We start from the raw sequence: 42,020 nt of genomic DNA, 5'->3' as shown, positions 1-42,020 counted from the left end.
CCCAGCAGCCACAGCACACCGTAGAACGCGATGGCCGACATGCCGATCGCGGTGCGGTGCGGGTTGTTACGCGGGCGGTCGGCGACGTGGTGCTCGCGGTGGTCACCCGTGATCCAGCGTTCCAGGAACGGATACAACGCCAAACCGGTCATGATGATGCCCATCGGCACCAGCGCCGGGATGATCACACTCAGCGGCAGCGTGCCCGCATGGGACGTGCCGAACAGGTTGATCTCCCACGACGGCATGATCCGCAGCGCGCCTTCGAGGAAGCCCATGTAGAAGTCGGGCTGCGAACCCGCCGAAACGTCGGCCGGCGTGTACGGGCCGAACAACCAGATCGGGTTGATCTGGGCGAACGTCGCAAGCCCCGCGACCACCGCGAACGTGAACAGCGTGAACGCGCCCGCCTTGGCCATGAACGCCGGATAGAAGGGCGCACCCACCACATTCCGGTTCGTCCGCCCCTTACCCGGCATCTGCGTGTGCTTCTGCACCCACATCAGCACCAAGTGGGCCGAGATCAACGCCAGCAGGATGCCCGGGATGAGCAGGATGTGCAGCGAATAGAACCGGGAGATGACATCCTCACTCGGATACTCCCCGCCGAACAGGAAGAACGTGATGTACGTACCGACCAGCGGCAACGAGATCATGACGCCCTCGGTGATCCGCAGACCAGCGCCGGACAGCAGGTCGTCGGGCAGGGAGTACCCGGTCAGGCCCTCGGCCAGCGCCAGCGTCAGCAGCAGGACACCGATGATCCAGTTGAGCTCACGAGGCTTGCGGTAGGCACCGGTGAAGAACACCCGGAGCATGTGCACCATCATGCCCGCCACGAACAGCAGGGCCGCCCAGTGGTGCATCTGCCTGATCAGCAGGCCGCCGCGGACGTCGAAGCTGATCTCCAGCGACGAGGCGTACGCCTGGGACATCATGACGCCCCTGAGCGGCGCGTAGGAGCCGTCGTAGGCGATCTCGGCCATGCTCGGCTTGAACCAGAACGTCAGGAACGTACCGGTCAGCAGCAGGAGGATGAACGAGTACAGCGCGACCTCGCCCAGCAGGAACGACCAGTGGTCAGGGAAGATCTTCCTCATGTTCCGTTTGAGGAAGTTGGCCGCCCCGATGCGATCGTCGAGGAACCTCGACGGACCCGCGATACTCTCAGGAATCTTGGGCGTGCTCATGCGCTCCCCTACCTGCCGGGCCGCGCCCCGAACGCCACGAGCGTAGGGCCAGCCAGATCCCCACACCGACGCCTATGACGGCGGCCAGCACATTGATAGCCCCTTGAACGGTGTCAGAGCCATACCCGTATCCGTTGCCCAGAACGGCAATGGCCATGACAAGAGCGGCGAGAACTCCTGCCCCCAAACCCGCAGACAAACCAACACCGAACGCCCGCGCCGCCCTCACAGGACCAGACAGCGGCCGCCTGGGGCGTGCGGGCCCGGCGACGCGGCCGACGATCTGATCCGGCGGATCTCCCACACGGCCCACATCGCGGCCGAAAGCCGCCCCGGTCGGCGTTTCGGTGAGGCAGAACCACCTGCCGTCCTGCGCGAACAAGGTCGAGCGTGTGGCGTCGGGGCTGATCAGGAGCAGGAACCCGGCTCCCTCGGGGAAGCGCCGAATTCGGTAGCGCACGGCGGGCAGGCACGTGTCCAGCGCATCGAGTATCTCGTTCAGTCGCTGGTCCGCCCGGTACATCGCTCCTCCCCCTCCTCCAATCTTCGCACCGCGTCCAGGAGTGGTTGCAAGTGAGGGGCGCATCCCGCGCCACCCACCACGGCGACCCGGCGGACGCTCGCGGCGGCAAGCCTGCCGCTCTCCGGTCGATCGCATCCAATACGGCAGCAGCAGTTGTCGATGGTGCCGAGGGTGCCGGTGTTGTCGCTGGTGGTGGCGGCGGGCGCGGTGTTGGTGGCGTCGTCACCGACGCGACCATGGCAATCGTCTCGTTCAGTCCGCCCGCGCGGTGTGGATCGCGGTGAAGGCCAGGAGGGAGGCGGCGGTCCGCGGCGGATCCTCCAGAATGGGCGAGTGTCCGAGACCGGGCAGCAACTCGATCGTCGCGCCCGGAACGGTGCGGTAGTCGGCGGCGGATGAGGATCGCCATCTCCGGTCGTCCTCGCCGAAGATCACCAGTAGCGGCTTGCCGAGGGCCGCCAGCCGATCCGGGAGCGCCCGCTGCTCCAGATAGTCGCGGGTGGCCTGCATCGTCGCGGTGAGCGTGTGGAAGGTCATAGCGCGCACCTCGTCCAGGAGCTCTTCTGGGATCTGGTAGCCCGCGCGGCTGAAGCCGGTGCTCGCGAACCGGCGGAGCTGCTCGTCGGTCAGCGGCCACTGCGAGGGTCCGATTGCGGCGGTCTCCGGTGCGATGAAGGCGTCCAGGCTGGGTCCGGTGTTGATGAGCGCGAGCGCGGTCACCAGGTCGGGTCGCTGCTCGGCGAGGGCGGTGGCGGCCGCGCCGCCGCTGGAATGGCCGACGACGATGGCGTGCTCGACGCCGAGCCGGTCCAGTACCGTGCCGACCCTGCGTGCCTGGTCCGGGAGCGCGTAGCTGCGGTCGGCCGGTTTGGCTGACCGGCCGTGCCCGAGCAGGTCGATCCGGATGACGCGATGGGCTCTGGTCAGCATCGGAACCAGCGAGTCCCATGAGCGGGTCGAGGATGCGGACCCGTGGATGAGCAGGAGTGCGGGGGCGTCGCGGGGGCCGTCCTGGCACGCGTAGATGTCGCCGTCGTCCAGGGACAGGGTCGAACTCTCGGTGGCCTCGGCGTCGTCATTCACGTGCGGTCCGCCGTCAGAAACAGTCATGAGGCCACTGTCGCCGCCTGAACGCGCCGGCGGATTGGACAAATGTTCCCCTCGGTCGGCTCGCATAGCATGGAACGGTGCGGAACTTCGTGCACGGCGCGGCTATGTGGCACGTCGCATGCCCGCAGCGGCCCAGCCGGGTGGCCGGTGTCACCATGGCCGGCTTCCGTGTCGGTGACCTGGACGCGCTCCGGATGGTCCCGCACCCGGCCGTGACGCTGCTTCTGGAGTTCGGCGCCGGCCAGCCCATCGTCGACGATGCCACCGGGCGGCAGCAGCGGGGAAGCCTCGTCGGCGGGCCCGGGCTCGGGTCCGGAGGCGCGGTCTGGGCGCGGGGCGAGAACATCGAGTGCGTGCAGGTGCGCCTGTCCCCGGTGGTCGCACGCGCGGTTCTGGGCGTCTCCCCGGCCGAGCTCGACGGCGTCGTGGTGGCCCTCGACGACCTGTGGGGCCGGAAGGCGTCCCGGGTCCGTGAGCGACTGGGCGAGGTCTCGTCGTGGCAGGATCGCTTCGCGTTGATCGACGCGTTGCTCGCCCGCCGGCTTGAGGCGGGGGCGGCGGTAGACCCGGAGGTGGCCTGGGCCTGGAACCGGATCGTCGGCGGCCGCGGCCTGGTCCGGGTCGACGGACTGGCGGCCTCGGTCGGATGGAGCCGTAAGCGCCTGTGGTCCCGGTTCCGCTCGCAGCTCGGCCTGCCGCCCAAGCGCGCCGTGAAGCTGGTCCGCTTCGACCATGCCGTCCACCGCTTGGTCGCAGGTGAAGGCGCGGCCCGAGTCGCGGCCGACGGCGGCTACGCCGACCAGTCTCACCTGCATCGGGACGTCATGGCGTTCACCGGAGTGACCCCCGCGACCGTGGCCGGCGAGCCGTTTCTCACGGTTGACGGCATCGCATGGCCCAGCCACGAAACACCCGCCAAGCCTCACGGCTCCAGGGATCTCGGTTCGGCCGCCGGCCGGAGGTGAGACGGCTACCGCTGTGATCTGGAGCATCTGCAGAAGGAACATGACCGGCGGTGGCGCGTTCGTGACCAGGTGCCGCGTGCAGCCCTTGCTCTGCTCGCCGGCGTCGATGCCCTGACTCGATTCACCCGCGTTGCCCGAGGCCTGCACACTCTGCGCGTCAATGAGCGCCGTATCTCCCTGACGTCACCCTCGTTAACAGCAGCCTCATCAGCCCGATGCCTATCAATGCTTTGAATATAAAACATAGAAACACATAAGTCCAGAGCGAGGTCGGCAAGATATCGAAAGGAGGGAATTTGTGCCGCCAATAGGTGGGTGGCGAATGGAGGGGGCATAATGTCGCATGAAGGGACAAATTCGCCCGAGTAGATCGAGGAGGTAGTCATGTTCGGATACCTGCCAGGAGAGGTGTACAGGCCGGCTCCGCGTACGAGTGTGCGCCGCTGGTATGAAGCCATCCTGCTCGGCGACCGGGGCTGAGTGATACGGGTGCTGCGGTCGGATTTCGGCCGCAGCACTCAATAATGACACCCCTGGACGACGGTCCCCGAGGAGGGCTTTCTCCATGGCACGACCAATTTATCCCAATGCTCGGCGCAACGGCACGGTAGAAAATCTATGCGGTTTTTCGATTTCCGACCCCTATCGCTGGCTGGAAGTCAGTGATGACGCACGTGTGCGGGCGTGGGCGGCACGGCAGGATGAGTTGTTCCTTGCACATCGTGCTGAATGGCCGGAGACCGAGAATTGGAGGTTTATGATTGAGAAGTTGTCCACCTTCGGGGTGTCCGATCCACCGCTGGTACGTGGATCGCTCATGTTCATCACCGAGCAACTGCGTGACGATGAACAACGCCGACTGATTGTGGTTGACGGCACGAGGAACAGGCGCGTGCTGGTGGATCCGATGGCGTCGGATCCATCCCGCCAAACGCGGCTGCACGCCTGGTGGCCGTCGCGTGAGGGCGAGCGGGTGGCGGTTCAGATGGAGGTCGCTGAGCAGCCTGCCAGTGACATCGTGGTGCTGGATGCCCGTACTGGCGAGGTGACGGACGGGCCCCTGCCGCGCGCCCGCAACACCTCGCTCGCCTGGCTGCCGGGCGGAGACGCCTTCTACTACGTCAGCCGGGTCCCCGACGAGGAACTGACCCCGGGCGATCAGCGGTTGCACCGGCGCGTTCGGCTGCATCGGATCGGGTCCCCGCCCGAGACCGACCCCGTGGTGTTCGGCGGCGCCGAGGCCCCCGACTGCTACTACGGGCTCACCATCAGCGCCGATGGCCGCCACCTCGCGATGACGGTGGCGGACGGGCCGGCTCCCCACAATGACGTGTGGATCGCCGAGCTGACCGAACCGCAAGCTCTTCGCTTCGTCAAGACGGTGGATGGACGCTCCATACGCGCCCACGTCCTGCCGCGATTCCTGCCTGACGACAACCTGCTGCTGGTCACCGATTACCAGGCTCCATGTGGCCGCATCTGCACGGCGCCCAGGCACCATGTCGACCCGTCAGCATGGCGCACACTGGTACCCGAAGACACCCAGGCCCCGTTGGACGACTGTCTGATCCTGGACGATCCAACGCTGCCGCAACCTCTGCTGCTGGTAGCGCGCGCCCGCCACGGTGTCTCCACCTTGACGGCGCACGATCTGGCCAGTGGCCGACCGCTCACCACCGTGCCCCTGCCCGGCGTGGGTGTGGCGACATCCCTGCAGACCGAGGTCCCTCACGGGCGTCACCTGTGGTTCAGCTACTGCGACGCCGCCACACCGGCGACCGTCTACCGCTACCACGCCGCCACGGGGACGGTGGAACCCGAAGCCACCAGTACAGCGAGCAAGCCCGACTCGACCATCAGCAGCCGCACCGTTCGTTATCCAGCCGGCGACGGCACCGAGATCACGCTGTTCCTGTTCACGCCGGCTGAGGAGTTCGACGGCCCCCGCCCCACTCTCCTCTACGGCTACGGCAGCTTCGGCCTGACGATGCGTCCGCTGTATTCACCGATGGCGGCCGCATGGGTTCACGCCGGCGGAATCTACGCGGCCGCCTGCGTGCGCGGCGGCGGCGAAGAGGGCCAGCAGTGGCACGACGCCGGTCGCGGGCCGCACAAGCAGCAGACGATCAGCGACTTCAACGACGCCGCGAGCTGGCTCGTCCGCACCGGCCACACCACCCCCGGCCAGCTGGCGATCTATGGGATGTCAGGTGGTGGACTGCTGGTCACCGCCGCCGCCATGCAGCGCCCGGATCTGTACGCGGCGGTCATCGCCGACGGCCCACTGTGCGACATGGTGCGCTACGAGCGCTTTGGCCTTGGAGGCACCTGGACCGACGAATTCGGCACCGCCACGCAGCCAGAGCAACTCCAGTGGCTGCTCACCTACTCCCCCTACCACCACGTCACTCCAGGAACCGCCTACCCCGCTTTCCTGCTCGCCGGCGCGGTCACCGACCTGCAGACCGGTGAGGCGCACGTCACCAAGATGTGCGCGGCCCTCCAGCACGCCACCAGCAGCGATCACCCCGTTCTGATGCGCCGCGAACCCGACAGCGCCCACGCCGGGTCGTGCGCAAGCAAGGAACGCGCTTTGGCCACCGACATCCTCGCCTTCGCCGGGAAATACACCGGGCTTTCACTGGAAACGCGACACGCACCGCCGATGACCGACAACGATGCCGGCAGACAACCGCAGGGCATCAGACCCGGAAGGGCGTAGCCGTTGTCGCTGATCGCCTTGACAGCCGGATCGCGCGACGCGGGTGCGCGCCCAGCCGTCGGCCATGTGGGTGGCGCCCTCCTCATGGCGGACGATCAGATGCTCGATGCCGCCGACGTCCTCCAGCGCCCTGTACAGCGGGAGGACGGCCGTGCCGGGGCAGCCGAACGCGACGTCGACGCCACTCGGATCTGAGGACGTCGACGACCGCGTTCATCACGGGGATCCTGGGCATCAGCCGGTCCTTCCGGAGAGGTTCTCGGCCGCCCCGGGGCCACAGAGCATTTCTCAGGCCCAGTACTTCATGTGCGGTGGCCAGGCGAGCGCGAGCTCGGTGTCGGCGAATGAAGGTCCGGCGGCTCGCCCAGCGCGGAAACCCTAGGATGAGCGAACGACGCAAACGGTGTGAGGCGGGGGGAAGTGGCGGAATCCATCGTGCGGGCCGCGGCGGAGGATGACATGCCCGCCGTGCGGGCGGTCGCCAGGCGCTTCGGACTCCTGAAGGGCTGGCCCGCGACCCGCGACTTTCTCGACGCCGAGCGCACCTTCGGCACGTTGCTCACCGCCCCATCGACGGACGGCCAGGCTCGAGGGTTCGGCGGCACGCTGCGCCGGGGCGCCATCACCCATCTGGGCGACCTGTTCGTGCTGCCCGAGCACCAATCCTCCGGAGTGGGCCGCACCCTTCTGGCGGAGTTGCTGACTGGGGACGAGCCGAAGGTCACCTTCGCCTCGTCCGACCCTCGTGCGATGAGCCTGTACATCCGGTACGGGCTGCGCCCCTGGTGCCCGCTGCTCTACCTGACCGGCCCGGCCGCGGGGCTGCCCGCTCCACCGGTCCGGGAAGCGCGGCCCGAAGACGTCGCGCAGCTCGACGCCCGCGCCGCGGGTGGAGCCCGGCTGGACACCCTCGCCTGGTACGCCTCCGTGCCCGGCGTCACGCCATACGCGACCGACCAGGGATACGCCTTCACCCGGGTGACCGACGGCGAGGTCCTGGTCGGCCCGGCCGGCGGTGCGACACCGCAGGACTGTGCGCAGGCGGTGCTCGGCGCGCTCGCCGCGGCCACCCGGGCGAGCGGTGCCGACCTGACGTCAAGCGTGGCCCGGATCGCGGTGCCGGGAGTGCACCCGCTCGTGCCGACGCTGATCGAGGCCAGGTGGATGATCAGCGACATGGACACCTTCATGGCCGACCAAGCCGCCCTCGCCGTGATCGCCCCCGACCGCTACATCCCCCACCCCGACCTCGGTTGAGGCCGCACGCTCCTGGCGGCGCCGGACCAACTGCGTCACAGAGGGCGCGCCCTGGGCTGGCCCGGCCAGGCACCCGGGGCAGGCCGGCCGGCATCGGCACGGAGGAGCGGGGGCGGCGAGGAGGCCTACACTTTCTGCCATGGACCTGCGGCAGTTCGCCAAAGAAGCTTTCCAAGATCTGCCGATACCCCCTGAAGCCAACCCCCCGAGCGCCCCGAAGAAGTCATCATGACCATGCCTGAGAACCGCACGACCTGGCGCGACGCTCGCTACGACATGCCTGTCAGCCGGCAACTGGAGCGCTACAACGAGTTGGCCGCCAAGGACGCGTCGGCTCGCGCCCGGGTTGAGCTGGTGGCCCGGGGGGCCTATGACCCCGCCCGGCATGGAGCCGATGACCGGCCTCCGCTCACCGTGGCCGAGCACATCGAGCTGCTGGCGCTGGCCGAGAGCATCGCGCGCACCGTGCGCCATCCCGCCAACGTCCACCACGCGCTGCTGGCCGGGGTCACCTGGGCCGAAATCGCCAGCATCGTCGACTCCGACGAGCCCACCGTCCGGCGGAACTACCAACAGTGGGCTGACGACCAGCACGAGCTCAACCAGCGCTACCCGAACCTCGGCATGACCGCCGACGAGCACGCCGCCGCGACCGCCAGAGCCGCCCAGAGCGCGACGGATGCCTGAGAGTCCACGACGATCTGGGTGTGCAGCACATTCCTTCGGTAGACGGGTTTCAGCGGCCGCCCGCCATGGCCGTGCGGATCTTGTCCAGGTCGCGTCCGTCGCCCTCGACGACGGTGTACGGCTTCGCCTCCAGCGCGGCGGCGTTTCGGGTGAAGGCGGTGACCTGGTGGCCGCGGTGGAGCGCCTCGGCCAGGACGTGGCGGCCGGTGCGTCCGGTGGAGCCGATGAGGGTGATGGTCACGGCTTCACGGTCCTGGTGATCGAGTCGACGCGACGGACTCGTCCGTCGGGGGCGAGTTGGGCGAACAGGTAGACCTCGATCTGCAGGGTCTTGTCCTGTCTGGTCCGGACGGTCATGGTGTACCGGGCGGCGGCCCGGTCGTCGTCGAGCAGCATCTCGTGTAGCTGAATGTCCAGCTCGTGGGCGTTCTTGCGAGCGGGTCCCACGTGGTCGATCAGCCGCTGGCGGTCGAGGGTGATGCCGTCGGTGCGGTACTCGATGTCGCGGGTGTGGTAGCGGTCCACGATCGTTGCCGGGGCCTCCTGGCTGAAGGCCAGCTCGTGCGGCAGGCGCGTCAGGAAGGCGTGGAAGTCGGGCATCAGACCACCTGGCCGAGTTTCGGCCGGGCATCGATGCGGTGGGCGTCGAAGGGCCTGCCATTGATCAGCCGGCCGGTCCCGCCGTGCATGTCGCCGATGTAGCTGACTAGGTTTCCCATGACCCGATATCGTCGTCCAGCCGCTGGTGAGGCGCATCCTCCAGGGGAAGTGTTCTGCCGCTACCGCACCGGGATCAACAGCTGAGCGAGGTACGACGCCGGGAGTAGTCCCGCACTACGGCACCGCGTGAATGAGGGCGTTCCGGCTCGCGGGCAAAGTGCGGGGCTGCGCTTCGTCGACGAAGCCGGGCTCGATCCCGGCCCGCGCGAGGCGGGAGTACGGAGCTCGGCGACACTCTGATCCGGCTCGGGCGGCGGCTGGTTCTCCGGGCCGCCGCCCGGTCGGCCGGGACGGCGCACGATCAGGCCGGGCGCCAGCTGTAGACCAACACTTTGTTGAACAGGTCGTCCTCGACGGTGATCTGATACGAGCCGTCGGATCGCTTGATGGCGTTCAGGCCGTATGGGATGTCGACCCACCCGGTGCGCGAGACCCCGCCGACGTTCGCCCCCGGCAGCCAGTTCCCCGCCGCCGCCCCGTCGGCGGCGCGCCAGGCCCACACCTGGCCGCGGGTGGTGACGCCGCAGCTGAAGATGTAGTCACCGGCCGGGGCCCAGGACACCGTGGAGACGGGCGGCGTCGCCGTCGTGTCCCAGGGCAGCAGGATGGTCCAGGTCGGCGTGGTGTTGCCAGTGCTCCAGTTGTCGTAGCGGGCCAGGACCTTGCCGCACTCCTTCCAGTACGCGCTCTCGAACGGCTGGGCGGCTGTGTACCCGGACATGTACATGACGTCCGTGGTGACGTCGTAGTTCAGCCGCCGGACGACGGTGAACGGCTGCGGCAGCGGTATCGTCACCCGGCTCGTGTAGTCGTACATCGGGTTGAGCTGGCTGTCGAAGCCCTGCATCGGGTAGCGGCGCAGGTTGCGGTCACCGCCCTCCCAGATGTCGCCGCGGTCGTCGACGAACCACACCCAGCAGTTGCTCGGCGAGTTGGCGCCGGTCCCGGTCTGGAGGTACTCCTCGGCGCTGAACTTGCCGTCGCCGTTCATGTCCCGCCAGATCCACTCGCCCACCGCGGGCTGGGCCGGGGGCCAGGTGGGGTCGTCGCCGGTCCAGTGCGCCTTGAAGATGGCGCCGGACGGCTTGGCGATCTCCCCGTCGTAGCGGTAGATGAGCAGGTGCGAGGAGTACATGCCGGTCGCGTACATGTACAGCCTGCCGTTGAGGCGCTTGTGGAACGGCGAGGTGAAGTGGTGCTGGTGCCCGGTCAGGAACAGGCGCGCGTCCTGGGGGTACTTCACCGAGTCCAGCGAGTGGCCCACCCAGGTCGCGTTGCTCCCCGGCGGCTTGGTGTAGTCCATCCGGTAGTGGTTCTGCTGGCTGCGGATACGGATCCCGTCGGCGGCGAGGGAAGGGTCGAAGTCGGCCGAGGTGACGAACTCGGCGCCCATCAGCTGCCACACGAGGTTCCCGTTCGGGTCGTACTTGCGCAGCCATGAGCCGAACTCGCACATCGAGACGTACACGTTGCCTGCGGAGTCGCCACCGACCCCGGTGATGCCCCACAGCTTGCCGGGGGTGACCGCGCCGGGCGTCCCCGACCCGACGCCGCCGGCCTGGCCCAGGCTCCTGGACCTCGTCGGGGTGGTGGCTGACAGGTTGGTGTAGGTGTGGACCTGGCGCAGCGGGCCGTTGTCGCCGACGAGCAGGTTGCCGTCGCGGTCGACGGCCAGCGAGGTGGGGATCCAGTCCGGCGACGAGCCGGCGATGGTGCCCGGCAGCGCCGTGCCGGTGTTGGAGAAGTGCAGGATCTGGGCGGGCTTGGCCGGATCGACGTGCCAGAAGTGGCCGTCGTTGGTGTCCCGGGTGATGTTGGCGACGACCCAGACGTCCCCGGTGGCGCTGTTGACCGCCACCGCGCCCGGTTTGTTGACGCTCCACGAGCGCAGCAGCGTGCCGGTCGCGGCGTCGAAGACCAGGAGACGGTTCTGCACCCGGTCGGTCGCGATCACCTGGGTGTCGGTCGCGGCCGCTGCGGCCGGTGGGCTGCCGACGTCGAACGTGCGCGAGGTGTAGGCGCCGGCCAGGGTGAAGGCGGTCAGGCCGTTGCCGATGGTCAGGTAGGCGTTGGTGCTGTTGACGGCGACCGCGTCCCCGTTGGCCCGGTGGCAGTTGCCGGTCAGGTGGCCGTCCTTGTAGATGCCCGCGTAGTTTCCTGCCTCGTCCCAGAAGCTGACCGTGTAGACCGTCCCGTCCCGGGTGACCGCGATGTTGAACACGAAGTCCTGCATCCACTCGGTGGCGCCGGAGTAGGTGTTGCCGACCCAGGAGGTGGTGACGCTGGGGGCCGCGGCCTGCGCCGTCGTGCCCCCGGGGATGGTGACGTTCGCAGCCGCGGCCTGCGCCGGCCCGCCTCCGGCGAGCAGCGTGGGGCCGAGGCCGGTGACGAGGACGGCGCCGCCGCCGTGGATGAGTGCCTGCCGACGGGTCATGCCTTGCTTGTCGTCCATGACCAGAATCCCTTTGTTCCGGGCAATGGGTGTCGTCAAGTGAACGTTCACTCGACCACTAACGAAGTTAAGATCGAGTGACAGTGCTGTCAACGGCCCGTTACATGCCTATTATCCGAGCGTGGTCACGTGAGCGCTCATGTTGGAGGTGACCTGATGACAGGCCGGCCGACCATGCGCGACGTCGCGGCGCGCGCGGGAGTCTCGCACCAGACCGTCTCGCGGGTCGTGAACGGCGAGCCGACGGTCACCGAGCCCGTCCGGCAGCGGGTGCGCGCCGCCATGACCGCGCTCGGCTACCGGCCCAGCGCCGCCGGACGGGCGATGGCCCGCGGCCGCACCGAGGTCGTGGGGCTGGTGGTGCCGCACGACCCGGGTCTCACCTTCGCCAACGACCACCTGATGCGCCTCATCGTCGGCGCGGAGCAGGAGGTGGCCGCGCGCGGCTACGGGCTCCTGCTCTCCACCCGCGAGACGGCCGGCGACGCGGCCTCCGCCTACCGCCGCTTCGACCGGCGGCGCCTGGTCGACGGGCTGCTCGTGGAGGGCGGCGCCGGACTGCAGGCGCTGTCCGGGCTGCTCGCGCTGGGCTATCCGGCCGTGGTGATCGGCTACGCCGAGGGCGACCTGACCATGGTCCATCCCGACGACGAGGGCGGCGCGTACGCCGTCACCCAGCATCTGCTGGCCCTCGGGCACCGCCGGATCGGCGTCGTCAACGGGCCGGCGGAGAACCGCCTGGCCATGGCCGCCCGCACGCGCGGTGTCGAGCGCGCGTTCACCGACGCCCATCTCGAGCCCTCCGCCGAGCTGACGGTCCGCGGGAACTTCAGCATCGAATCCGGGTACGCCGCGGCCGCGCTGCTCTTCGACCGCCCCGAACCGCCGACCGCCGTCTTCGCGTTCAACGACGGCATGGCCCTCGGCGTGCTGCGCTGGCTGCGGGAGCACGGGCGCGCGGTGCCAGGTGACGTCTCGGTCGCGGGATTCGACGACACCTCCGCCGCCGCCCTGTCCGAGCCACCCCTGACCAGCGTCTCGTTGCAGAGCGTGGATCTGGGACGGCGCGCCGCACAGATCCTGCTCGACCTGCTGGACGGCAAGGAGCCGGCCGGCCGCCGGACCGTGATAGCCAGCCGGCTCATGGTGCGCGGCTCGACCGCGCCGCCGCCCCGGGCCTGACCCCCGGGACGCGGTCCCGGCATCCTGCACCGTCGATCCAGAGGTGCTTCGCAACGCGATCGTCCACGCTCGGCGGTACAGTGTCCGGAGACAACGTTGGCACCCGCTCGGCGCCACCGACCCGGAAGGAGCCGGCCCCAGGTGAGCACGCCCAGCGCGGGAGGGGACGAGCCGCGCCGCCCGACGATGACGGACGTCGCCCGGGTGGCGGGCGTCAGTCTGAAGACCGTCTCGCGCGTGGTGAACAACGTGCCCACCGTCGACCCGGAGCTGGCCGGACGGGTCCTGGCCGCGGTGTCGGAGCTGGGCTTCCGGCGCAACGACATGGCCCGGAACCTGCGCGCCGGGAGCACCTCGGCGACTGTCGGCCTGCTCATCGAGGACCTGGCGAACCCGTTCTACGCCGGCATCGCCGCGGCCGCCGCGCAGTACGCCCTCGAACACGACACGATGCTGATCACGGCCAGCTCCGAAGAGGACGCCGAGCGGGAGCGCGCCCTGCTGCTGGAGATGTGCCAGCGGCGGGTCGACGGTCTGCTGGTGGTCCCGGCGGGCGACGCCGATCACGTCTATCTGCGCCCCGAGATCGAGCGCGGCACGCCGGTGGTCTTCCTGGACCGCCCGCCGCGCAACCTGCTGGCCGACACGGTCCTGATCGACAACGCGGCCGGGGGCCGGCAGGCCGTCGAGCACCTGGTGGCCGCCGGGCACGAACGCATCGGCGTCATCTCCGACTGGCTCAGCATCTCGACGATGGCCGAGCGGCTCGCCGCCGCGGAGCAGGCGTTGGAGCGGGCCGGCGTGCCGTATCGCCCGGACCTGATCGCGTACGGCCTGCACACCGTCCCCGAGGCCGCGGCCGCGGTCGCGCGGATGCTGGACGCACCCGAGCCGCCGACCGCGATCTTCGCGCTGAACAACCGCCTGACGCTCGGCGCGCTCGGGGCGCTGAACGGCCGGACGGAGCCGGTCGAGCTGGTCGGCTTCGACGACTTCGAGACCGCGGCGTTCATGCCGTGGCGGCTGACGGTGGTGTCCTACGACGCGCGCGAGATCGGCCGGATGGGCGCCGAGCTGCTGTTCAAGCGCATCGCCGGCGACAGGTCTCGGCCGCGGAAGGTCATCGTCCCCACCGAACTGGTGGTGCGCAGCGCCGGCTGAGCGCTCCCCCTGCGAAGCCGCCCACCGCGACGCCGCGCGTACCGGTCGAGACTGCGAACACCGGTCGGGCCGGCGGCTCGCCCTGCGCTGATGCCCCGTGTCCGGCCATGGCTCGACGCCGGAGCGGACAACGATGGACCGTCCCCCCAGTCCACGGCTGGGTCTGCCCACGCGGGCGTGTCCGGGTACGAAGTGTCCCGGCGCAGATGAGGACGCCGCGCTCCGCCTTCGCGTCCTACGAAACGAGATCCTGCGTTACGGGCAGATGACGAACGAGCGAGGAGGACCCTAGACAACGTTGTCTCGCCGTGGCTATGGTTCCTCCAACTCTTCGAGAGGAGCGACGATGGCGGACTTCGCTGACCCGCGTCGGCTGTGGACCGACGGCAGCGCCCTTCACCTGCACGGCGCCGCCATCACCCGGCTGACGCCGGGCCCGGTTCCCACCGCGTCCGCCGTCGATCCCGAAGGCGTCGTCGAGATCGCCGGCTCGGAATTCGGGACAACGTTATTACGCGTGGATGTCGCGCTCGGCGACGCCGTCGGCTTCTGGCACCCCGGCGCCGGCTGGGACCGGCACCTCGCGGCGGACTGGATGACCGGCTGGCGCACCGTCGGCCTCGTCGACTCCGCGCCACTCGGCTGCCTCTACGACGGTTCGGGCCGCTCGCTCCTCGGCTTCGCCACGGACCGCCTCGCTCCCTCGACCCGCGTCCGGTTCGGTCTCGGGGAGCGCACCGGGCGGTTCGGCGTCTGGCTCGCGATGGATCTGCGTCCGGGCGAGATCTGCCGGGTACGAGTCGCGGCCCCGGGCACGGAGGTCGCGGAGACCGTACGATCGCTGACGCGCTGGCAGTCCGGCGCCGCGACGCTCCCGGTGCCCGACGCGGGACGCGTCCCTGCGTATTCGACGTGGTACGCGTACCACCAGGAGGTCGGCGCGACCGCCATCGAGGCGGAGGCCAAGCTCGCGGCCGAAGCGGGATGCGGGCTCCTCATCCTCGACGACGGCTGGCAGCGCGGCGCGCACGGCGGAGGCTACGCGGGCTGCGGCGACTGGGAGCCCGACCCGGAGAAGTTCCCCGACTTCGGCGCGCACGTCGCGACGGTCCGCGGCCTCGGTCTCACGTACCTGGCCTGGATCGCCCCGCTGCTCCTCGGCGACGACAGCGCGGCCCGAGACGGGCTCGCCGCCTTCGCGCCGCACGTCAAGCCGAACTGGCGCTGCCACGTCCTCGATCCACGGCACGAGGGAGTGCGGCGCTTCGTCGTCGACAGCTGCGTCCGGCTGGTCGACCGGTACGGCCTCGACGGTCTGAAGATCGACTTCCTCGACGCCGCCATGGTCTACGCAGGGGAAGGCGGCGACGTCGGCGAGGCGATGCGGGCCCTCCTCGTGGATCTCCGCGACGGACTGCGGAGCGTCCGTGGCACGGACCTCCTGATCGAACTGCGCCAGCCCTACACCGGCGCCGCCATGCGGGAGTTCGGCAACCTGCTGCGCGCCGGCGACTGCCCGGCCGACGCGGTCGGCAACCGCGTGAGGACCGTGGACCTCGCCGTTGCCGGTCTGGAAAGCGCTGTCCACTCGGACATGCTCATGTGGGATCCGAAGGCGCCGCCGCAGGCCGCGGCTCGCCAGCTGCTCTCCGTCCTGCACGCGGTTCCGCAGATCTCCGTGCGCCTCGCGGAGCTGCCCGCCGACCACCGCGCGATGACGGCGTTCTGGCTCGCGTTCTGGCGGGAGCACCGCGACGTCCTCATGCACGGCGCTTTGGACGCCGGGCGTCCCGACGAGCTCCATCCCGTGGTCATCGTGAGCGACGCCTCGCGCGCGGTGCTCATCTTCCACGCCCAGCGCCACGCGGCCTCGCTGGACCCCACCGGGTTCGCCGAGGTCGCCCTGGTCAACAACACCGACGCCGAACGCGTCCTGCTCGACCTCACCCGTCCCGCCGTGGTCCGTCTCGACGTCTCAGACGTCTGCGGCACCCCGGTCCGCTCCGAAACCACGCGCCTGGAACCGGGCCCGCAGTGGCTGGCGGTTCCCCCGTCCGGCCTGTGTCTGATCAGGCCGGCCTGACCCCCCGTTCCCGTTCTGGAGGCCCGTCCATGTCCGACAGTCCTGACAGCACCGAGAACCACCGCACCTCCCCCAAGCCGATCACCCGTCGTCAAGCCCTGGGGTACGGCGCCGCGACCGCCGTCGGCTTGGCCGGGCTCGTCCAGTTCGGCCGTCCCGCATGGGCGGCGGCGGGCACCACGGCGGCGCCGCAGGCCGCGGCTCCTCCGCTGGTCGAGGCCAACTACGCGGACCCGACCGGGCTGTACCCGATCGGCCCGGCCGGCACGGCGTCCCCGGCGCTGACCGTGACGTTCAACAGCCCCGCCGCGCTGAGCGGCACCGTCACGTGGGCGGTGTCCGCCCGCGGCGCGCAGGAGATCGCCAAGGGCCAGACCGGTTTCACGGCGCCCGCCGGGCAGGCGAGCACGACCAGCATCCCGCTGGGCACGCTCGGCCCGGACTACTACGCGGTCGCGGTCACCGTCACCGACGCGGCGGGCACCCAGTTACTCAAGGAGACGCACGGCCTCGGTGTTCTCCGCCCGACGATCCAGGGCCGGCGCCCGGGCTCCTGCTTCGGCATGGGGATCCGCGGGGAGTCGGCCCCCCTGGTCACCAGGCAGATCGCGCAGCGCATCGGCGTGAAGTGGACGCGCGGGGTCTTCTCCGTCCTGCCCGACACCGTGTGCCCGTCCCGCGGTGTGTTCTGGGGCCAGGCGGACATCGACCGGGCCCGTGCCGAGGTGGCCGAGTGGCACAGCTACGGCATCGAGCCCACCGGGTTCATCAACTACAACATGTCATGGAACGTCCAGCCCGGGGCGGACGGCAAGCCCGTCCGGCCGCACCAGAACCGCCCGAAGGACATGGTGGCGCACGCCGACATGGTCTACCACGCCATCGCCCCGCTCCAGGACCTGGTCAAGAACTGGGAGGTGTGGAACGAGCCGTGGGTGCACGGCTGGGCCTGGCAGACCGGCGACGCCCAGGACTACCGGGACATGACGAAGCTGATCTGGGACCGCGTCAAGCCGCCGTTCCCCGACGTCAACCTGCTCGGCGGGGGCTCGGTCTCCTACAACCGCGACATCGTGTACGCCAAGGGCTCCAAGGACACCGGCTACATCGACGGCTCGGTCAACCACGCCTACGGCTACCCGGACGCCACCCAGTACGCGATGGCCAAGACCCAGATCAAGATGGACCGGCTCTGGTCCCGGACCGGCGGCCGAGCCGGGCAGTGGCAGACCGAGCTCGGCACGGCGGAGGTGCACTCCTTCCCCGGCCTGCCGCCGAACGAGGCCGGGTACGCCGTGGCCAGGACGCTCGCCCCGACGCATCTGCTGCACATGCTCGCCGGGGCCGAGGAGGACTCGCCGATGCGGATCTTCTGGTTCTCGCTGTGCTACGACAAGACGTACTCCGGCCAGGAGTTCAACATCTACGACATCAAGACCAAGAGCCCGCGGCCCGCGGTCGTCGCCTACGCCACGATGACCGGGCTGCTGGAGGACTGCGAGCTGCTCACCGAGCTGTATCCGAAGGCGAGGTCGACCTGGGGCTTCCTCTTCAAGGCCGCCGACGGCCACGGGCGCGCCGCGGTCTACGCCGACCAGCTCTTCGACGGCACGATGGAGCACCCCGACGCCGGATACAAGGGCACGTTGACGCTGACCGCCGCGCAGGGCGTCCGGGTGTACGACTACCTGGGCCGCCGGCTGTTCGACGGCGAGGCGGCCAAGGCCACGCTGACGCTGTCGCCGTGGGAGGTGCTGTACTTCGACAGCGACCTGAGCCCGGACGAGCTCAAGGCCGCGCTCACCACCGGGGCGGTGTTCACCTACGACACCCCGCTGAAGATCACGCCACTGCCGTTCACGAAGCCGATCGGCCCGGACAGCACCATCGACGTCCGCGTCGAGAACGTCTCCCCGCAGGCGGTCCACGCGAACCTCCGCATCACGCCGCCCCAGGGGTGGCGGACCGACCATCGGGAAAGCGCTATCCCGGAGCTCGCGCCCGGTGAGTCGCGGGTCATCTCACTCCCGGCCATCTCCGCGCAGGCGGACCCGGAGAACCGCTACACCGTCGGCTACGACGCCACGATCCCCGGCCGCAGAGGCTTCCACCAGGACGGGTCGCGAACCGTCCAGGTGGCCTACGCCCCCTTCCGGTCCATCACGGTCGGGGCGGATGCCGGCCAGTGGGACGGGGTCGTGCCGGTGACCATGACCAACGGCACCAAGGAGTACGCCTTCCAGACCGCCTGGGACGCCGACTTCCTGCACATCCGGGCCCAGATCCAGGACGACCTGCAGCTGTCCAACGACCCGTTCGCGGTCAACGGCTACCTGTTCCCGTTCAAGGCCGACAGCGTCCAGCTCGCCTTCGACGCGGTGAAGGACAAGACCGAAGACCTGCTCGCCGGAGACCCGCACTACGACAAGGCCCTGACCTCGATCTCGCACCTGTTCGTGGCGACGCTGGCCAAGGGCAACGTCGCCGAGCTGCACCGCCAGCTCGCCCCCGGCACCAACTACCAGACCTACTACCCCACCAACGCGCCGCTCCCGACGCCGCTGGGAACCATGGACGCCCACCCGGACTCCGGCTCCGAGGGACGGATCCTGGTGAAGCGCGACGACGCCGGCAAGGTCACCACGTACGAGGTCGCGCTGGCCTGGAACCAGCTCCCCGAACTGGCCTCGGCCGTCCGGGCGCTCACGCCGGGCGCGGTCCACGAAGCGACCATGGGCGTCCAGGTCCAGGACTCCGGGACCGGCGGCCTCGGCACCACCTACTGGACCGCGCAGAACGAGGCCCCGGCGTCCGGCTGCTACAACTTCGCGCCCTTCTGGTCCTCCGGCGCGCAGTTCACCGGCGGGCGCGTCGACACCCGCTGGGGCATCGGCCGCTGACCTCCGGCCAGGACCGAGACCGTCCACCGTACAAGGAGCACAGCCCGTGAACGACGTCGCAGACCTGGACCGCCGCCCTCCGGAACCCCCGTGGGCGGACGGCTCGGGCCTCCGGATCACCGGTGTCCGGACCATCCTCACCGCCCCGGCCGGGACGACCCTGGCCGTCGTCCGGGTGGACACCAGCGAACCCGGCCTGTACGGGCTCGGGTGCGCCACGTTCACCCAGCGGGCCAAGGCGGTCCGGACCGCGGTCGAGGAGTACCTGGCGCCGCAGCTGATCGGCCGCGACCCGGCCGACATCACCGACATCGCCCAGACACTCCACGTCAGCGGCTACTGGCGGTCCGGGCCGGTGCTCAACAACGCGCTCTCCGGCGTCGACATGGCGCTGTGGGACATCAAGGGGAAGGTCGCGGGACTGCCCGTGTGGCAGCTGCTCGGCGGGCGCTGCCGCACCGCGGTCCCGCTCTACACCCACGCCGCCGGGGTCGACGCCGAGGCCGTCGCCGACGAGGTGCGGCAGTGGCTCGCGGAGGGTTACAGGTACGTACGCTGCCAGGTGGCCGTACCCGGCGGCGGGACGTACGGCGCGCCGAGCGCCGCCGCCCCGGCGACCGCGCGGCCGCCGCTGACGGCGGACGCGTGGGACCCCGCCGCGTACCGGCGCACGGTGCGCGGGCTGTTCGACCACCTCCGGAGCGAGGTCGGCGCCGAGGTGGAGCTGATCCACGACGTGCACGAGCGCGTGCACCCGACCGAAGCCGTGCGGCTGGCCAAGGAGCTGGAGCCGTACGACCTCTTCTACCTCGAGGACCCCGTGGCGCCCGAGGATCTCGACTGGCTGCGCGCCATCCGCGGCCAGTGCGCCACGCCGATCGCGATCGGCGAGCTCTTCGTCAACCCGGCCGAGTACCGGCCGGTGGTCGCCGAGCGGCTGTGCGACTTCATCAGGGTGCACATCTCCGCGATCGGCGGCATCACCCCGGCCTGGCGGCTGGCGAACCTGGCCGAGGCCTTCGGGGTGCGCACCGCCTGGCACGGCCCCGGCGACGTCTCGCCGGTCGGTCACGCCGCCAACCTCGCCCTGGACCTGGCGAGCCCGAACTTCGGGATCCAGGAGCAGCACCTGTTCGGCGAGCGGCTGCGGGAGGTCTTCCCGGGCTGCCCCGAGATCCGCGACGGCCATCTGTGGCCCAGCGACCGCCCTGGGCTCGGCGTCGACCTCGACGAGCAGCTGGCCAGGCAGTATCCCCCGACCGCCACCGCGTCGCCCGCCACCGCCTGGCGGCCCCCGCGCAGAGCCGACGGCGCCCTCCAACGACCGTGACCCCTGACCCGCTCACCATCCCCCCAAGGAGCGCTCGCACATGACAACCCGCACACCGGTCGCCGTGACACTGGCGATCGTCCTCGCCCTCGGTGGCGCCGCCGGGTGTACCACCGGTGATTCGACCTCCTCGTCCGCGTCGAATGCCACGCTGACCGTCGCCCTGTGGACGAACCCGGGCGCCATCGAGTTCACCAAGCAGCTCAACGCCAAGTTCGAGAAGGCGCACCCGGGCGTCACCGTCAAGGTGCAGAGCACCGCGACCGCCAACGGCGCGTGGGCCCAGCTGTCCAACAGCCTCCTGCAGGCCAAGTCGGTGGACGTGCTGGCCAGGTTCGCCCCGACACAGGGCGGCTTCCCGCCGGAGTACACCAAGATCCAACCCGCCAACGCCGCCGCGCTCATCACCTCCAACCAGCTGACCGACCTCAAGGACCAGCCGTTCATGAAGCACTACGACGCGGCCACGCAGGCCGCGGCCGTGGGCTACAAGGGCGGCGTCTACGGGGTCATGGCCGCCAGCTACGCCGCCGCCGGTGCGATCTGGTACAAGAAGGACCTGCTCGCCCAGTACGGCATCGCCGTGCCGACCACGTTCCAGGAGTTCCTGGACGCCTGCGAAAAGCTCAAGAAGGCGGGGAAGACGCCGATCTTCCTGTCGGGCAAGGTCGGCATGCAGGGCGGCATCTGGCAGGGCATCGAGAACCAGCTGATGATGAAGGGCCGCGGGGCCACCGAGTCCGTACAGATCTCCGCCGACCGGGCCAAGGCGTTCTGGGACGGCACGCAGAAGTGGACCGACCCGATCTACAAGGAGGTCGGCGCCCGCTACGCCAAGGTCATGCAGTACGTCGTGCCCACCGCCTCGGGCATCGACCAGCAGACCGCGCCCGGCGTGTGGGCGGTCAAGACCGACGACTTCCCCTTCCTGGTCGACGGCTCCTGGGACGGCCTGACCATCCAGCAGGCCAACCCGAAGCTGAACCTGGGCTTCTTCACGCTGCCCGGCACCGACGACCCGGCGGCCAACCGGGTGGCCTTCAAGCCCGACCTGACCTGGGTCGTCCCGGCCTCGGCGCCGCAGAAGGACCTGGCGATGCAGTGGCTGACGATGTTCTCCGAGCCGGAGAACTACCAGGAGTGGCTGAAGCTGACCGGATCGCTGTCGACGCAGCCTGCGCTGAAGAACACCGGGCTGCCCTGGATGGACTGGCTCAACCAGCACAGCGAAGGCTCCTTCACGCAGCTGACGCCGCCGTGGACCCCGGCCGGCGCTCCGGTGGACGCGGCGGGGCCCGACTTCTACAAGCTCGCGCCGATCGGCCCCGACAGCCTGGACACGATCCTGTCCCGTTCGGCCTCCGCCTACGCCAAGTCGGCAGGCCGATAGCGTGGCTGGTAGTCCCTTCGGAACCCGGCGTACCCGGCGGTGGATCCCGTGGGCGAGCATCGCGATCCCCGGGATCGGGTGGCTGCTGTTCGGGCTGTACCCGTCGCTGGCCACCATCGGGTACTCCTTCACGCAGTACTCCGGGATGCCGGGCACGCCGCTCAACGTCTGCGGGCTGTGCAACTACACGACGGCGTTCACCGCGCTGTCGGCGCAGGTGTGGGAGTCGCTGAAGGTCACGCTGATCTACGTGGTCGGCGTGACCGTCCTGCAGAACCTCGTGGGCCTCGGGCTGGCGCTGCTGCTCAACCGCCCGGGGCGCTCGTACACGGTCTACCGGGCGCTGATCTTCATGCCGCAGATCTTCTCGGTCGCGGTCGTCGCCACGGTGTTCGCGCTGATCCTCGACCCGGTCACCGGCCCGGCCGAGAAGGCGTGGCAGGCGGTCTTCGGCAGTGCGACAGCGTTCCTGGGCGACAGCTCGCTGGCGCTGCCGCTGGTGATGCTGGTCAACATCTGGATGTTCGCGGGGTACACGATGCTGATCTACATCGCGGGCCTGCGCAACATCCCCAAGCCGGTCTACGAGGCGGCGGCGCTGGACGGGGCCGGGCGCTGGCGGTCGTTCCTGCACGTGACGTGGCCGCTGCTGGCCCCGGCCGCGACCGTCAACATCTTCCTGACCGCGATGGGCGCGCTCGGCGAGTACGCGCTGATCCTCGTCATGACCGGCGGCAACTTCGGCACCAAGACGCTGGGGCTGTACATGTTCGACTCCGCCTTCGGCCTTACCAGCCAGCTCGGCTACGGCTCGATGCTGGCGATCCTGCAGTTCGTCCTCACCGTGGTGATCGGCGGCACGCTGCTGTTCACGCTGCGCAGGCGGGAGATCCAGCTGTGAGGGCGACGGGCCGCAACCTGCTGTGCTTCGCGATCGCGGCGGTGCTGTTCGCGGCGCCGCTGGTGTACATGCTCCTCCAGTCGTTCAAGACGTTCACCGGCTTCCTGCAGGATCCGACGGGCCTGCCGCAGCCGTGGACGCTGGAGAACTTCGGCGCGGCCTGGACCCAGGGCGACTTCGGCCGGCAGATGCTCAACAGCCTGATCTACGCCGTCATCCCGGACACGGTCACGCTGATCCTGGGCGTCTTCCTCGCGTTCCCGGTCTCGCGCGGCTACTTCAAGCGCTCCAACGCGGTCTACGCCTTCTTCGTCTTCTCCGGGTTCCTGCCCGGCGGCCTGATCCCGCTGTTCATCGAGGCGCAGGCGCTGGGCCTGTACAACAGCATGCCCGGCTACCTGATCCTCACCAGCCTGTCGGGCGCGGGGTTCTTCTTCTTCGTCGGCTACATCAAGGGCATCCCGAAGGAGATCGACGAGGCGGCGGCACTGGAGGGCTGCGGCTACGTCCGCTTCATCTTCACGATCATCATCCCGCAGATGAAGCCGGCGCTGGCGACGTTCGCCATCTTCGGGTTCGTGCACGCCTGGAACAACCTGATCCTGCCGCTGGTCATGCTGTCGGACCAGCAGCTGTGGCCGGTCACCCGCGGGCTGTACTCGTTCTTCGGCGAGCACACGCAGAACTGGCCGCTGATCGCCGCAGGCACGTTCATCGTCGCGGCGCCGATCCTGCTGCTGTTCATCGTGCTCCAGCGGTACCTGGTCGAGGGCGTCGCGGGCGGTGCGGCGTTCGGCACGCAGGGCGTCGCGGTGCCCGCCGAACGGAGGGACGCGGAGTGAGCGGGAAGGTGACGCCGTGGCCGGCGGATGCGGACCGGGTCGTGTTCCGGCTGCACGATCCGATCGGGCATCCGGAGTTCGCGTGGCCGCGGACGCTGCTGCGGTTCGCCGTACGCTGGGAAAGGCCCTCCGTGCGGGTCGAGGAGCTGCGGCTGGCCGACGACACCGGGAGACCGGTGCCGTTCCAGCCGGCCGAAGTCGTCGAGGCGGACGGGCTCGCGGTCTCCGCCGTCATCTGCTTCTTCGGTGATCTGGCCCCTGGGCAGACCCGGGCGTACGTGCTCTCCAACGGAACTCCGGCGTTGCCGGACAGACCCGTGCGCGTCAAGCCCTCGGATGACCATGTCGTCCTCGACAGCGGCGCGCTGCAGGTCCGGCTGCCCGCCTCGCGGGCGGCCGACGGCGTCGCGCCGGGGCCGGTGACCGCGTGGAACCGGGGGCGCGGCTGGGCCGGGCGGTCGGAGGTCCGCGGCGGCGTGACCCAGGTCGAGTCACGGCTGGTGCGGAGCGGTCCGCTGTTCGCGGAGTACGAGATCGTCTACGACTTCGCACACGGCGCGCGTTACACGGCGACCGTCCGCTGCCTGCAGGGGTGCGACTTCGTCGAGATCTCCGAGGAGATGACCGGGTTCGACGACGCCGGCGCGAGCTGGGAGCTGTCCTGGACCGGCTGCTCCCCCACGCACCGCTTCTCCTCGGCCTGGCCCGGGTCGCAGAACGCCGCCGACCACCTCGATCCCGGGAGCCCGGAGACGTACCGATGGCTCGGCATCGACGAGCCGCTGACCCTCGGCGGCAGCGGCGAGGACCCGAACTTCTCGGGGCCCGGCGGCACCGAGCGTCCGGATGAGGACTACCTGTTCACCGTCGGCCCGTACGGGCCGAGCTTCGCGTGGGACGTCCGGCCGCACGCCACGTTCTGGGACGTGCGCACGGGTGACGCCATGGCCGTCTTCATCCGGGACCACGCGCGGTGGGACGACCGCTCCTACGCGTCCTGGGCCTCGTCGGACCTGCTGCAGATCCGGTTCCGGCACACCGGGGGCGTCCTGCGCTGGACGTGGCCGCTGCGCACCGGCACCCGCTCGACCGGGATCGCCTTCTACGACCACGAGCAGGACCGCGAGGTGCTGCGGCGGCAGGAGAAGGGCGTCGGCGCCGCCTACCAGAGCACGTACGGGCGCGACCTCCAGCACTGGCAGGGCACCCTGAGCCTCGATCGGGTCAAGGACTGGAACCTCGCCTACGACGGCCGGCGTCCCGAGCGCGTCGCCGCCGAAGGCGAGTTCGCGACCGCCGAGGACTTCCTGGCCGCGCTGTTCGAGGGCGACGAGGGGCCGCGTCTGATCGCGCGCGGCGTCAACGACCTGGCCGGGTACCTCAACATCGGGCAGCGTCCGCTCTACGACCGGTTCCTCGACGGCTATGACCGGCTGGGCGAGCGGCTGAGCGCGGAGCAGCGCCGCCGGGTGGACGCGCTGCTGCTGCTCACCGCGTACGTCTCGGCGAACGAGGAGATGACGCCGATCCTGAGGATGTTCGGCGGGCATCCGAACTTCCTGGCCGACGGCAGGGCGGCGCTGGCGTGCCTGGCCTGGCTGTTCCCCGGCCACGAAGCCGCCCCGGCCTGGCTCGACCAGTTCGAGAAGGTCGCCGAGCTCGCCGCGCGGTTCCACACCCGGCCCGCGCTCCCGGGCCGCGAGGCGTCGGCCGGGCGCTGGACCGAGAGCCTGTCCACGTACGTCTGGGCCTTCCTGCGTCCGATGACGCTCGGCAACGCCCTGGCCCGCCGTGCCGACGGCCGCAACCGCCTGGCGACGCCGGAGTTCGCGGCGGTCGGCGACTGGCTCGTCAACGCTCTGACCGCACCGATCCTGACGCGCGACGAGCCGACCCCTGGGAACGGCGCGTCGACTCCTGGGAACGGCGCGTTGCGCATGCATCCGGCGCAGGGCGCGCACGCCTTCTGGCCCCGCCGCCCCCCGATCGAGATGCGGCTGCTCGGCGAGGCGCTGCGCACCTACCGGCCGCTCGTCGCCGAGCATCTGCTGTGGGGCAGCGACGCCTCGGCCAAGCACCTGGACAGCCGTCCGGGAGCGCCGGATCCGTGGCGTCCGCTCGTCGAGAGCACCGGGAACGCCGGGACGAATCCCCGGCTGCGCAGCTCCAAGTACACCGGCTACGGCGTCACGCTGCGCGCCGACGTGGACCGGCCCTCTGAGGTCGCCGTCTTTCTGCAGCAGGTCGACCACGGGCCGAACTACCGCTGGGGCATCGCCGACGACAACGGCTCCGGGCACCTCTACTACTACGCCGCCGGACGTGCCTACAGCGGCCACGGCCCCGAGGACGCGGGCGACCGGCGGGTCCCGGACGCCACGTTCACCTCGTCCTGCGCGGTGTGGCAGGACGGCGCGTTCCGGTCGATCGGCCAGAACACGCTGGACCGGCCCTTGCACGACCTCGGCTGGGCGCAGTTCGCCGAGCTCGTCCCGCATCCGGACAGTCCGGTGGCCCTGGCCTACCGCAGTCGCAGTGTCCTGCTGATGGGGGCCGACTACCTCGCGACCTACGACGCGTTCGCGCCCAACCAGCGCACCGTCTGGACCTGGTCGACGCTCACGAAGTCCAACGGCCACGACGCCAACAGCTTCGCCCACCTGCCGGACCGCATGCCCTTCGTCCACGTGGTGCGGGGCGTGCGGCGGGACGGCGAACTCGACGGCGAGATGGTGACGCGGACCTCGCGGATCCTCCGCCTGGAGGGGCGCCCCGAGGGCGGCGACGGCGACACCTTGGCGATCGTCAGCCACCGCGACGACCTGACCGTGGACCCCGAGGTGACGACGCCGTGGGGGGCGCGGATCAGGACGCCGCACAGCGTCGACCACGTGTTCCGTTACGAGAACGCGCCGCACCAACGGCCGCGCGAGGTGGACGTCGCCGAGGACGGCCTGCGCTTCCGCGGCACGGCCGGCGCCATCCGGCTACGGCACGACGGCCGGCGGCAGCTCGCCCTGTTCCACGGCACGGTCATCGGCGCCGGCGACGTCACGCTGACCACCGGCGATCCGGAGCTCGGCATCAGCCTCGACTACCGCGAGCCGCGCGCGATCGAGGGCACGTACGTCACGCGAAGACCGACGAAGGCGCTGCTGCGCGTCGCGAGCGGGCTGGGCGAGGCGCGAGTCTTCGTCGACGGCGCCCCGGCGCAGGCCTACCGGGTCAGCGACGAGGAACTCTCCGTCGAACTGCCCGAGGGACGGCATCGGTGGGAGCTCACCGAGGGCGCGCCTCGTCCGGTGCCATCGCGCGTGGTGCGGACCGAGAGCGTCAGCGGCGGGGCCGTCGTGCACTTCACCCGCGTCGCGGCGGCCGACTCGTACGAGGTACAGCTCAGCACGGACAACGGTACGACGTGGGAGACCGTCGGCTCCGCGCGACGGAGTCCGTACACGCTTCACGGTCTGACGAACGGCGCCAAGTACCACGTCCGCGTCATCGCCGGGAACGGCGCGCGCCGAAGCGATCCCGGCCAGGACTATCCGATCTACGCGACCGGCGAGCGTCCCCCCGCCCCTGACGGGCTCAGGCTCCGGCTGGCGGACGGCGGCGTGACCGCGACGTGGGGTGAGGTCCTCGGCGCGAGCCGGTACCGCCTGTATCGGCGGCGCAAGGGCGACGTCGGATACCGGGAGGTCTTCGCGGGCCTGGCCTTCAGTCACCGTGACGACGTGGCCGGTGTGGTGCCGGGCTTCGCCGAGCCGTCGTCCGGCGAGCTGCCCGCGGGCATCACGGTCTACGAGTACGCCGTCGCCGCCGAGAACGGCGCCGGCATCGGGCCGGAGTCGCCCCCGGTCGACACCGATCCGCGCGGCTGGCGGCACTGGGAGCCGCCGGTCGAGGCCGCGTTCCGGCGTCAGCACACCTACAACCAGCCCCCTTACACGCTCGATCCGGTGACGCCGGCGCACTACGACCGCGCGGAGCCGCCGGCGCCGCTTCCGGCCCTCGACGAGACGTGGGACGGCCACTGATGGCGCACCGGATCCTCGTCACGGGGGCGGCCGGCCGCGTCGGAACGGCGCTCCGTCCGCTGCTGGCCCGGCCTGGCAGGACGCTGCGTCTGCTCGACATCGCGCCGCCGGCCCCCGGGCCGCCGGACGAACCCGTGGAACTCGTCGAGGCGTCCTTCACCGATCAGGGCGCGCTTGACGAGGCGTGTCAGGACGTGGACGCGGTCATACACCTCGGCGGGCTCAGCGGCGAGGCTCCGTGGGAGCAGATCCTGGCGGCCAACGTCGACGGCACGCAACGGGTCCTCGAAGCCGTCCGCCGACAGGGTGTGCCGAAGGTCGTCCTCGCCTCCAGCATCCACGCCGCGGGATTCCTGACCCGCGACGACGGTCTCCTTCCGGCAGACGCGCCGCCACGTCCGGACACCTACTACGGCGTCAGCAAGGCGGCGGTCGAAGCCCTCGGCAGCCTCTACCACTCCCGGTTCGGGATCGACGTCAGCTGTCTGCGGATCGGGGCGTTCCGGCCGCGTCCGGTCTCGCTGCCCGACCTCGCGGTGTGGCTCTCGCACGAGGACGCGGCGCGGCTGGTCGAGGCGTGCCTCGCCGCGGACCCGCCGGGGTTCCGGATCCTGTGGGGCATCTCGGCGAACACCCGCCGCTGGTGGTCGCTCACCGAGGGTGAGACGATCGGCTACCGGCCGCGCGACGACGCCGAGAGCTTCGCGGACGCCATCGCGGGGGCCGACGCCTTCGACCCCGCCGATCCCCTTCTCCACCGGGTCGGCGGCGGGTTCTGCACCATGCCACTCGGCTGAGCCCCGGGCCCGCGCCGTAAGGGACCTGGGGACACGAGCGCCCGATGGCGATCGACGAGGCCTACTTGCCCGCTGCGAGGGTGGCCGCGACGAGGGCGTTGGCGTGGCCGTGCCCCAGGCCGTGCTCGGTCTTGAGCCAGGCGACGAGTTCCATGTGCTTGGTCAGCGGCGAGGAACTGATGAGGTCCTGCCACTCCTGGATGGGGCGGCCGTACGTCTTCTCGATCGAGGGGAAGTAGCTGGCGGGGCCGTTCGCCGGTGCGGTCATGTCTGGGGTCCTGTCTGATCATGGATGCTGACTTGGTGTCGGGCTGATGGGTGACTCTACAGCTGGGCGGTGCGGGCGGTGCCGGACGGTGGTCGCGGTGAGCCGCACCCCCGTTCATTCTCATTATCGATAGTGATAATGTCCTCCTGTGAGTACCTCGACAGAGCGCTGGGCCGAGCTGGCGCTTCATCCCGTGCGCATCCGGATCCTGGTTGCCGTGGTAGGCGCTCGCCGTACGGCGTCCGATCTGGCCGGCCTGCTGCCTGACGTGCCGCAGGCCACGCTGTACCGGCAGATCGCCACCCTCGCCAAGGCGGGCATGCTGGAAGTGGTGGAGGAGCGCAAGGTCGGAGGCGCGACCGAGCGGGTGTACGCGGTGCCGGAAGGCGGGGTGACACCCACCGCCGAAGTGCTGGCCTCGACCTCCCCGGAGGAGCACGCGCGGTATTTCACCATGTTCGTCAGCAGCCTGCTGGCGGAGTTCTCGCGTTACCTCGCCAGGGAGCACGTCGACCTGGTGGCCGACGGCGTCGGCTACCAGCAGCTGGTGATGCATCTGGATGACGAGGAGTTCATCCGGTTCGCGCAGGGGTTCGCCGAGCTGGTGCAGCCCCTGCTCGCACATGAGCCCGGACCTGGCCGCACACCTCGGCTGCTGGCGACGGTCCTCCTTCCCCTGACGAAAGGCTGACCCGTGGCAACGGTCATGATCGCTGAAGGTTTGATCACTATCGAGTTCGGTCCGTGGGAGCGGTTGTTCACCGGGCGCGCCCGGCACACCGTCCCCCTGACGGCGGTACGGCAGGCGGCCGCCACGGGGCAGCCGCTGCGAGTCCCGCGCGGCCCGCGCAAAGGACTGACGGTGTCGGGCCACACCAAGATCGGCGTGTGGGGCGTCTTCGGTGGACCGCGGCAACTGGTCGCGGTCCACCGCCACCTGCCCGGATTGCACCTGCTGCTGGATCGCGCGAGCTCCGGTGACGAATTCGACGAGGTCGTCGTCTCGGTCCCCGACGCCGAGCGCCTGGCTGAGGCCGTCAGGGCCGTGGTCGCGTGAGCGGCATCGAGGTGCGCAACCTGAGCAAGAGGTACGGCCCGGTCACCGCCGTCGACGACCTCAGCTTCACCGTCAGGCCCGGCGCGGTCACCGCTTTCCTCGGCCCGAACGGCGCAGGCAAGACGACGACGATGCGCATGATGGTCGACCAGGTCGCGCCCACGTCCGGCAACGTGACGATCGGCGGGCGCCGCTACCGCGACATCCCGCGTCCGACCACCGTGGTAGGGGCGGTCTTCGACGCCGCCTCCTTCCACCCGCAGCATTCGGCCAGAGACCATCTGAAGATCTACGCCGCGATGGGCGGATACCCCGGCGACCGCGTCGAGGAGCTGCTCAGCCTGGTCGGTCTGGCCGAGGCCGCCGGGCGCAAGACGGGCGGGTTCTCCACCGGCATGCGGCAGCGGCTCAACCTGGCCACCGCCCTGCTGGGTGATCCCCGGGTCCTGCTGCTGGACGAGCCCAGCAACGGCCTGGACCCCGAGGGCATGGCCTGGCTGCGCTCGTTCCTGCGCGGTCTGGCCGACGGCGGGCGCACCATCCTGGTCTCCAGCCACGTCCTGAGTGAGGTGCAGCAGGTCGCCGACGACGTGGTCGTCATCAGGCAGGGGCGACTGCTGACCGCCGGCCCGCTGTACGAGTTGTCCAGCGCGGCGCAAGCCGTACGGGTGACCACTCCCGACGCCACCCGGTTGAGCCAGATCCTGGCGCGCGAGGCCGACCTGGTCGACGCCGACGGCCCGCAGGGCCTGCGGGTACGCGGGCTCGACCCCGCCCAGATCGCCGACCTGGCCGCCGCCCACGGGCTGCGCATCCACGGCCTGACCACCGAACATCCCAGCCTTGAGCAGCTCTTCCTCGACCTGACCAGCGAACGGACCCACGCATGAAGCCCCTGATCCACGCGGAGTTCCGCAGGCTGCTGGCGACCCGGATGTGGCTGGGGACCCTGCTCGTGGCCGCCCTGCTCGGCGGCGGCCTGATCGGCCTGCTGGCCATCGTCGGGCCGGAGAACTTCCAGCCCCCGATGCCAGGGCTGCACACCGAAGCCGGGGTGCGCGCCGTTCTCGGATTCCTCGGATTCACCGCCTTCATCCCCGCCGCGATCGGCACCCTGGCGGTGACCTCCGAGTACCGGCACCGGACCATCAACTTCACGTTCCTGTTCGCGCCGGATCGCTGGCGGGTGCTGGCCGCCAAACTGATCACCTACGGCTTGGCCGGCATGGTCTACGGACTCGTCCTGTCGGGCAGCGCCGCCGTGGCGTTGTTCGGCGCCGCCGCGGCCCGCGGCGTCAACCTGGGCCTGCCCTCGGCGACCATCGTCGAACTGCTGACCCGCCTGGCGGTCGCGATGGTCGCCTACACGGTGCTGGGCGTGGGCATGGGCGCGCTGATTCGCCACCAAGTCGCGGCGTTGGGCGTGGTGATCGGCTACCTCTACGGCGGGGAACTGCTGCTCATGATGATCCCGGGTGTCCGCAACCTGTATCCGTGGCTGCCCGGCGGCGCGACCGCGGGGCTGACCGACTTCACCGCGGTGTCCGACGCCCTCGCCCAGCAGCTGTCCAGCGAACCCGTCCGGCTGCTGCCTCCTGTGGCCGGGGCGCTGGTCCTGCTCGGGTACACAGCGCTGGCGATCGCGGCGGCGCTGGTCAAGCCGATGCGCCGGGACGTCGTGTGACCCGATCAGGTGAGTTCCTCGACTATGCGTTCGCAGCGCACGGGGTCTTCGGTGAATCCGGCGTCCAGACCCCACAGCAGGTAGTCCACCGAGCGCAGCACCGCCCACGAGCGGGCCCGGTGCCGGTCCATCTCGGCCGCTTCGATCAGCGCGTCGAGGCACCACCGAAGCCGACGGCCGCCGGCCATCTCGTCGTAGCGGGTCCAGAGCAGCTGACCCGCCTGGTACTCGATCGCGCCCACAAGGGGCAGGGGGTCCACGGCGAGCCACGGTTCCCGGCGTCCCGGTAGCACCTGCAGGTAGTGCAGGTCGCGGTTGACCATCTCGGACGGTCGCTCGGCCGCCATCTCCCCCGCCAGCCCGAGCGCGATGTCGAGCACCCGGGCCGGGAATGGCCGCCCGACCGCCTCCCACCGGTCACGCAACGACCCACGCAGCTCGGCAGCCACCTCCCACGTGGAGCGGAAGTCGCCGACCGCCGGTACGGCCAGCCGGCGCAGTAGCCGTCCGATGAGCGGAACGGCGTCCTCCAGCGGCAGGTCACGCAGGGACCTGCCGGGGTCAAGCCGTTCCAGCAGCATCGCGCCGCCGGACGGGGCCGCGTCGACCAGCAGGACCATGGCTCGCCCGTTCCACACCCGCAGCGCCTTGACCTGCTCGGCGACCGACTCGTCGGGCCAGCTCACTTTGAGCACCAGCGGTTCGTCACCGCGGCTGACCGGCACCGCCAGACCGTTGTCACCATGCATGGGGTCGCCATCGATCCGCAGGCCCCACCGGACGCAGTGTTCGGAGACGAGGTCGGGCAGCGCGGCCAGCCATCGCCGCCCGGCCTCGCCCTCACGCTGCCATCGGCCCCAGGCCCGGAACGACTCCGGAACCGTTATCAACTGCCGCATCCTCGTCATCCGTGGTGTCCTGTTCAGAAGCGGTTCGTCACCCGTCGTCTGCGGGTGGCCTCTCGCGCTGCCGGACGCGGCCGAGAGGGATGAATCACTCCGCAGCCGTGGGTGCGGTGCCGCAAGCCTATCCACCCCCGGGCCGAGCGCGTCCGCTCCTCCTTCTCGCCGCCGCCCGCGCGGCGGTGTCCGAGGCCCGGCGTCCGGTGCTGAGCAGCCCCAGGATCAGGATGCCGACGCCGAGCCCGAGCACCATCCACCACACGCCGTGCTCCGCCGTGGTGTAGGCCGTCCCGCCGCGGGCCAGGGCCGGCCCCACGGTCGTTCCGGCGATCGCGACGCCGAGGGTGGTGCCGGTCTGCCGGCCGGCGGAGGCCAGTGAGGTGGCCACCCCGGCCATCGAGCGAGGCATTGCGGAGACCGCCGTGTTGGTGATCGGCGGGTTGACGGTGCCCAGGAAGATACCGAACGGCAGAAAGGTCGCGAGCACGGCCGGCAGCGGGGTGGCCGGCCCCAGCCAGATCGACGCGCCGCCGCCCAGCGCCAGCGCGGCCCCGGAGACCACCAGCGGCAGCCTGGGACCGCGCGCGCCGACCAGCCGGCCGGTGCGCGGGGAGAGCACCACGACCAGCGCCCCGACCGGGAGCAGGCACAGCCCGGCCGTCAGCGCCGACATGCCGCGCACGTCCTGAAGGTACTGGGTGGTCACGAACAGGAACGCGCCGAACGCGCACAAGGCGAACAGCGCCATCACGATCGCCGAGCTGAACGGCACGCTGCGAAACAGGCGCAGCTCCAGGAGCGGGTCGGCACGACGTGGTTCGTAGCAGAGGATGCCCAGCGCGCCGAGCACGGCGACGGCGAGCAGGCCGAGGATGACCGGCGAGGTCCAGCCCGACCATCTGGACTCGATGATCGCGTAGACGAGGCTGCCCAGCATCAGGATCATCAGGGTCTGGCCCACCGGGTCGAACCGCCGCGTCCGGGCGGCGCGGGACTCGGGCACGAACAGCGCGGCGCACACGATCGCGGCGGCCACGATCGGCACGTTGATCCAGAAGATGGAGCGCCAGCCCAAGCCGTCGACCAGGGCGCCGCCGAGGATCGGCCCCAGCGCCAGCGACAGGCCGGTCATCGAGCCGAACACGCCGATGGCCCTGGCCCGCTCAGCCGGGTCGGGGAACGTGGTGGCGACGATCGCCATCGCCACCGGGTTGAGCATCGTGCCACCGACGGCCTGCAGCGCACGCGCCGCGATCAGCCAGCCGATGCTCGGCGCCAGGCCGCACAGCACCGAGCCGAGCCCGAAGGCGGCGAGGCCGACCTGGAAGACGCGCCGACGGCCGACCCGATCGGCGGTGGACCCTGCCAGCACCAGGAAGCCGGCCAGCACCAGGGTGTACGCGTCGACCGTCCACTGCAGGCCGGGCACCGAGGCGTGCAGGTCGCGACGGATCGTCGGCAGCGCGACATTGACGATGGAGATGTCCATCACCACGACGACCACGCTGGCACAGCAGATCGCGAGCACCAGGAGCCGGCGGCGTCGGCTGAGCTCGCCGGCCGTGGTCTGGAGCAGCGTTGAAGAACTCATGACCACGACGTTCGGACTTGGAGCGCGCTCGAAGTCAAGCCGGGCCTGAGCGTCGCCGAACCGCCCGCCGCACCGGGTCAGCGTGCACGCCCCCGCCAAGCAGCGAGCCCACGGCCCCGCTTCGGCGTTGTCATGACGGGCTCAACGCAGCCCGACGAGCCACGACCTGACGAGCCGTCAGCCCATGACGTGCAGAACAGGCACCCTGGCCTGGGAAATGGAGAACTGCGACTGGGGTACTAGCGCGAATCCCGCTCCGCCGCCTCGGCGATGCGCTTGATGTTCGCCAACCGGCGATCCCAGTCGGCCGCGAGCGCGGCCATCCACTGCGCCGTCGCGTCCAGCGCAGCGGATCGCACCGCGTAGCGCACCTCGCGTCCGACCCGGCTGCCGGACACCAGCCCGGCGGCGTCCAGGACGGCGAGGTGCTTGACCACCGCCTGCCGCGAGACGGGAAGCCGTTCGGCGAGCGTCGTCGCGGTGGCCTCGCCCTGCGCGGCGAGCAGATCGAGCATCTGACGTCGCGTCGGGTCGGCCAGCGCGACGAGGACGCTGTCGATGGCGCTGTGACGCTCGTCCGTCACGCGTGCGCCTGTTCGGCGCGCGTCTTGAGCGCGTCGAACACCTGGGGCCAGCCTCCGGTGTTGTCCTTGACCGCCTGCTGGCGCAGTTCCTCGGACGCGGCCAGCGCCGCGAATCCGCTCTCGACGACGCGGAGCCGCGTCTTGTCGCCTTCCGGGGTCAGGGTGAACTCCACGAGGGTGCTGTTGTCCTCGCGCAGCTCTTGCCCGGGGAACGCGCTGGCCCAGCGGTAGGCCACGTACGTCGGCGGCTCGACCTTCTCCACGCGCACCGGGAAGTCGCCGTACTCCGCGTTCTTCGCCACCATCGACTCGCCTTCTCTGGCCACGGTGCCGGGCAGGTTCGCCGGGTCGGCCACCCAGAACCCGGGTTCGGTCACCAGCGACCAGACCCGCTCCAGGGATGCCGCGATCAGTGTCTCGCGTTCGATCCGATCCTCGCTCATGGGGAACTCCTTCGCTGTCGCCGTTTGATGCAACCCTAGAGTTGCACGTCACCTCCTTCAGGCGCAACCCCAGAGTTGCGCTTTGCGGGTGTAGTGGCGAGGCGAGCACGGCTGCGCCCCTGGCGAACGCCCGCACCTCACGTCCGTACCCCGCGGTAGCGTCACATCATGCTGATCATCGATGGCGTCAAGATCGCCTATGAGGAGGCCGCTCCGAGTGCCCCGGCGGGCACTGTCGTACTCGTGCACGGATCGGCTGCTGACATGCGCCTGTGGAACCACCAGTTCCGGGCCCTGTCGGAGACCTATCGCGTGATCCGCTACGACTGGCGAGGCCATGGCCGTTCCGGCGACGCCGAGGGCGAGGTGTGCCACCACGAGGACCTGCTCGCCGTCATGGACGCGCTGGAGGTCGAGCGGGCGGCGCTGGTCGGCAGCTCCGATGGCGGCAAGCACGCCACTGAAGCCACCCTCGCCGCCCCCTCCCGGGTCGCCGCGCTTGTCCCGATCTGCTCGAGCTTGGCCGGTCACACGTGGCCACCGGAGATGCTGGACCAAGCCCGCGAGCGAGTCCACAGCTCAGTCCCCGCCGACCGCCTGGCCCGGTACCGTGCGGGCACCGCCGACCACGTGGCCCCGGAGGACGTCCGCGCGATGGCCGAGGCCCACACGCTCTGGCAGGTCGCGGGCCCCGACCGCGGCCGCGACGCCCTCACCGACGAGGCGTGGGAGGCCGCGGTGGAGATGTGCCGCCTGGTGTTCGAACGCTCCTGGACCGGCCCCAGGTCCACCCAGCGCTTCCTCGACCCGACCGCCGCCACCCGCCTGCACGAGATCACCGCCCCGACCCTGGTGATCAACGGCCTGTCGGACGTGCCCGGCATCCAGGAGGTCTCGTCGCTGCTCGCGGCGGGCATCTCCGGCGCCCGACGCATCGACCTCCCCCAAACCGGCCACCTACCACCGCTCGAGCGACCATCGGAGGTAACGGCGGCCCTGACGACGTTCCTCTCAGACGTCTTCAACCACTGACCGAGACGGTGGAGACGAACATCTCCCGGCCCGGCCTACGGCCGACGGGCCAGGCGGCGCCGCCCGACGGAGCCGGCTCTGTCGTTGCGGGCTTCACTCGCGCCGGCGACGGGACCGGGGACGGGTGTGCTGGCGCGTGGGGCATCAGAGGCTCTTGCCCGAATTGACTGCGGCCAGGAGGGCGGTCGCCGCCGCTCGGGCGTCGTGGGCCGCGGCGCCTGTGTTGTCGACCAGGCCGCGGGCCTTGACGCCGTTGTAGAGCAGCAGGAGTTGCCGGGCCAGGGCCGCCGGCTGCGGGGCGCCCGCCTCGCCCCCCAGACGCTCGAACAACGCGAGCATGCGCTCGTCATGTTGCGCCAGGGCGTGATACGAGGGGTGCTCGGGCGAGAGGAAGGACGCCGCGCTGTTCACGAGGATGCAGCCGTGGTAGGCCGGGTCCGGTAGATCGGCCGTGAGCAGGTCGAACGGGGCAAGGAGTCGAGACAGCGAGTCGCCCTTGCGTCGGTCGAGTTCAGCGTCCAGCGTGGCGAACCACTCCTCGCACGCCGCGGTGAGCATGGTGCCGATGAGAGCGTCCTTGGACGTGAAGTGTGCGTAGACGGTCGGCTTCGCGACGCGGGCGCGCTCGGTGACGGCATCGATCGAGACGTTGTAGCCGTCGGCATAGAACAGTTCACGAGCGGCTTCGAGCAGCCGCTGGCGGGCGGACGGGCGTGACATGAGGGCATTCTAACCGGTTAGTTCAGTGTGATATCTTTTCCTACTGATTTAACCGGTTAGTTCAGTGGAGGAATGAATGCGAGCCCTGGTCTACGATCCCGACGCCGCGCGAGGCGTGCGTTTCGCCGAGGTGGACGAGCCGAGGCCGCTGGCCTCGCAGGCACTGATCAAGGTCGAGGTGGCGTCTCTGAACTTCGGCGAACTCGCCTTCTCGGCCCGGCAGCTTCGCCCCGGCCAGGTCTTCGGGAAGGACGCCGCGGGTGTCGTGGTGCGAGCCGCCTCCGACGGCTCCGGCCCGCCGGAGGGGGCGCGCGTCACGTCGTTCGGGGGGACGGGCGGATGGGCCGAACTGCGGGCCGTCGACACGGCCGATCTGGCAGTCGTTCCTGATCATGTAGATCTCGGCGCTGCCGGCGCCCTTCCGGCGGCGGGTGTGACTGCGCTGCAAGCCGTCCGCCGGCTGGGCTCGGTGCTCGGCCGCCGGGTGCTCGTGACCGGAGCGTCCGGTGGCGTAGGACGATTCGCCGTGCAACTGGCCGCGCGGGCGGGTGCGCACGTGGTCGCTTCGGTGGGGAGCCTCGAACGCGCCGAAGGGCTGCGCAGGCTGGGTGCCGCCGAGATCGTGGTGGGGCCGCCGACCGACCCCGTGTTCGGGGTGCTCGACAACGTGGGCGGCGCCCTGTTGGCCGAGGCGTTCGAGCGCCTCGAAGACGGCGGCATCGCCCTGTCCATCGGCTGGGCATCACGTGAGCCCACGGTCATCGACTTTGAGGAGCTCAGGATGCTGGGCGGACGCAGGCGTCTCGAACCCTTCGGGGTCTCCGGCCCGTTCGGTCCGGATGTCGCCCACCTGATCCAGTTGCTGGAGAGGGAGGAACTTGATCCGCAGATCGGCTGGCGAGGCCCCTGGGATCAGGTGGGCGAAGCGGTGGATGCTCTGTTCGGCCGCCGCATCCAGGGCAAGGCCGTACTCGTACTGCATGGCTAGTGCCTCGTCCCGCCGCGGATCTGATCACCACCGATCAGGTCCGCAGCGAGTCGCGTCTCCTCCTGCGCGTCGGCGCCGGTCAGGTGCGGAGGAAGGCCAGGATGGAGTCGGTCTGGCCGAAGATCGCGTGCCCGACTCCGGGCAGGAGCCGCACGGTCGCATGCGGGACGCACCGGCGGATGCGCCGGGCGGTGTCGGCGGAGTCGAACAGGGCGTCGCGGTCTCCGACCGTCACCAGCATGGGGAGGGTCAGGCTGCGCAGCGCGTCGTCGGAGAACACGGGCAGGCGGGCGGTGCGCGGCTTGAACTGTGCGAAGGTCAGCATCAGGTCGTCGAGGACGGATTCGTCCTGCAGGTCTTCCAGGCCTGCGACGGTTCGTGCGGATCGGCGTACGCCCCGGCGCCCGAAGAGGCGGAGAAGGACGGCCTTGAACAGCCAGGCCGACCTGGTCCTGCCCACGCCGCCGGGGCACAGCAGGGCCAGGCGCGTCACCCGATCGGGCCTGCGGGTGGCGTAGTCCAGGGCCGTCCAGCCGCCGAGTGAGATGCCGACGATCGCGGTGCTGGTGATGGCGAGGGCCTCCAGCACGTCGTCCAGCCACAGGGCGTAGGCGTCGGAGTCGAGGGGCGGGCGGGAGGGTGCGCTCAGGCCAGGTTCCCCGATGAGGTCGATGGCGTGGACGCGGAAGTGCCGCGACCAGGTGGTGACGTCGCTCCGCCACATCGTGGTGTTCGCCCCCGAGCCGTGCAGCAGGAGCACGGGCGGCGCTTGTTCGGGGCCGGAGGCGATGACGAAGGTCTCACCCTGGCGGGTCGGCACGCGGATGTGCTCGGCGGGAACCGGCCAGGTGCGCAGCGCCTCCTGGTAACGGCGCTGAATCTCACGCGCGCCGGCTTCGGACTTGTAGATCGCGCTCATGACGCGAGCACCCTCTTATTGTACACAAAATTACCCTAACCTTCCTCATATAACGGCGCAACAGGGAAGGTTTCGAGGTGTCCTCCTCCCCAAATGGCCTGTGTTGGGTGCTACTTTGGGGAAGCACAAGGAACCCTCACCGAGGATGGCGGCCGTGGTACAGCAGTTCTACTCGGTGGATCAGGTGGCGGGCCTGCTCGATCTCCACGTCAAGACGGTGCGGGCCTACGTACGCGACGGGCGGCTCAAGGCGACGCGGGTCGGCAAGCAGTACCGGATCGCCCGGGAGGATCTCGAGGCGTTCACCGGCGCGCCCATGTCACCTCCGCCCGCCCGAGAGGCACTCCACGCGGAGGTGTCCAGCATCGTGCAGATCGACGCGATCGGCCGCGAGGCGACGATACGCCTGACCAACACGGTCCTGGCCCTCGTCCACGGCCGGCACAGACGCGACGACGGCGACCACCTACGCGTCGAAACCGTCTACGACGAGCAACGGGCCACGCTGAAGATCATCATCCTGGGTGATCTGGACACCACGGCGGAGGTGCTCCGGGTTGTCGACACGCTGATCGACCAGCCGGCGTGACCAGCCCGCACCCTTGCCTGGAAGAGAGCGGAGCTCAGGCAGGTGACGTGCCCGCCAGGATGCGTTCCAGGGTGCGTCGGCCCAACCGGCTCATGACCGGGTTGCTTTCGACGTAGTACCAGACGAGCCCCAGGGCCTGCACGAAGGCCCACGCTCTGCCTCGCTCCCATTCGAGGTCATCGCACCGAAGGTCCTCGCGGAGCACCTGCCGCGGCCCGGCCTCGAGCAGATGCCAGGCACTCACCAGATCCAGAGCAGGGTCAGCCGGTCCGAAGCCGCCGACGTCGAGAATCCCGGCGAGCCGGCCGGCGGACACGAGCACGTTGCCGGGAATGAGATCGCTGTGGGTCATCACGTCGGCTGAGTCGCGCGGCAGGCTTCGCAGGGTCGCCCACATGCGGCGAAGGCGGGGAACGTCCAGGAGGTGTTCGCTGTGCCTGAAACAGGTCTCCATCCACTCGTCGTGGGAGCGAAGGTCGCCTCCTCGGCCGTTGCCGGCGAACGTGCGGCCGCGCGTGTCGATGGCGCGCAGGTCGCCGATGAGATCGGCCAGGTCGTGCGCGAACGCGACCGATTCGCCCGGGTCCTCGTCGGTGGCCACGACGCCGGGCAGCCACGTCTGCGCCGACCACGGAAGCGGGTAGCCGGCCCCGGGTTCACCAAGGGCGACCGGCTCGGGCGTGCGAAACCGGGTGCGGCCTACCAGCTCGCGGGCCGCTTCCGCCTCGGACTCCAGCCAGCGTCGCGTCGCGTCGACGTCCCCGGGTTGCAGCGGGAACCGGGCTGCGAACCCGTCGCCGATGCGGAAGACGGCGTTGACCGTTCCCTGGACGGCGATGCTCCTGATAGGCAGGCTCCGCCACTCGGGGAGCTGCTCGTCCACCAATGTGCGCACCGTCTCGGGTGACACCGTCAGCTGGTTGGCGTGCATCTTCACGCCGGGAGCGTTTCGCGTCCCGGCCTTCGGCTGCAACGTGTTTTCGGTGGCACGAGCGTCATGAGCCAGGCCTGCGAGGTGCTGGACTATCTGCCTCGACCTGCCTGAACGGGCGCGCGGGCTCGGCGGCCGATGTCACCTCTGTACAGGATGACCCGATACCGTGAAGATCGTGACCGTGGTCGATGATGAGCTGGAACTGCGTCTGTCGTCGGAGGCGGACCGTGAGTGGATCTACCGTCTGCGGCACGAGGTGTACGCGCGGGAACTCGGCCAGCACTCCCCCAATCCCGCCGGGCTGCTCACCGACGACCTCGACGAGGGCAACGTCTACCTTGTGGCGGCTCTCCACGGCGCACCGGCCGGGTTCATCAGCGTGACGCCACCGTGGGCGGGCCGCTACTCGATCGACAAATACCTGCGCAGAGACGACCATCCGGCGCTGCGCGCGGACGGCCTGTTCGAGATCCGGATCCTGACCGTCGATCCGAGCCGCCGGGGCGAGCTGATCGGCAAGCTGCTGATGTACGCGGCGCTTCGCTGGGTGATGGCGCACGGAGGCAGGAACATCGTGGCCTTGGGCCGGGTCGAGTTACTGCCGATGTATCTGGGGCTGGGGCTGGCGTCCACCGGTGTGGCGGTGCGCTCGGGGCCGTCGACTTCCAGCTCCTGACCGGCGACGTGGCCGAACTCACCGATCGGACCGTGCGGCAGTACGGCCCGCTGCTGCGTGATCTTCGGCGGACGGTCCGCTGGCGGCTGGAGCTCGCCTTCCTGCCCGAGGACGAGTCGTGCGCGCACGGCGGCGCCTCCATCGAGGCACTGGGCCGCGGGTTCGACACCCTGGACGCGCACCGCGACGTGGTACCCGCCGACGTGCTCGACGCCTGGTTTCCGCCGGCTCCCGCCGCGGTCGCGGCCCTGACCGACGGGCAGCGTTGGATCGCGCGGACTTCTCCGCCCGCGCAGGCCGGCGGCCTCATCGAGGAGATCGCACGTCGCCGGGGCGTACCCGAGGAGGCCGTCGCCGTCGGCGCGGGCTCGTCCGACCTGATCTTCCGTGCGTTCCGCACCTGGCTGGACGCCTCCAGCCGGGTGCTGCTGATCGATCCCTGCTACGGCGAGTACGCGCACGTCGTGGAGCGGGTGATCGGCTGCCGCGCCGACCGGTTCCCGCTGCGTCGCGAGGAGGGCTGGCGGATCGACCCGGAACGCTTCGCCCACGCCCTGCGGGAACGCTACGACCTGGTGGTCGTCGTCAACCCCAACAATCCGACCGGGGTGCACCTCGACGCGGCCGAGCTGCGGGAGGTGCTGGCGGGCGCGCCGGGCGGGACCCGGTTCTGGATCGACGAGGCCTACGTCGGTTACGCCGGCGCGGGGCAGTCGCTGGAGCCGTACGCGGCGGAGGCCGACAACGCCGTCGTGTGCACGTCGCTGTCCAAGATGTACGCCCTGTCGGGTCTGCGGGCGGCCTATCTCACCGCGCCGCCGCGGCTCGCGGCCGAGCTGCGGCGCTGGACCCCGCCGTGGGCGGTGAGCCTGCCCGCCCAGATCGCCGCGGTGCACGCCCTGCGCGATCCGGCGTACTACGCGGCGCAGTGGGCGAAGACGGTGGTCCTGCGTGCCGAGCTGGTCGCGGCGCTCACCGCGATCGGCGCGGATCTGCAGGTCAGCGAGTCGGTGGCGAACTTCGTGCTGCTCACGCTGCCCCCGGGCGGGCCGGGTGCGGCCCGGCTTGTCGACCGGTGTCGGCGGCAGGGGGTGTTCCTGCGAGACCTGTCGCCGCTGTCCCCGGCGTTCGAGGGCAGGACGGTGCGGATCGCGGTGCGCGACGCCGCGGCCAACGCCCGGGTGGCGGCCGCCGTCGCCGAGGTGCTGCGCGTTCCGCTTGGCGTGGCGTGACCGAAGTCGCCGAGCTGGTCCCCTACCTCGCCGGCGCGCTGCTCGTCGGCGGCGTCGCCGTCGCCCTGTCGAGGCGGCGGGAGTACGTGCTGCGGTGGTGCGCCTGGGCGGTCGGCGTGCCCGTCGTGGTCGCCGCCCTGTACCTCGGCCCC

General features: G+C 70.3%; 37 protein-coding genes and 1 pseudogene. 23 read left to right on the top strand and 15 right to left on the bottom strand.

Annotated features, from left to right (window positions below):
- The 3 genes from ABZ297_RS29100 to ABZ297_RS29090 all read right to left on the bottom strand — a co-directional run.
- A partial coding sequence (locus ABZ297_RS29100) for a ubiquinol-cytochrome c reductase cytochrome b subunit (RefSeq protein ID WP_355352223.1) occupies positions 1-1,190 on the bottom strand: 1,190 nt, incomplete at its 3' end.
- Positions 1,168-1,713 (bottom strand): hypothetical protein, encoded by a 546-nt coding sequence (locus tag ABZ297_RS29095; RefSeq protein WP_355352220.1) that lies wholly within the window; start codon positions 1,711-1,713, stop codon positions 1,168-1,170. The genes ABZ297_RS29100 and ABZ297_RS29095, both read right to left, overlap by 23 nt.
- A 252-nt stretch (positions 1,714-1,965) precedes the next feature.
- Positions 1,966-2,823 carry an alpha/beta hydrolase gene (locus tag ABZ297_RS29090; protein WP_355352217.1) on the bottom strand — a complete coding sequence of 286 codons (858 nt, stop codon included), beginning with the start codon at positions 2,821-2,823 and terminating at the stop codon, positions 1,966-1,968.
- Positions 2,824-2,900: 77 nt separating this feature from the next.
- Between ABZ297_RS29090 and ABZ297_RS29085 the strand changes: the two genes are divergently transcribed.
- Both ABZ297_RS29085 and ABZ297_RS29080 read left to right on the top strand, forming a co-directional pair.
- Positions 2,901-3,788 (top strand): helix-turn-helix domain-containing protein, encoded by an 888-nt coding sequence (locus ABZ297_RS29085; RefSeq protein ID WP_355352214.1) that lies wholly within the window; start codon positions 2,901-2,903, stop codon positions 3,786-3,788.
- 565 nt (positions 3,789-4,353) lie between these two features.
- A complete protein-coding gene (locus ABZ297_RS29080) occupies positions 4,354-6,510 on the top strand; it encodes a prolyl oligopeptidase family serine peptidase (protein WP_355352211.1) in 2,157 nt (718 codons plus the stop codon).
- A 42-nt stretch (positions 6,511-6,552) separates the two neighbouring features.
- On the opposite strand, the pseudogene ABZ297_RS29075 reads toward ABZ297_RS29080, so the two are convergent.
- Positions 6,553-6,745 (bottom strand): annotated as a pseudogene (locus tag ABZ297_RS29075) (thiamine pyrophosphate-binding protein); the annotation flags it as partial.
- A gap of 185 nt (positions 6,746-6,930) precedes the next feature.
- On the opposite strand from ABZ297_RS29075, the gene ABZ297_RS29070 reads away from it, so the two are divergent.
- Together ABZ297_RS29070 and ABZ297_RS29065 are read left to right on the top strand one after the other, a co-directional pair.
- Complete coding sequence (locus ABZ297_RS29070; RefSeq protein WP_355352208.1) at positions 6,931-7,767, top strand: GNAT family N-acetyltransferase; 837 nt, start codon at positions 6,931-6,933, stop codon at positions 7,765-7,767.
- A 228-nt stretch (positions 7,768-7,995) separates the two neighbouring features.
- Entirely contained in the window at positions 7,996-8,454 is a 459-nt protein-coding gene (locus ABZ297_RS29065) for a hypothetical protein (protein WP_355352205.1), read from the top strand.
- A 49-nt stretch (positions 8,455-8,503) separates the two neighbouring features.
- Here ABZ297_RS29065 and ABZ297_RS29060 read toward each other — a convergent pair whose 3' ends face one another.
- The 3 genes from ABZ297_RS29060 to ABZ297_RS29050 form a co-directional block, all read right to left on the bottom strand.
- Positions 8,504-8,695 carry an NAD(P)H-binding protein gene (locus ABZ297_RS29060; RefSeq protein WP_355352202.1) on the bottom strand — a complete coding sequence of 64 codons (192 nt, stop codon included), beginning with the start codon at positions 8,693-8,695 and terminating at the stop codon, positions 8,504-8,506.
- On the bottom strand, positions 8,692-9,054 hold the full coding sequence (locus tag ABZ297_RS29055; protein WP_355352199.1) for a nuclear transport factor 2 family protein: 363 nt from the start codon (positions 9,052-9,054) through the stop codon (positions 8,692-8,694). Before ABZ297_RS29055 ends, ABZ297_RS29060 begins: the two co-directional genes overlap by 4 nt.
- A 421-nt stretch (positions 9,055-9,475) precedes the next feature.
- Positions 9,476-11,626 (bottom strand): hypothetical protein, encoded by a 2,151-nt coding sequence (locus ABZ297_RS29050; RefSeq protein ID WP_355352196.1) that lies wholly within the window; start codon positions 11,624-11,626, stop codon positions 9,476-9,478.
- A gap of 156 nt (positions 11,627-11,782) precedes the next feature.
- Between ABZ297_RS29050 and ABZ297_RS29045 the strand changes: the two genes are divergently transcribed.
- From ABZ297_RS29045 to ABZ297_RS29000, 10 genes are all read left to right on the top strand, one after another.
- A complete protein-coding gene (locus tag ABZ297_RS29045; protein ID WP_355352193.1) occupies positions 11,783-12,808 on the top strand; it encodes a LacI family DNA-binding transcriptional regulator in 1,026 nt (341 codons plus the stop codon).
- 141 nt (positions 12,809-12,949) lie between these two features.
- Positions 12,950-13,969, top strand: a complete 1,020-nt coding sequence (locus ABZ297_RS29040; RefSeq protein ID WP_355352190.1) for a LacI family DNA-binding transcriptional regulator — start codon at positions 12,950-12,952, stop codon at positions 13,967-13,969.
- 346 nt (positions 13,970-14,315) lie between these two features.
- Positions 14,316-16,052, top strand: a complete 1,737-nt coding sequence (locus ABZ297_RS29035) for a glycoside hydrolase family 36 protein (RefSeq protein WP_355352187.1) — start codon at positions 14,316-14,318, stop codon at positions 16,050-16,052.
- A 29-nt stretch (positions 16,053-16,081) separates the two neighbouring features.
- Positions 16,082-18,952, top strand: a complete 2,871-nt coding sequence (locus ABZ297_RS29030; RefSeq protein ID WP_355352184.1) for a hypothetical protein — start codon at positions 16,082-16,084, stop codon at positions 18,950-18,952.
- Positions 18,953-18,998: 46 nt separating this feature from the next.
- Entirely contained in the window at positions 18,999-20,282 is a 1,284-nt protein-coding gene (locus ABZ297_RS29025) for an enolase C-terminal domain-like protein (protein WP_355352181.1), read from the top strand.
- 40 nt (positions 20,283-20,322) lie between these two features.
- The gene (locus ABZ297_RS29020; protein WP_355352178.1) at positions 20,323-21,672 is read left to right on the top strand and encodes an extracellular solute-binding protein; all 1,350 of its coding nucleotides are present in this window, start codon (positions 20,323-20,325) and stop codon (positions 21,670-21,672) included.
- Position 21,673: 1 nt separating this feature from the next.
- Entirely contained in the window at positions 21,674-22,573 is a 900-nt protein-coding gene (locus tag ABZ297_RS29015) for a sugar ABC transporter permease (RefSeq protein WP_355352175.1), read from the top strand.
- On the top strand, positions 22,570-23,415 hold the full coding sequence (locus ABZ297_RS29010; RefSeq protein ID WP_355352172.1) for a carbohydrate ABC transporter permease: 846 nt from the start codon (positions 22,570-22,572) through the stop codon (positions 23,413-23,415). Before ABZ297_RS29015 ends, ABZ297_RS29010 begins: the two co-directional genes overlap by 4 nt.
- On the top strand, positions 23,412-27,452 hold the full coding sequence (locus ABZ297_RS29005; protein WP_355352169.1) for a fibronectin type III domain-containing protein: 4,041 nt from the start codon (positions 23,412-23,414) through the stop codon (positions 27,450-27,452). Before ABZ297_RS29010 ends, ABZ297_RS29005 begins: the two co-directional genes overlap by 4 nt.
- Positions 27,452-28,249, top strand: a complete 798-nt coding sequence (locus ABZ297_RS29000) for an NAD(P)-dependent oxidoreductase (RefSeq protein ID WP_355352166.1) — start codon at positions 27,452-27,454, stop codon at positions 28,247-28,249. Before ABZ297_RS29005 ends, ABZ297_RS29000 begins: the two co-directional genes overlap by 1 nt.
- A gap of 61 nt (positions 28,250-28,310) precedes the next feature.
- Here ABZ297_RS29000 and ABZ297_RS28995 read toward each other — a convergent pair whose 3' ends face one another.
- On the bottom strand, positions 28,311-28,517 hold the full coding sequence (locus ABZ297_RS28995; RefSeq protein ID WP_355352163.1) for a DUF4287 domain-containing protein: 207 nt from the start codon (positions 28,515-28,517) through the stop codon (positions 28,311-28,313).
- 148 nt (positions 28,518-28,665) lie between these two features.
- Here ABZ297_RS28995 and ABZ297_RS28990 point away from each other — a divergent pair, with 148 nt between their 5' ends.
- Genes ABZ297_RS28990 through ABZ297_RS28975 form a run of 4 tightly spaced genes read left to right on the top strand, consistent with a single transcriptional unit; the run spans position 28,666 to position 31,258 of the window.
- Positions 28,666-29,208, top strand: coding sequence for a helix-turn-helix domain-containing protein (locus ABZ297_RS28990; protein WP_355352160.1), 543 nt, complete (start codon positions 28,666-28,668; stop codon positions 29,206-29,208).
- Positions 29,209-29,238: 30 nt separating this feature from the next.
- Positions 29,239-29,574, top strand: a complete 336-nt coding sequence (locus ABZ297_RS28985; RefSeq protein WP_355352157.1) for a hypothetical protein — start codon at positions 29,239-29,241, stop codon at positions 29,572-29,574.
- Positions 29,571-30,464 carry an ATP-binding cassette domain-containing protein gene (locus tag ABZ297_RS28980; RefSeq protein WP_355352154.1) on the top strand — a complete coding sequence of 298 codons (894 nt, stop codon included), beginning with the start codon at positions 29,571-29,573 and terminating at the stop codon, positions 30,462-30,464. The genes ABZ297_RS28985 and ABZ297_RS28980 overlap by 4 nt, the downstream gene beginning before the upstream one ends.
- The gene (locus ABZ297_RS28975; protein WP_355352151.1) at positions 30,461-31,258 is read left to right on the top strand and encodes an ABC transporter permease; all 798 of its coding nucleotides are present in this window, start codon (positions 30,461-30,463) and stop codon (positions 31,256-31,258) included. Before ABZ297_RS28980 ends, ABZ297_RS28975 begins: the two co-directional genes overlap by 4 nt.
- Positions 31,259-31,263: 5 nt before the next feature.
- Here the strand turns inward: ABZ297_RS28975 and ABZ297_RS28970 are convergent, their stop codons facing one another.
- The 4 genes from ABZ297_RS28970 to ABZ297_RS28955 all read right to left on the bottom strand — a co-directional run bounded on the left by ABZ297_RS28970 (position 31,264) and on the right by ABZ297_RS28955 (position 34,778).
- A complete protein-coding gene (locus ABZ297_RS28970) occupies positions 31,264-32,157 on the bottom strand; it encodes an aminoglycoside phosphotransferase family protein (protein WP_355352148.1) in 894 nt (297 codons plus the stop codon).
- Between the two features lie 127 nt (positions 32,158-32,284).
- Positions 32,285-33,751: an MFS transporter gene (locus ABZ297_RS28965; RefSeq protein WP_355352145.1), complete on the bottom strand. Its 1,467-nt coding sequence runs from the start codon at positions 33,749-33,751 to the stop codon at positions 32,285-32,287.
- A 239-nt stretch (positions 33,752-33,990) separates the two neighbouring features.
- The gene (locus ABZ297_RS28960) at positions 33,991-34,335 is read right to left on the bottom strand and encodes a metalloregulator ArsR/SmtB family transcription factor (RefSeq protein WP_355352142.1); all 345 of its coding nucleotides are present in this window, start codon (positions 34,333-34,335) and stop codon (positions 33,991-33,993) included.
- On the bottom strand, positions 34,332-34,778 hold the full coding sequence (locus ABZ297_RS28955; RefSeq protein WP_355352139.1) for an SRPBCC domain-containing protein: 447 nt from the start codon (positions 34,776-34,778) through the stop codon (positions 34,332-34,334). Before ABZ297_RS28955 ends, ABZ297_RS28960 begins: the two co-directional genes overlap by 4 nt.
- A gap of 168 nt (positions 34,779-34,946) precedes the next feature.
- On the opposite strand from ABZ297_RS28955, the gene ABZ297_RS28950 reads away from it, so the two are divergent.
- Complete coding sequence (locus tag ABZ297_RS28950) at positions 34,947-35,810, top strand: alpha/beta hydrolase (protein WP_355352136.1); 864 nt, start codon at positions 34,947-34,949, stop codon at positions 35,808-35,810.
- 144 nt (positions 35,811-35,954) lie between these two features.
- Here ABZ297_RS28950 and ABZ297_RS28945 read toward each other — a convergent pair whose 3' ends face one another.
- A complete protein-coding gene (locus ABZ297_RS28945) occupies positions 35,955-36,530 on the bottom strand; it encodes a TetR/AcrR family transcriptional regulator (protein ID WP_355352133.1) in 576 nt (191 codons plus the stop codon).
- Positions 36,531-36,606: 76 nt separating this feature from the next.
- On the opposite strand from ABZ297_RS28945, the gene ABZ297_RS28940 reads away from it, so the two are divergent.
- Positions 36,607-37,518, top strand: a complete 912-nt coding sequence (locus ABZ297_RS28940) for a zinc-binding dehydrogenase (protein WP_355352130.1) — start codon at positions 36,607-36,609, stop codon at positions 37,516-37,518.
- A 79-nt stretch (positions 37,519-37,597) separates the two neighbouring features.
- On the opposite strand, the gene ABZ297_RS28935 is transcribed toward ABZ297_RS28940, so the two are convergent.
- Positions 37,598-38,437, bottom strand: a complete 840-nt coding sequence (locus ABZ297_RS28935; RefSeq protein ID WP_355352127.1) for an alpha/beta fold hydrolase — start codon at positions 38,435-38,437, stop codon at positions 37,598-37,600.
- Positions 38,438-38,582: 145 nt separating this feature from the next.
- Between ABZ297_RS28935 and ABZ297_RS28930 the strand changes: the two genes are divergently transcribed.
- Positions 38,583-39,026 (top strand): helix-turn-helix domain-containing protein, encoded by a 444-nt coding sequence (locus ABZ297_RS28930; RefSeq protein ID WP_355352124.1) that lies wholly within the window; start codon positions 38,583-38,585, stop codon positions 39,024-39,026.
- Between the two features lie 34 nt (positions 39,027-39,060).
- On the opposite strand, the gene ABZ297_RS28925 is transcribed toward ABZ297_RS28930, so the two are convergent.
- Positions 39,061-39,957, bottom strand: a complete 897-nt coding sequence (locus ABZ297_RS28925; RefSeq protein WP_355352226.1) for an aminoglycoside phosphotransferase family protein — start codon at positions 39,955-39,957, stop codon at positions 39,061-39,063.
- A 178-nt stretch (positions 39,958-40,135) separates the two neighbouring features.
- On the opposite strand from ABZ297_RS28925, the gene ABZ297_RS28920 reads away from it, so the two are divergent.
- Together ABZ297_RS28920 and ABZ297_RS28915 are read left to right on the top strand one after the other, a co-directional pair.
- The gene (locus tag ABZ297_RS28920) at positions 40,136-40,636 is read left to right on the top strand and encodes a GNAT family N-acetyltransferase (RefSeq protein ID WP_355352121.1); all 501 of its coding nucleotides are present in this window, start codon (positions 40,136-40,138) and stop codon (positions 40,634-40,636) included.
- Positions 40,637-40,644: 8 nt separating this feature from the next.
- A complete protein-coding gene (locus tag ABZ297_RS28915; protein WP_355352118.1) occupies positions 40,645-41,868 on the top strand; it encodes a histidinol-phosphate transaminase in 1,224 nt (407 codons plus the stop codon).
- Positions 41,869-42,020: the final 152 nt, after the last annotated feature.

The organism is Nonomuraea sp. NPDC005983 (assembly GCF_040614375.1).
GTDB lineage: Bacteria > Actinomycetota > Actinomycetes > Streptosporangiales > Streptosporangiaceae > Nonomuraea.
Note: the sequence above shows the minus strand (reverse complement) of the source record. Positions and strands in the feature narration are given on the sequence as shown.

Excerpts from the sequence above, each read along its gene's own strand:
- ABZ297_RS29095 (WP_355352220.1), bottom strand. The coding sequence starts at position 1,713 with ATGTACCGGGCGGACCAGCGACTGAACGAGATACTCGATGCGCTGGAC.
- ABZ297_RS29090 (WP_355352217.1), bottom strand. The coding sequence starts at position 2,823 with ATGACTGTTTCTGACGGCGGACCGCACGTGAATGACGACGCCGAGGCC.
- ABZ297_RS29080 (WP_355352211.1), top strand. The coding sequence starts at position 4,354 with ATGGCACGACCAATTTATCCCAATGCTCGGCGCAACGGCACGGTAGAA.
- ABZ297_RS29065 (WP_355352205.1), top strand. The coding sequence starts at position 7,996 with ATGACCATGCCTGAGAACCGCACGACCTGGCGCGACGCTCGCTACGAC.
- ABZ297_RS29055 (WP_355352199.1), bottom strand. The coding sequence starts at position 9,054 with ATGCCCGACTTCCACGCCTTCCTGACGCGCCTGCCGCACGAGCTGGCC.
- ABZ297_RS29050 (WP_355352196.1), bottom strand. The coding sequence starts at position 11,626 with ATGGACGACAAGCAAGGCATGACCCGTCGGCAGGCACTCATCCACGGC.
- ABZ297_RS29045 (WP_355352193.1), top strand. The coding sequence starts at position 11,783 with ATGACAGGCCGGCCGACCATGCGCGACGTCGCGGCGCGCGCGGGAGTC.
- ABZ297_RS29035 (WP_355352187.1), top strand. The coding sequence starts at position 14,316 with ATGGCGGACTTCGCTGACCCGCGTCGGCTGTGGACCGACGGCAGCGCC.
- ABZ297_RS29030 (WP_355352184.1), top strand. The coding sequence starts at position 16,082 with ATGTCCGACAGTCCTGACAGCACCGAGAACCACCGCACCTCCCCCAAG.
- ABZ297_RS29020 (WP_355352178.1), top strand. The coding sequence starts at position 20,323 with ATGACAACCCGCACACCGGTCGCCGTGACACTGGCGATCGTCCTCGCC.
- ABZ297_RS29000 (WP_355352166.1), top strand. The coding sequence starts at position 27,452 with ATGGCGCACCGGATCCTCGTCACGGGGGCGGCCGGCCGCGTCGGAACG.
- ABZ297_RS28995 (WP_355352163.1), bottom strand. The coding sequence starts at position 28,517 with ATGACCGCACCGGCGAACGGCCCCGCCAGCTACTTCCCCTCGATCGAG.
- ABZ297_RS28975 (WP_355352151.1), top strand. The coding sequence starts at position 30,461 with ATGAAGCCCCTGATCCACGCGGAGTTCCGCAGGCTGCTGGCGACCCGG.
- ABZ297_RS28970 (WP_355352148.1), bottom strand. The coding sequence starts at position 32,157 with ATGCGGCAGTTGATAACGGTTCCGGAGTCGTTCCGGGCCTGGGGCCGA.
- ABZ297_RS28965 (WP_355352145.1), bottom strand. The coding sequence starts at position 33,751 with ATGAGTTCTTCAACGCTGCTCCAGACCACGGCCGGCGAGCTCAGCCGA.
- ABZ297_RS28955 (WP_355352139.1), bottom strand. The coding sequence starts at position 34,778 with ATGAGCGAGGATCGGATCGAACGCGAGACACTGATCGCGGCATCCCTG.
- ABZ297_RS28950 (WP_355352136.1), top strand. The coding sequence starts at position 34,947 with ATGCTGATCATCGATGGCGTCAAGATCGCCTATGAGGAGGCCGCTCCG.
- ABZ297_RS28945 (WP_355352133.1), bottom strand. The coding sequence starts at position 36,530 with ATGTCACGCCCGTCCGCCCGCCAGCGGCTGCTCGAAGCCGCTCGTGAA.
- ABZ297_RS28940 (WP_355352130.1), top strand. The coding sequence starts at position 36,607 with ATGCGAGCCCTGGTCTACGATCCCGACGCCGCGCGAGGCGTGCGTTTC.
- ABZ297_RS28935 (WP_355352127.1), bottom strand. The coding sequence starts at position 38,437 with ATGAGCGCGATCTACAAGTCCGAAGCCGGCGCGCGTGAGATTCAGCGC.
- ABZ297_RS28930 (WP_355352124.1), top strand. The coding sequence starts at position 38,583 with ATGGCGGCCGTGGTACAGCAGTTCTACTCGGTGGATCAGGTGGCGGGC.
- ABZ297_RS28925 (WP_355352226.1), bottom strand. The coding sequence starts at position 39,957 with ATGCACGCCAACCAGCTGACGGTGTCACCCGAGACGGTGCGCACATTG.